The 57,671-nt window shown below is 59.0% G+C and carries 40 protein-coding genes and 10 pseudogenes (2 of these 50 cut by a window edge); 14 read left to right on the forward strand and 36 right to left on the reverse strand.

Annotated elements, in window-relative coordinates; genetic code table 11:
* From istA (CIT37_RS34955) to nifD, 10 genes are all read right to left on the reverse strand, one after another.
* Positions 1-185 carry the beginning of an IS21-like element ISBj11 family transposase gene (gene istA, locus CIT37_RS34955; protein WP_039228609.1) on the reverse strand. It extends 1,330 nt beyond the left edge of the window, so the window shows 185 of its 1,515 coding nt (coding positions 1-185); its start codon is at positions 183-185; its stop codon lies off the left edge, out of view.
* A 311-nt stretch (positions 186-496) separates the two neighbouring features.
* On the reverse strand, positions 497-1,330 hold the full coding sequence (locus tag CIT37_RS34960) for a host specificity protein (RefSeq protein WP_223153749.1): 834 nt from the start codon (positions 1,328-1,330) through the stop codon (positions 497-499).
* An 890-nt stretch (positions 1,331-2,220) separates the two neighbouring features.
* Positions 2,221-2,514 carry a ferredoxin III, nif-specific gene (gene fdxB / locus CIT37_RS34965; RefSeq protein WP_011084559.1) on the reverse strand — a complete coding sequence of 98 codons (294 nt, stop codon included), beginning with the start codon at positions 2,512-2,514 and terminating at the stop codon, positions 2,221-2,223.
* Between the two features lie 10 nt (positions 2,515-2,524).
* On the reverse strand, positions 2,525-2,686 hold the full coding sequence (locus CIT37_RS34970; protein ID WP_011084558.1) for a CCE_0567 family metalloprotein: 162 nt from the start codon (positions 2,684-2,686) through the stop codon (positions 2,525-2,527).
* Positions 2,687-2,738: 52 nt separating this feature from the next.
* Positions 2,739-3,203: a NifX-associated nitrogen fixation protein gene (locus tag CIT37_RS34975; RefSeq protein WP_011084557.1), complete on the reverse strand. Its 465-nt coding sequence runs from the start codon at positions 3,201-3,203 to the stop codon at positions 2,739-2,741.
* 6 nt (positions 3,204-3,209) lie between these two features.
* Positions 3,210-3,605, reverse strand: a complete 396-nt coding sequence (gene nifX, locus CIT37_RS34980) for a nitrogen fixation protein NifX (protein WP_011084556.1) — start codon at positions 3,603-3,605, stop codon at positions 3,210-3,212.
* Complete coding sequence (gene nifN / locus CIT37_RS34985; protein ID WP_011084555.1) at positions 3,602-5,011, reverse strand: nitrogenase iron-molybdenum cofactor biosynthesis protein NifN; 1,410 nt, start codon at positions 5,009-5,011, stop codon at positions 3,602-3,604. The genes nifX and nifN overlap by 4 nt, the downstream gene beginning before the upstream one ends.
* Positions 5,012-5,020: 9 nt before the next feature.
* Positions 5,021-6,664, reverse strand: coding sequence for a nitrogenase iron-molybdenum cofactor biosynthesis protein NifE (gene nifE / locus CIT37_RS34990; protein ID WP_011084554.1), 1,644 nt, complete (start codon positions 6,662-6,664; stop codon positions 5,021-5,023).
* Positions 6,665-6,756: 92 nt separating this feature from the next.
* Positions 6,757-8,313, reverse strand: a complete 1,557-nt coding sequence (gene nifK / locus CIT37_RS34995; RefSeq protein ID WP_011084553.1) for a nitrogenase molybdenum-iron protein subunit beta — start codon at positions 8,311-8,313, stop codon at positions 6,757-6,759.
* Positions 8,314-8,378: 65 nt separating this feature from the next.
* On the reverse strand, positions 8,379-9,881 hold the full coding sequence (gene nifD / locus CIT37_RS35000; protein ID WP_011084552.1) for a nitrogenase molybdenum-iron protein alpha chain: 1,503 nt from the start codon (positions 9,879-9,881) through the stop codon (positions 8,379-8,381).
* Between the two features lie 598 nt (positions 9,882-10,479).
* Here nifD and CIT37_RS35005 point away from each other — a divergent pair.
* Positions 10,480-11,506, forward strand: a pseudogene (locus tag CIT37_RS35005) (IS3 family transposase); the annotation flags it as partial.
* A gap of 186 nt (positions 11,507-11,692) precedes the next feature.
* On the opposite strand, the pseudogene CIT37_RS35010 reads toward CIT37_RS35005, so the two are convergent.
* The 19 genes and pseudogenes from CIT37_RS35010 to CIT37_RS35095 form a co-directional block, all read right to left on the reverse strand.
* Positions 11,693-12,756 (reverse strand): annotated as a pseudogene (locus CIT37_RS35010) (IS630-like element ISRj1 family transposase).
* A 143-nt stretch (positions 12,757-12,899) separates the two neighbouring features.
* Complete coding sequence (locus tag CIT37_RS35015) at positions 12,900-13,094, reverse strand: 4Fe-4S binding protein (RefSeq protein ID WP_011084548.1); 195 nt, start codon at positions 13,092-13,094, stop codon at positions 12,900-12,902.
* A gap of 538 nt (positions 13,095-13,632) precedes the next feature.
* Entirely contained in the window at positions 13,633-14,745 is a 1,113-nt protein-coding gene (ald, locus tag CIT37_RS35020; RefSeq protein WP_011084547.1) for an alanine dehydrogenase, read from the reverse strand.
* Between the two features lie 384 nt (positions 14,746-15,129).
* Positions 15,130-16,176, reverse strand: coding sequence for a hydrogenase expression/formation protein HypE (gene hypE / locus CIT37_RS35025; RefSeq protein ID WP_095424338.1), 1,047 nt, complete (start codon positions 16,174-16,176; stop codon positions 15,130-15,132).
* Positions 16,173-17,315: a hydrogenase formation protein HypD gene (gene hypD / locus CIT37_RS35030; protein ID WP_028154318.1), complete on the reverse strand. Its 1,143-nt coding sequence runs from the start codon at positions 17,313-17,315 to the stop codon at positions 16,173-16,175. Before hypD ends, hypE begins: the two co-directional genes overlap by 4 nt.
* Positions 17,312-17,545, reverse strand: a complete 234-nt coding sequence (locus CIT37_RS40330; RefSeq protein WP_080588819.1) for a HypC/HybG/HupF family hydrogenase formation chaperone — start codon at positions 17,543-17,545, stop codon at positions 17,312-17,314. Before CIT37_RS40330 ends, hypD begins: the two co-directional genes overlap by 4 nt.
* Before the next feature lie 18 nt (positions 17,546-17,563).
* Positions 17,564-18,982, reverse strand: a pseudogene (locus tag CIT37_RS35035) (Kae1-like domain-containing protein); the annotation flags it as partial.
* 358 nt (positions 18,983-19,340) lie between these two features.
* Positions 19,341-20,470 (reverse strand): IS3-like element ISRj2 family transposase gene (locus tag CIT37_RS35040; protein WP_085967575.1). Its coding sequence is split into 2 segments (ribosomal slippage): positions 19,341-20,218 and positions 20,218-20,470, totalling 1,131 coding nucleotides; the frame shifts between segments, so codons are not numbered across the junction.
* A 37-nt stretch (positions 20,471-20,507) separates the two neighbouring features.
* Positions 20,508-20,861, reverse strand: a complete 354-nt coding sequence (gene hypB, locus CIT37_RS35045; RefSeq protein ID WP_011084543.1) for a hydrogenase nickel incorporation protein HypB — start codon at positions 20,859-20,861, stop codon at positions 20,508-20,510.
* The gene (locus tag CIT37_RS35050) at positions 20,807-21,109 is read right to left on the reverse strand and encodes a P-loop NTPase family protein (RefSeq protein WP_014497976.1); all 303 of its coding nucleotides are present in this window, start codon (positions 21,107-21,109) and stop codon (positions 20,807-20,809) included. Before CIT37_RS35050 ends, hypB begins: the two co-directional genes overlap by 55 nt.
* Positions 21,110-21,318: 209 nt before the next feature.
* On the reverse strand, positions 21,319-21,660 hold the full coding sequence (gene hypA, locus CIT37_RS35055; RefSeq protein ID WP_011084541.1) for a hydrogenase maturation nickel metallochaperone HypA: 342 nt from the start codon (positions 21,658-21,660) through the stop codon (positions 21,319-21,321).
* On the reverse strand, positions 21,653-22,000 hold the full coding sequence (locus CIT37_RS35060; RefSeq protein WP_231088540.1) for a nickel-dependent hydrogenase large subunit: 348 nt from the start codon (positions 21,998-22,000) through the stop codon (positions 21,653-21,655). Before CIT37_RS35060 ends, hypA begins: the two co-directional genes overlap by 8 nt.
* An 835-nt stretch (positions 22,001-22,835) precedes the next feature.
* A pseudogene (locus CIT37_RS40240) lies at positions 22,836-23,692 on the reverse strand (hydrogenase expression/formation protein).
* A 572-nt stretch (positions 23,693-24,264) separates the two neighbouring features.
* A complete protein-coding gene (locus tag CIT37_RS35070) occupies positions 24,265-24,555 on the reverse strand; it encodes a HypC/HybG/HupF family hydrogenase formation chaperone (RefSeq protein ID WP_011084536.1) in 291 nt (96 codons plus the stop codon).
* 2 nt (positions 24,556-24,557) lie between these two features.
* Positions 24,558-25,156 (reverse strand): annotated as a pseudogene (locus CIT37_RS35075) (hydrogenase maturation protease HybD family protein).
* Positions 25,157-25,190: 34 nt separating this feature from the next.
* Entirely contained in the window at positions 25,191-25,883 is a 693-nt protein-coding gene (gene cybH / locus CIT37_RS35080) for a Ni/Fe-hydrogenase, b-type cytochrome subunit (protein WP_014497983.1), read from the reverse strand.
* A gap of 4 nt (positions 25,884-25,887) precedes the next feature.
* Positions 25,888-27,678 carry a nickel-dependent hydrogenase large subunit gene (locus CIT37_RS35085; RefSeq protein WP_011084532.1) on the reverse strand — a complete coding sequence of 597 codons (1,791 nt, stop codon included), beginning with the start codon at positions 27,676-27,678 and terminating at the stop codon, positions 25,888-25,890.
* Positions 27,679-27,691: 13 nt separating this feature from the next.
* Complete coding sequence (locus tag CIT37_RS35090; protein ID WP_011084531.1) at positions 27,692-28,783, reverse strand: hydrogenase small subunit; 1,092 nt, start codon at positions 28,781-28,783, stop codon at positions 27,692-27,694.
* 645 nt (positions 28,784-29,428) lie between these two features.
* Positions 29,429-30,040 carry a molybdate ABC transporter permease subunit gene (locus CIT37_RS35095; RefSeq protein WP_011084530.1) on the reverse strand — a complete coding sequence of 204 codons (612 nt, stop codon included), beginning with the start codon at positions 30,038-30,040 and terminating at the stop codon, positions 29,429-29,431.
* 1,107 nt (positions 30,041-31,147) lie between these two features.
* Between CIT37_RS35095 and dctA the strand changes: the two genes are divergently transcribed.
* Entirely contained in the window at positions 31,148-32,464 is a 1,317-nt protein-coding gene (gene dctA, locus CIT37_RS35100; RefSeq protein WP_011084529.1) for a C4-dicarboxylate transporter DctA, read from the forward strand.
* 122 nt (positions 32,465-32,586) lie between these two features.
* Here dctA and CIT37_RS35105 read toward each other — a convergent pair.
* Both CIT37_RS35105 and CIT37_RS35110 read right to left on the reverse strand, forming a co-directional pair.
* A protein-coding gene (locus tag CIT37_RS35105) for an IS5 family transposase (RefSeq protein ID WP_244611264.1) occupies positions 32,587-33,347 on the reverse strand; the annotation gives its coding sequence in 2 pieces (ribosomal slippage) (positions 32,587-33,008 and positions 33,008-33,347; 762 coding nt in all).
* Positions 33,348-33,422: 75 nt separating this feature from the next.
* Positions 33,423-34,486: pseudogene (locus CIT37_RS35110) on the reverse strand (IS630-like element ISRj1 family transposase).
* 880 nt (positions 34,487-35,366) lie between these two features.
* Here CIT37_RS35110 and CIT37_RS35115 point away from each other — a divergent pair.
* The 3 genes from CIT37_RS35115 to CIT37_RS35125 all read left to right on the forward strand — a co-directional run bounded on the left by CIT37_RS35115 (position 35,367) and on the right by CIT37_RS35125 (position 39,187).
* On the forward strand, positions 35,367-38,036 hold the full coding sequence (locus tag CIT37_RS35115; protein WP_011084527.1) for a PAS domain-containing protein: 2,670 nt from the start codon (positions 35,367-35,369) through the stop codon (positions 38,034-38,036).
* A complete protein-coding gene (locus CIT37_RS35120) occupies positions 38,033-38,716 on the forward strand; it encodes a response regulator transcription factor (RefSeq protein ID WP_071916610.1) in 684 nt (227 codons plus the stop codon). The genes CIT37_RS35115 and CIT37_RS35120 overlap by 4 nt, the downstream gene beginning before the upstream one ends.
* Positions 38,717-38,800: 84 nt before the next feature.
* Positions 38,801-39,187 carry a response regulator transcription factor gene (locus tag CIT37_RS35125; protein WP_014497989.1) on the forward strand — a complete coding sequence of 129 codons (387 nt, stop codon included), beginning with the start codon at positions 38,801-38,803 and terminating at the stop codon, positions 39,185-39,187.
* Between the two features lie 797 nt (positions 39,188-39,984).
* On the opposite strand, the gene CIT37_RS35130 is transcribed toward CIT37_RS35125, so the two are convergent.
* The gene (locus tag CIT37_RS35130; protein ID WP_161966262.1) at positions 39,985-41,253 is read right to left on the reverse strand and encodes an IS256 family transposase; all 1,269 of its coding nucleotides are present in this window, start codon (positions 41,251-41,253) and stop codon (positions 39,985-39,987) included.
* Between the two features lie 39 nt (positions 41,254-41,292).
* Between CIT37_RS35130 and istA (CIT37_RS35135) the strand changes: the two are divergent.
* The 4 genes and pseudogenes from istA (CIT37_RS35135) to CIT37_RS35150 all read left to right on the forward strand — a co-directional run.
* Positions 41,293-42,585 (forward strand): annotated as a pseudogene (istA, locus tag CIT37_RS35135) (IS21 family transposase); the annotation flags it as partial.
* Positions 42,586-42,593: 8 nt separating this feature from the next.
* Positions 42,594-43,303 (forward strand): annotated as a pseudogene (istB, locus tag CIT37_RS35140) (IS21-like element ISFK1 family helper ATPase IstB).
* A gap of 201 nt (positions 43,304-43,504) precedes the next feature.
* On the forward strand, positions 43,505-48,655 hold the full coding sequence (locus tag CIT37_RS35145) for a Ulp1 family isopeptidase (protein ID WP_109866562.1): 5,151 nt from the start codon (positions 43,505-43,507) through the stop codon (positions 48,653-48,655).
* 362 nt (positions 48,656-49,017) lie between these two features.
* Positions 49,018-49,339, forward strand: a pseudogene (locus CIT37_RS35150) (DDE-type integrase/transposase/recombinase); the annotation flags it as partial.
* 50 nt (positions 49,340-49,389) lie between these two features.
* Here the strand turns inward: CIT37_RS35150 and CIT37_RS35155 are convergent.
* Positions 49,390-49,647 carry a WGR domain-containing protein gene (locus tag CIT37_RS35155; RefSeq protein ID WP_011084508.1) on the reverse strand — a complete coding sequence of 86 codons (258 nt, stop codon included), beginning with the start codon at positions 49,645-49,647 and terminating at the stop codon, positions 49,390-49,392.
* 569 nt (positions 49,648-50,216) lie between these two features.
* Here CIT37_RS35155 and CIT37_RS35160 point away from each other — a divergent pair.
* Positions 50,217-50,438 carry a hypothetical protein gene (locus tag CIT37_RS35160; RefSeq protein WP_014497999.1) on the forward strand — a complete coding sequence of 74 codons (222 nt, stop codon included), beginning with the start codon at positions 50,217-50,219 and terminating at the stop codon, positions 50,436-50,438.
* 524 nt (positions 50,439-50,962) lie between these two features.
* Here the strand turns inward: CIT37_RS35160 and CIT37_RS35165 are convergent.
* Positions 50,963-51,307 carry a hypothetical protein gene (locus CIT37_RS35165; RefSeq protein WP_011084509.1) on the reverse strand — a complete coding sequence of 115 codons (345 nt, stop codon included), beginning with the start codon at positions 51,305-51,307 and terminating at the stop codon, positions 50,963-50,965.
* Positions 51,308-51,583: 276 nt separating this feature from the next.
* On the opposite strand from CIT37_RS35165, the gene CIT37_RS35170 reads away from it, so the two are divergent.
* Genes CIT37_RS35170 through tnpC form a run of 3 tightly spaced genes read left to right on the forward strand, consistent with a single transcriptional unit; the run spans position 51,584 to position 53,815 of the window.
* On the forward strand, positions 51,584-51,838 hold the full coding sequence (locus tag CIT37_RS35170; RefSeq protein WP_231088542.1) for a transposase: 255 nt from the start codon (positions 51,584-51,586) through the stop codon (positions 51,836-51,838).
* A 19-nt stretch (positions 51,839-51,857) separates the two neighbouring features.
* The gene (gene tnpB / locus CIT37_RS35175) at positions 51,858-52,214 is read left to right on the forward strand and encodes an IS66 family insertion sequence element accessory protein TnpB (RefSeq protein WP_011090953.1); all 357 of its coding nucleotides are present in this window, start codon (positions 51,858-51,860) and stop codon (positions 52,212-52,214) included.
* A gap of 53 nt (positions 52,215-52,267) precedes the next feature.
* On the forward strand, positions 52,268-53,815 hold the full coding sequence (gene tnpC, locus CIT37_RS35180) for an IS66 family transposase (RefSeq protein ID WP_109866563.1): 1,548 nt from the start codon (positions 52,268-52,270) through the stop codon (positions 53,813-53,815).
* A 213-nt stretch (positions 53,816-54,028) separates the two neighbouring features.
* Here tnpC and CIT37_RS35185 read toward each other — a convergent pair.
* Positions 54,029-55,030: pseudogene (locus CIT37_RS35185) on the reverse strand (type IV secretory system conjugative DNA transfer family protein); the annotation flags it as partial.
* A 270-nt stretch (positions 55,031-55,300) separates the two neighbouring features.
* Between CIT37_RS35185 and CIT37_RS35190 the strand changes: the two are divergent.
* Positions 55,301-56,365, forward strand: a complete 1,065-nt coding sequence (locus CIT37_RS35190) for an IS630-like element ISRj1 family transposase (RefSeq protein ID WP_011084514.1) — start codon at positions 55,301-55,303, stop codon at positions 56,363-56,365.
* Positions 56,366-56,412: 47 nt separating this feature from the next.
* On the opposite strand, the gene CIT37_RS35195 is transcribed toward CIT37_RS35190, so the two are convergent.
* A protein-coding gene (locus tag CIT37_RS35195) for a recombinase family protein (RefSeq protein ID WP_095427044.1) crosses the window boundary here: on the reverse strand, positions 56,413-57,671 show its 3' portion. Its footprint extends 538 nt past the window's final position; the window shows 1,259 of its 1,797 coding nt (coding positions 539-1,797); its start codon lies off the right edge, out of view; its stop codon occupies positions 56,413-56,415.

Raw genomic sequence — 57,671 nt, forward strand, 5'->3', positions numbered from 1 at the left:
AAGGGATCTGGCCGGCGACGGCCGCGGGGAGCCTTCTTCTGCGACGGAAGGCGTCGATCCTTCTCGATCCGGTAAGCGGTCGAGGTGCTGAACGAAGCCTTGGCGGCGGCCACGGGTGGGCTATCGGTCTGACGGTACTTCATGTAGAGCCTCATTTGGTGATCGGTAATGTGTCGGCCTGGCACGCGAGTGATTCCTCTTGGCGGAAGAACCACTTGCATAACCAGCCGGCCGCGATCACCAGTCGGCGCGGTCCGCTGTGGATCGCGCCGACGCCGGGCTCGTAACTCCGGTCGGGCTACGCCCTCCCTGCGTCACGAGCCCGGCGTAGCCCTCTCATCATGGTCGACGCTCCACTTCCATCCTGTTCGCCGCGCGGCAGGCAACATGCACTTCAAGCAAGGTGACGGCTCATCGTGCAACAATTCGCTTTCGAAACTGAGTGTCGATATCACTGCTCTCAGCTTTCGAAAAATGGCTCAGGGTCGCCGTTGCGTTACTCCATGCTTAGCCCCGTGAAGACGCGCTCCAAATAGACTGACGGATCATCTTCGTCAGAATAGTCCGCCTGGACCGTCGATTCAGCGGCGGCATCATCATCCTCCACCTTACTAAGGTACTTCGTAGGCTTGCCTACTCGCTGCCACTGGTCGTTCTCATTCTTCGTCCACACCTCGGGATGCTGGTGAGGATCAAGCACCCAGTGATTTCGACCCACATGAACAAAACCCATTTCTGCTAGGCGGGGTTCCATGCCGGGCAAGCCTGGTTTTGACAAGATCAAGGGATCATCACCATCCTCTCTCAGCTGGTGCTCAAGCAAAATATCGCCCGCGTTCTCAACCAGGGGATGAGTGACCCGAAGGTCCACCACGGACGTGAGATCGTTGCGCCCAAACTTTTCCCGGAAGGTCTCCCCCTTGATCCGAACCGGACCTCCTGCTCTCAACAGGCCAACTGTTTCGTCACCCAATTGATAGCTGAAGAAGCGCACGGGCCTGGCTGGATCATAGTGAGTGGCGCTATAGCTGCCAGCAACCGTTGCTGCCCGCTCAGCTTTCTTTGATACGAAGTCTGAGTACTCTTGCGGATTAATGGCGATGTTCATGATGTCGCGGCCCAAAAATCTCCGCAGCCCTCGATCGAAGGAACGCTGGTCGATCTCAACAATGGGCGGACCGGAATTCAGATAGTACGCCCTTGTTTCAGATGACGACCCGCCTGGCTCCATACCTGCAAGTGTTTCCGCAAAGCGGGGGCTATCTCCCGGTTCATCAACTTGATTAGCGCTTGTGGATTGGCTGGATGAGCCAACGACTCTGCCATACATCAGATCGCTCTCCTATCGGCAACATTGCACGCGATTGAGCTCATGCCGCGCAAGCTCGCGTTCATAATATACAACCTAACTGACCACAACCTGACCTAAGCATCTGCCGGCGCTCGGAGGCTGCGGCTGCGCAATCCGCAAGCGAGTCACGCACCCGCTGGCCAGCAATCGCAGGCTGATGGCGTGCGATATTGTCCGCGCTTGATCATCAAAAATGTGACGTTCAACGGCGCAGATCTGCAGCACCGCCCTTTACTTTCGGTCGTCGCTGCCATTGACCAATGCAGCCGTCTATCGAGGATCGGCGGCGTGCGCGCAGAATTGCTGCCCGGTGCTTTTGTCGCGGCGTCCGCGACTCGCACGTGCTATTGCACTGTCATCCAATTCGGAGCAGCACCATCCGGTCCCAGGATAGAATCGCGAAGACACAGGTGCCACCATCACATGCGCTTCAACGCGATCGGCGGCTATGATCGGCCGGACAATTGTAAAACCCGTGGACCGCGGCAGACTTTCGCTCCTGCCGATCCCGCAACCGAAGGCCACAGGATAGGATGAGCACGACTGGCTCCGAAGGAAGTGCCTATTCGGAAAACCGACTAGACGACCACGACGGTAATATGATCGCCCGCCCAAGGCCAAGTCGCTTTTCGAAAAAAACGCGGATCCTGCGATACGAGCGAGACTTGCAAGCAGGCGCCAGACAGCCGGTATGGCTTGCCTCGGGGCTGAGCAGCATTCGGCCATGCGCATCTCCGCTCGTTCCGTCTTGCCATTCAGGGAAAAAATCGGGCCATTCGGGCCGGCTGGCACGAGTCTCCGTTGCGGATTGACCTGATCCAGCGGGGCCTCCCTCCACGCGTGGCGAACGGGAGATAGATCCCCTTCGCTCATGCAGCTGCGGCTGGGACGTGGGTCTGGCAGCTGGCCGGGCAAACCCTATCGCACGCACCGCAGCCGATGCAGGCGCCCTGATCGTTCAGAACCATAATCTTTTTTTCGACTTCATCGTCCGCGTCATTGTCAAGGTTGACGAGTTCGCCCTCCTCGTTGATGCCTTTCAAAGTCATGACATCTTGACCGCACACCTTGAAACAGCGGCCACAGCCGATGCACTTCTTGGCATCGATCGAGGCTAGGTATTGTGGCATCCAGTCGCGGCCGTCTCGCGTTGCAAATGACATGCATTGCCCTTCAAGTATTTTCCAGCTCTTTTAGCTCGCGACTCTTGCGCTCCAGTTCGACATAGACATCGTACGCCTTCTGCGCCACCGCCATAATCGACGTCCAGTTGATGGGCAATTCTTCCGAAAGGTCGTGCAGATCCATCTTGGCCTGTATCGCCTTGGCGGACACTTTCTTTAGTTCGGCCTTCAGTATTTCACTGATCGCCCATGAGTGAGTATCCTCAATAGTTAGCCACGTCTGGAAATTTCCGAATCAGGCCAATTCCCTCGCTGACATATCTATCCCCCTCTTGAGCCAGCTTGACGCAATTATCGAATCCCAAGCGATGCACGTCGCGCAGCTGCTTGTTTACGGCGACCAACCGCCCTGCGATGAGCACTATGCGCCCGAAGCCTTCATGATGCAGCTTCAGGATCGGCTGAACCATAATGCCGGTCTCCCTCTCTACTGACAGGCCGACCGCATTGAAGAACAACTCAAGCCGCCATAGTGTATTGGGATCGGGATCACCGATGATCGGCAATGCGCGTCGTCTCTCCCTGTTCAGGATATAGGGTTCGAGCAGATCAAGGTCGCTCTTCCCTTCCCAGGCTTCATTGGTATCCTGGGCGCGCCAAAGCTTGACTAACTCGATTAGAAATGGTGCGTCGACGACGCTGCCCTGCTGCGCTATTTTTGCGGTCATATCATCTCATTCGTCGAACTCAAACGATCGCGGTTGGTCCTTTGCAAGGACCTTGCGCAGCCAGGGAGGTGGCGTGCCCTTCAGCACCGACTCGAGCTTTTCCAGCAACACGTGAATGCTTTCCGGTTTGCTCACCTTGATAGGATGAATTTTGCTGGCCACCACTCGCGCAGCCGCGGCACCACCAATGGCCGCGACGTATAGGATGGCGCAATCCTTGATCGCCTGGATCTTTGGCGCCAACTTGTCACCACTGCCGTCCTCCTCAAGATCGCCCTCAAACTCGATAGCTTTAAGAAAGACATGCCCGCTGGGCGCGACATCGTAGATTGCAATATTCTTTGCCCAGCCAAAATGAGCATCGACGCGTCTCAGATCCTGAGTGGCAAAAGCGACCTTCATGCAATTGACCTTTCAGGCGCGCCAGTGGAGCGGCGATGCCCCACGTGTTGTGGCAGTCCGGGCGTGGTCCGCCACCTATCGGGTGTAGGTCGGTCATTCTCGTCGCGATGCGCGATCACGAGATTGGCGATTTGGAAGATCACATTGCGGGTACCACGATAGCCGACGGATACTTGGTGGCCCGCGCCAAGCCGATCGAATATCGGAAAACCTACGCGATAGAACGGCACTTTCAGCCGCCCCGCCGCTTGCCTTCCATGCGAATGCGTGATCAGCAGATCGCAATGCTTTTCTTTTGCAAATCCTTCCAGATCTTCGAGGTCACCAATGAGAACCTCCTTGGTCCTGATTCGCTCGATCACCTCAGACTGAGTGGTCGTCACGGCGACGGTCACCTGCGCGCCCATATCGTGCAGCATGCCGGATAAATCGAACAGAAGGTCTGGCTCGGCACCGATCGCGACTTTGCGGCCGCCAATATGGAAGTGCGCGTCCAACATAGCATCGGCGAGCTGACTGCGCTGGCGTCGATATTTCGAGGGTATCGGGCGCCCGCTAATCTCGCTCAAAAACATCATGAAATCGTCGTTTGGATGAAGACCACACAGTCGCTCGAACACACGAAAAGGCACCCCGGTTTTAGTCTGCATGACCTCAGCCGCGCGCTGCATCTGCGCACCGATTGCAATGGTCCACCCTGCGCGCCCCATGCTCGCGATCTCGTCGACGTCAATGCCGCCGATGGTCGTTGACGTAAACTCATCGGGGATATGCCCGTCGAGCGATCCCGCCAAGTCAGGGAGAAAGGAGGGGTACAATCCGAAATCCTCCAGCAAGGCACGGAGTTCATCAAGGTCGCCGGGCGTCAGGTGACACCCCGGTAGAACATTTACCTTCGAGGGATCCCGCAGGCCATTGGCACTTGGCCGGTCCACCAGCACCTCCACCATGCGTGCAACTGCCTTCTCCCACCCATCCTGGAACGCGCCCTTGAAATCAGGCGTTGATACATATACGAGCGGCAACTTTGTGAGTTGCGGATACGCACTCCGGATTAGTTTGAGGTACGCTTCCACATCGTCGCCGTTGGTCTCGGTGACACCGGTCGAGCAGATTCCGATGATCTTCGGCTTAGCGCGCTTGGAGATGTTAAGTATCGCCTGCTCCAAATTTTCATATCCGCCGAGTACGGTCGCGACCTCGCTCATCGCGGTGGTCTGCAGCGGTATTGCTTCTTTGAAGTGCCGGACAAAGAGCGTGAGACCGAAGGATGTGCACCCCTGTGAGCCGTGCAGAAGCGGCATCGCACCGCGCAAACCCATGAAGGCGTATGCGCCGCCGATCGGCTGGCTCATCTTCAGCGGGTTGACAACGCAGGCTTTTGTCGGCGCCGTGACCAGGGCCATGGCGACTCCCTACTCTGCGGCCTGTCGCATATCAGATGGCTCGGACATCAACATATCTTCGATGCGTCCTTGACAGCAGCCACCGGCCGCATTGGTATGCTCTCGGACCGCTGCGACGCTCCTCAAGCCGTGCACGGAGATTGCGTCCTCAATCGTGCCCAGATCAACCCTGTTACACACGCAGATATTCCTCGCGCGGCGCGCTGTTTCGGCGAGGACCGGATCGCCGGCGATCGCGGCCATGGACTGCATCTGCTCCCGCGCTTTGGCCAAAGCCTCCCATGGCGCTGGCCGACGTAGCTGCTCCCACATCGGGCTTGAGAGCGAATTATCGATCTCCTCCACCAGCTTGACTATTCCGGCATAGCCCATATAGGCGTGGCAACGCTCCTGGTTGATATCGACCCATGGCACCGCCGCCTTCAGCGCGACAAATTGCGACTTGCCGCCCGATAGCATGATGTCCGCTTCTGCGTCCTTCAACATCTTGTACATTTCGCGCGCAGTCATGTCGTCGATCATGTGGGCATCCTGCCCCATGAGCTCCTTGATGCGCTCCTTGTCTTCCATGGTCGATTTCTTCACACTGGTTCCGACTAATTCCAGCCCGGCTTCCTGGAGCGCCGAGACGACCGACCATGACTTGACACCGCCGGTCATTAACAAGGCCCTTTTGCCTTCGAGTCGCGGCTTGTACGGCTGGATGGCAGCCCACGCCCGCGCTTCCTCGCGCGCGATCACCGCTTCGGTGCGCCCGAGCAGATCTGCCGGGGCGCCGCGCTCAACCAATAAGCGGGCGATCTGGCGTAGCGATTCGCTTGAATCCTGAATACCGTAGAACGACCCCTCGAAGAATGGGATCCCGTAACGTTGCTCCATCTTGCGTGCCACGTTGATCATGGATTTTGAGCACACCAACATTGCCGCCCGCGCGCGATGAGATGAAGCGACTTCGCGGTATTTGCCATCGCCCGAAATGCAGCAGAGAATTCGCACTCCAAGCTCGTCTAACACTGGCTTCACCTGCCAGAGCTCTCCTGAAAGGTTGTATTCTCCGATCAGATTGATGTCGTACGGCGTGGTGTAGTCCGGTTCTCGCGTGCCGATCACGTAGTCGAGCAAGGCTTCGCCCGCGAGCTTGTTACCGAGGTTTTTCGAACCGGCGAAGCCCGGAGAATTGATCGGGATCACCGGTTTTGAGAATCTTCGCGACGCTGCCTTGCAGACTGCATTGATGTCATCGCCGATCATCGCCGGGATGCAGGTTTGATAGACGAAGATTGCGGGCGGATCGCACTTGTCGATGATCTCCTTGATCGCTTTGCACAGCCGCTTCTCGCCTCCGAATACAATATCGGTTTCGCTCAAATCGGTTGTGAAAGCGGTGCGCCACAAATCCGAGCCGGACGACGCCGCGCCGCGATTGTCCCAGGAATTACCTTCGCACGCGATCGGGCCATGTACCAAGTGAGCGACATCGGTGAACGGCTGCAGCGCAACCTTCGCGCCGTCGAAAGCACAGCCACCCGCAGCGCTACCCGGCTGCAACTGTCTGGTACAGCCGTTCCTGCGTTCCGCCTCAGACTTACTGCCATTCTTGGCGCAGCCCGGCTCGTCGAAGATATCCTGGACCGTGGCCGCCAGTGAACTCATCCTGCTTCCTCTCAGGGCAACAAATTGTAAACTCAACCGTTATGTGCTCGTGCCATCGTCCAGTCCTGGACGATGGCACGTGTAGTTGCTCATCAACGAATGATGTCGAAGCTGTAGTCGGTTTTGCCAAGAATGTTGGTCTTGTTGTCGATCTCGTCGAAGATCTTGTCCAGGATCTTGACCAGCACATTCAGACCGCCCTGATAGCCCCATATGGGGGAGCGGTGATGGTGATGCCGGTCGAAAATCGGAAAGCCGATGCGGATTAGTGGCGTTGCGGTATCACGCTCCAGATACTTCCCATAGGTGTTGCCAATCAGAAAATCGACCGGCTCGGTGAACAAGAGTGAACGCATGTGCCAGAGATCCCGCCCCGGATAGACTTGGCAGCCCTGTCCAAATGGCGAGCTTGCAAGCAGCGCCTGCATTTTCTCCTGCCACGCTTTGTTGCCATTGGTGGACAGCACATGGGTCGGCTCGGCGCCGAGTTCGAGCAGAAACGCAGCCAATCCATAGCAAAGATCCGGATCGCCATAGATCGCGAACTTTTTGCCATGAACATGAGCGCTTGAGTCGGCAATGGCATCAACCAAGCGGCCACGTTCTCGCGCGAGTTGCTCCGGAATCTCCTTGCCGCTGATGCGTGACAGCGCGACGATAAAGTCATCCGTTGCTGATAAGCCTACCGGGTAGTTGAAGGATAGAACGTCCTGGCCATGCTCTGCCGCAAATGACAGCGTTTTTTCCGTGCACCATTGCTGCATGGAGATGGTCGCCTTGGCGTGAATCGCGTTCGCCGCATCCTTCAGCGTCGTACCACCGTCATACATCCGGAATTCGCCGTCTGTCGGAGTGTCGAACACTTCAGAATTGTCGGCGAGAACTGTGTGCTGGATGCCCATCAATTCCAAGATGCGCTTAATCTCGCGAAGGTTCCCGACGGTATATCCATCGAACCCGCCAATGATGTTGATCGCTCCATTCGGTTTGCGCTCCAGCTTCGGCGCTGTTCCGGCCTTGCCGTCCCAAAAATGCTCCAGAATGCCTTTGAGGGCATTGTCGTAGCCGGTGACGTGACTGCCAACGAATGCGGGCGTGTGGGCGAACGGCACGTCGAAGTCTGCCGGAACCGAGCCCTTTTCTTTCGACGTCTTGATGAAGGCGTTCAGGTCATCGCCGATCACTTCGGCCATGCAGGTTGTGGAAACCGCAATCATCTTGGGCTTGTACATCTTGTAGCTGTTCGCGAGCCCGTCGGTCATGTTGTTCAGACCGCCGAATACGGCAGCATCTTCCGTCATTGATGAAGAGACACAGGAGCTAGGCTCCTTGAAGTGCCGCGACAAATGACTGCGGTAATAGGCCACACAGCCTTGGCTGCCGTGGACGAAGGGCAGCGTGCGCTCAAAGCCGACAGAGGCGAATACGGCGCCAAGCGGCTGACACGCCTTCGCCGGATTTACCGCCAGCGCCTCCCGCGCGAAGTTTTTTTCGCGATATTCGGCCGTTTTGGTCCATTCCTTGATACGTTCGACCTCGGCAGGATCGCGCGGATTCTCGAATATCTTCTTCTTCGCCAGCATTTGCTGGTATTCTGGACCGCGGAACAGTTCGACATGATCGAGCACGTGTTCGGCACTCTGCGGCATCGGTGAAATCCTTCACTATCAGATTGGAATCGCCCGGGCTTTCCCGGAGAGCGAGACGAGTTGCGTTATTCTGCAGCCTGGAGCTTGGCGCTCGGCGCTTCCTTCCAGGGAGCTTTCGTTCTTTTCCAAATTGGCGAGTTGACGGCCATGTCCATGTCGCGCGCGAAGATCGCAAAGCCGTCATAACCGTGATATGGACCCGAATAGTCCCACGAATGCATCTGCCGGAACGGCACACTCATCTTTTGGAAAACGTACTTTTCCTTGATGCCTGAGCCGACAAGATCAGGCTGGAGTTTTTCGACGAAGCGCTCGAACTCATAGCCATTGACGTCATCATAGATGAGGGTGCTGTCTTTCACGTAGTGCTGAGCTGTGCGCTGATAGTCGTCGTTGTGACCGAACTCGTAGCCAGTGCCAATGACGTCCATCCCGAGGTCCTCGTACGCGCCAATCACATGACGCGGACGAAGGCCGCCGACGTACAGCATCACCGTCTTGCCCTCGAGGCGCGGGCGATATTTTGCAATCACGGCGTCCACCAGCGGCTGATACTTCTCGATCACTCGCTCGGCGCCTTCCTTGATCTTGTCGTCAAAATAACCCGCAATCCTGCGCAGTGAGTCCGCGATCTTTGAAGGTCCGAAGAAGTTGTACTCGCACCAAGGGATGCCGAACTTCTCTTCCATGTGGCGTGAGATATAGTTCATGGAACGGTAGCAATGCAGAATGTTGAGCTTTGCCTTCGGCGTTGCTTCGAGCTCGGCCAGTGAACCGTCGCCGGACCACTGCGCGATTACCCGTAGTCCCATCTCTTCAAGCAGAATTCGCGATGACCAAGCATCGCCGCCGATATTGTAGTCTCCGATGATCGCAACATCGTATGGTGTCGGCTCGAACTTTGGTTTGCCCTCGGCCTCGATATGCCCGAAAATCCAATCGCGTACCGCATCGTTTGCAATGTGATGGCCTAGTGACTGCGACACACCCCGAAAGCCCTCACAACGGACCGGCACGATGGTCTTGCCTCCATATTCTTTGGATTTCGCCCTTGACACCGCCTCGATATCGTCACCGATCAACCCTACCGGGCACTCTGATTGTATCGTAATGCCGTTGTTGAGTGGAAACAGCTCTTGGATTTCATCAAGGATTTTGTCCAGTTTCTTGTCGCCGCCAAATACGATATCCTTTTCCTGGAAGTCGGAGGTGAACTGCAGAGTCACGAAGCTATCGATGCCCGTGGTGCCAACGTAATAGTTGCGCCGCGAGCCCCATGAATATTGGCCGCAGCCAACCGGGCCATGGCTGATATGAACCATGTCCTTGATTGGTCCCCAGACCACCCCCTTCGACCCTGCATAGGCGCACCCTCTTATCGTCATCACGCCGGGTATGGATTTGATGTTGGACTTCACCCCGCAGTCCGACTTACCTGCTTGGTGCACGTTGAGGTGCTTGGCACGCCTTTTCGCGGTTTTCTCCGGATAGACCTTCAGCACCTCCTCGATCAGCTCTTTGTTGCGAGCCCTGATTTCTGCGACGCTGTTGGTCGTGGCGAGACTCATCTGGTGTCCTTTAAAAGGTTAGCTGTTGGGAGGGCGGCTTCTTGATCCAAGACTTTGCAACCGGCATGCCAGGGTCTCATGAGCACTAAAACTAGAACAACAACAGTTTCTTAGCGCGACTTGTACGGTGACGGGCTGTTGTTGCGAATCCGACATCTCGCCTTTGCGAGGGACTCTTGGTTTGGCGGTGTTCGAAATGGAACAAGGCGGCCGCGCGTGAAATTCACGGCGGAGTTTTTGAGTTTATGCGCGACAGCAACGCTCTGCGGTGTAAGGCGGAAGCAGGCCGCAAGTCTGGCTTCCAATCCTTCATACTTATTGAAACCTACAGGTGCTCACCTGCGATGTAATGACGTGCGCGATCTCGCGCTCTAGATCTCAAGGCGAGCTACCTCGACGCCACGTGAACTTCTTAGGCTCGTTAGATCACACGAGCATCGTCGCGCCTTGATAAGGGGCACGCACGATCACATCGATGTCTTCGCGTGCGTTGTACATGCCGAGGGACACAGAGCTGGCCCCGCAAATTCGGACAGTAGCTTGAGTGGATTTTCTGCCTGACAGCGGCGAGGATTCTTGCTGCGAATCAGGAGCGAAGATGACGAAGAAGAGCCGCCGGACGCATTCTCCGGCATTCAAGGCGAAGGTTGCTTTGGCTGCGGTCAAAGGCGGCAAGACACTGGCGGAGCTGGCGCAACTGTTTGATGTTCATCCGAACCAGATCACGATCTGGAAAAACCAGCTCCTGGAAGGCGCCGCCGGCGTGTTTGGGCATGACAAGACATCGGCCGAGACGCCGGTCGATTTGAAGGCGTTACATGCCAAGATCGGCGAGCTGGCGTTGGAAAGCGATTTTTTGTCCGGCGCGCTCACCAAGGCGGGCCTGCTGAGCGCAAAGCGATGATCGACCGCGGTCATGATCTTTCTATCGTGCGCCAGGCGAAGGTCCTGAAGCTGGCTCGCAGCACGGTCTACTATGAACCTCGGCCAGTTTCGGCCGAGGACCTTGCCTTGATGCGTCGGCTCGATGAGCTGCATCTCGATTATCCCTTCGCGGGAGCGCGTATGCTGCGATCGTTGCTGCGGCGGGAGGGGGTATACGCCGGTCGCCGCCACATCGCGACGCTGATGAAGCGCATGGGGATCGAGGCGGTCTATCGTCGCCCGAACACGAGCAAGCCGGCTCCGGGTCACAAGATCTACCCGTACCTGTTGCGCGGATTGAAGATCGAGCGGCCCGACCATGCGTGGGCAATGGACATCACCTACATTCCGATGCGGCGTGGCTTCGTCTATCTCGCGGCGGTCGTCGATGTGTTCAGCCGACGGGTCCTGGCCCATCGCGTCTCGATCACAATGGAGGCGGCCTTCTGCGTCCAAGCGGTCCAGGAGGCGTTGGCGAAGCACGGCAGACCCGAGATTTTCAACACGGATCAGGGCAGCCAGTTCACCAGCCTCGAGTTCACCGATGTGCTGCTGGACGCGAAGATCGCCATCAGCATTGCGTTGTGGCTAGGGGACGCGCCCGACGACTAGGCGCGTTGGACGGCAAGGGCGCCTGGCGCGACAACGTGTTTGTCGAGCGGCTCTGGCGCACGGTCAAATACGAAGAAGTTTATCTCCGCAATGGCCGCATGACCGTCGCCGACGATTTTGTCGTCGCTCTGGTCGGGCTACGCCCTCCCGACGCAACGACAAAATCGTAAAGCCCCGCGTTCAGCATAACCCGGCAGGAATCCACTTAAATCCAGCGGGGCGCTGTCCAAACAACCGGGGCCAGCTCTCTTCGAACACGGGGCTAGTCCCCGGAATCAGAGCTGAGTGATACGGCGGCCTTTGAAACGGCGTTGACGGACCTTTTTCTTGGTCCAGACGAAGGGCTCGGCTCTGTCGTTGTATGCGTTGACGTAGGTATCGATGTGTTCCTGAAGCTGCTTGAGGCTCGTGAAGGAGGTGCCGCTGAGCGACTGCCCCTGCAAGATGGAAAACCATACTTCGACCTGATTGAGCCATGACGCACTTGTCGGCGTGAAATGAAATTGCACGTTGGGGTGGGCCTTGAGCCAGTCCTCGTTCTTTTTATGGGTGTTGAGGTTGTCGAGGATGACGTGAAGCTTGCGGTTCGGAAAAGTCGCGGTGACGCTGTTCATGAAATCGAGAAACTCGACGCGGCGCCGGCGTTTTGAATGGGTCGCGATGATCTTTCCGGTGGCGACTTCGAGCGCCGCAAACAATGTTGTGGTGCCATGCCGCTTGTAATCGTGGCTTTGGCCGGTTAAGGCGCGGCCATTGGGCAACTTCAGATAACCCTGCGCTCGCTCCAAAGCCTGGATCGAGGGCTTCTCGTCCACGCACAGCACAATGGCCTTCGCCGGCGGCGCGACATAGAGGCCGACAACATCGGCGGCTTTGGCCGTAAAGTTCGGGTCGTTGCTCTCGCACCAGGACTTGCGAGCCACCAGGTCAATCTTGTGGCTGCGCAGGAACCGCCAGACATATTGGACATCGACATCGCCCAGCGCCTCGGCCAGCAGGGGGCCGGTCCAGCGCGCAAACCCTTGCGGTGGCGGCTTATCCAGCAGCTTCAGAATCCGCTTGTCGGTCGTCTTCGTATAGATCGGCTGCTTGCCAGGCCGCGGCTTGTCTTGCAGCCCTTCAAGGCCATGGTCGGCATAGCGATGCCGCCAAAGGCTGACAATCCGCGGCTGGACCCCAACTTCCTTGGCGATCGACCGGGTGAGCGCCCATCCGCCGCCAACAGAACTATCCGCGCCCGCTTCAAATCGCGCTGCAACGTCACCGGTGAGCGACAGCACGCCTCAAGCACCTTGCGATCTTTCCTCGAAAGGTGGACTTCTCTTGCTTCGGGTATCATCCCGACCTTGAATCACGACTCACTTTCCAAGAAAAGTGGGTACTAGCGAGCGAGGAAAACGGGAGACGGGTCGCAAAGGCGGCTGTTTTGGATATTATCTTCATCATGCTTCGTGCAGGAGCCCCTCTCATCGGCTGCCGCTCCTATGCGGGCACGCAAGTATCTGGCACGGGGCAAACCACGGCGCACTTTGGCGCGTCAGAATGCCCCTCACATTGGGTACACTGGGACGGATTGATCACATAGATGTCGTTCTTCAGGCTAATCGCGGCATTGGGACACTCGAACTCGCACGCACCGCAGACCGTGCATTGGGATGCGATTATCTTGTAGGCCATCAGTGCTATTCCATAAGCAAAAGGTGCGGAACAGTTTCTTGCTATCAAGTCTTGTGCCAGACATCTTGAGCTTGATTCATCTGAAGAAATTTCGATAACGCAGGTCGCCGACCCGATACGGTGTCGCAAATCCTACAACGAACATGACAATCTGATCTCGATCCTGTGGTTTGCGCATGATCGGTGTCACGGCCGTCAGCGATCAGGTAAACCACCTTCTCCAGCATTAGGGAACGATCCGAGATCCTTAAGGCCGCCTGCCGCGGCTATGATCGATGTGTCGCGACATCATGGAGCTGTCCGGGCAAGTATCAGGTCGCCCGCGGCGCATCTTGTCGGCTTCACTCAATGGGACCGGAAGGTACATCGTCTCCCTATCCTGGCGGCGGTTGAGGCAGGCGTTCGTCCGGTGATCCTCTGCTTCGTTCCGCACTCCTAATCAATACTGGCGGAGGTCAGTTGATTAATAGCCGAAAAAAAGAGCCACCCCGAAGGGTGGCCTTAGTCAGGGAGGAAACGCCCATGAGGGCCTCTGGGATCAGGCCGCAGCCTGTTCGATCGGGGAGAAGGGCAGCCCGAGGCTCTCGGCCACCGCCTTGTATGTTAGCCGGCCCCGATGGACGTTGAGGCCTGCGCGCAGATGTGGATTCTCGAGTACGGCGGAAAAACCCTTGTTGGCCAGAGCCAAACCAAACGGCAGGGTCGCGTTATTCAGTGCCTGGCTCGAGGTTAGCGGCACGGCACCCGGCATATTGGCCACACAATAATGAATGATGCCATCTACTTCGTATGTTGGATCAGCGTGAGTGGTTGGGCGCGATGTCTCAAAGCAGCCGCCCTGATCGATAGCGACGTCCACGAGTACGGCTCTCTTGCGCATTGAGCTCAGCATGCTCCGGCGGACCAGCTTCGGAGCGCTTGCCCCTGGGACGAGCACCGCACCAATCACCACGTCCGCCGCAAATACCTCTTCCTCCACGGATTCGATGGTCGAAAACCTAGTGCGAACCCGTCCTTCGAATAGCTCGTCCAGCTCACGGAGCCGGATGATCGAACGATCGATGATGGTCACCTCTGCGCCCAGACCAGCCGCCATGCGCGCGGCGTGCGTACCGACGACCCCACCTCCAATCACCACGATTCGGGCAGGCTGAACCCCGGGCACCCCACCGATCAGCAGCCCTCGCCCCCCTGTACTCCGCTTTAGAGCGCTACCCGCCGCTTCGATCGAAAGCCTGCCCGCGACCTCGCTCATCGGCGCCAGCAGTGGAAGACCACCATGAGCATCAGTTACGGTCTCATAGGCGATTGCAATGCATCCAGATTTCAAGAGGCCGGCAGCCTGTTCCGGGTCCGGGGCCAAGTGCAAATAGGTGAACAGGATTTGATCCTCACGCAGCTGGGACCATTCGGCCGGCTGAGGCTCCTTGACCTTTACGATCATCTCGCTCGATGCGAATACCTCAGCTGCCGAAGTTAAGATCGTTGCGCCGGCATTGCGATAATCGCCATCGGTTGCACCAATGCCAGCGCCGGCATTGGTCTCGATCATCACGCGGTGGCCCGCTGCCACGTATTCACGGGCAGCTCCTGGGGTAAGGCCCACGCGATATTCGTGCGCCTTGATTTCCTTTGGAACTCCGACCTTCATTTGAATACTCCCTGCCTGACGCGCCTTCTTATCGGAAGCGCGCAGCGATATCGCGACGCAGCCGGGCAAAATGGCGCAGGAATTCAGCGATATTTGCGAGGCTTCGCAGGATTTCAAACCCAGGGGTGCTGGGTAGATCGTGTGATCCTGTTCGCTGAACTTAGCCGTCGAAAACTGCGCGATGCCGGTGAATCGTTCCGAATTGCAGTCGCGGCCCGCAGAAAAGCCAACAACCGAAATCCAGCCTCGCCGAACTCCTCAAGCAGCAAAGACAGCAATTTGCCAATTAGGTAGGATTGCCTATCAAGCGAAACGCTTGTTGAGCTGAGGGCTAATGGCGTTGTCAGTAAATGGCGGCCAAGAAATGGACGTTGCGCAGCCTGTTCAACAGATCCGAGGCAATTGTTCCCCCCACAGCCAGTCGACGATTCGCCGGCCGCCGAAATCGGTCGTCATCTGCACAAATTTGTGATCGTCAGCCACCGCCTCACCGATATCGGCCGCATTGGACCCGAGGGGGTGCGCCTTCATGGCTGCGAGAACGGCATCGGCAGAATCCGGCGCCACGATCGCGACGAGCTTGCCTTCGTTGGCAACATGGATCGGTTCGAGTCCAAGCAGTTCGCAGGTAGCCGCAACCGCAGGCTTCACCGGAATCATCGATTCCTGCAGATGGAAGCCGAGCTCTGATTGAAGCGCGATCTCATTGAGAGCCGCAGCGAGCCCGCCGCGCGTAGGGTCGCGCATTACCCGGATGCCGCCACCGCCAGCGGCAACCATGGCCGCAGCGAGACTATGCAACGCTGCTGAGTCGGAGACGATTTCGGTTTGAAATGCAACGTTCTGACGCTTTGACATGATCGCCACCCCATGATCACCGAGGCTACCGGACAGCAGCACACGGTCCCCGACCTTTGCCTTGTCAGCGGAAAGATCGAGCCCATCGGCCACCAGCCCGATCCCGGTCATAGAGATGAACAGACCGTCCGCCTTGCCACGCTCGACCACCTTGGTATCCCCGGCAATGATATAGACGCCGGCGGCACATGCCGCCGCGCCCATCGACTCCGCGATCGTCTTGATATCCGAAAACCGGAAACCCTCCTCGATGATAAAGCTGGCCGACAAATAGAGAGGACGCGCACCGGACATCGCGATGTCATTAATCGTGCCGTGCACAGCCAATGACCCGATGTTGCCGCCAGGAAAGAACAGTGGCGAAATCACATAGCCATCAGTCGTCATCACCATCCTGCCTGCGGTAACATCGAACGCCGACTGATCATTGGAGCCGGCGAGCCATTCATTACCGAAGGCCTGATGAAAGAGGCCGGAGATTAGCTGTGCCATGGCACGGCCTCCGGCCCCGTGGGAAAGTTCAACGCGTCCGTTCTCCACATCGAGCTTGCGTTGATAGGCTTTCACGCTCATGACGTCTGCCTCGCCTGCTCATCGCGAACTCGGCGATAGGTCCAATACGCCGCACAAGCTCCTTCTGATGACACCATGCAGGCTCCTATGGGCGTTTCCGGCGTGCAGATATTGCCAAACAACTTGCAATCGATCGGCCGTTTGGCGCCACGCAGGATCGCGCAGCATTCGCAGGCCGGATTGTCTGCGACACGCAGGTCATGGATCGCAAAGCGCGTCTCGGCGTCGAATTTTGCATATGATTGCTTCAGCTTCAGTCCGCTGTTGGGTACCAGTCCAAGCCCGCGCCATTCAAACTGCTCACGCAGCTCGAAGACCTGCGAGACCTCCTCCTTGGCGCGCCGGTTGCCTTCGCGTGTCACTGCACGGCTGTATTGGTTTTCCACCTCGTGGCGGTTTTGGTTCACTTGCCGCACCAGCATCAGGACAGCCTGCAGCACGTCGAGGGGTTCAAATCCGGCGACCACGATCGGCTTCTCGAATTGTTCCGCCATGGGCTCGTAAGGCTGCGTACCGACAATGGTGCTGACATGTGCAGGCCCGATGAAGCCGTCAATGGGGACCCCGCCCGTGTTGCGGATCTTCGGGTTCTCGAGAATGCGGTGCATCGCAGAGGGCGTAAGAACGTGATTGCAGAACACGCTAAGGCCCTCGAGCCGCTTGTGCTCGGCAATCCTGATCATGACCGCCGTCGGGGGCGTCGTGGTCTCAAATCCGATGGCAAAGAAGACCACTTCGCGGCCCGGCGTCTGTTCGGCGAGCCGGATAGCGTCGAGGGTCGAGTAGACCATCCGAATGTGGGCACCCAGCGCTTTGGCAAGCAACAGGGACTGCCCTTGCGACCCAGGCGCGCGCATCAGGTCGCCGTAGACGCACAGAATGACCTCTGGCCGCTCGGCGAGCCGGATCGCCATGTCGATACGGCTCGCCGGCAGAACGCAGACGGGACAACCGGGCCCGTGGATCATCCGAACGTTCGCGGGCAGCAGATCCTCAAGACCGTAGCGGGAGATTGCATGAGTGTGTCCACCGCAAAATTCCACGAACCGGTAGGCTCGTTGTGAACTGACCTCAGCGTCAATTGCTCGCGCAAGTCCCTGCGCGATAGTCTTGTCGCGAAATTCGCTGGAATATTTCACGATCGGCATTCCTTCGCAGCGCCTAGCTCCTGCAGGAGCTCTAGCGTGCGCTTGGCTTCCGCTGGATCGATCTTAGCGAGCGCATAGCCGACATGGACCAGGACGAAATCGCCGACGTCGAGCTCGTCGAGGAGGGCAATCGATATCTCCAGGTTGACGCCATCGATGAACACGAGGGCCATTTCGTTGGGAAGAATTTTCGCGATCTTTGCCGGAACCGAAAGACACATATCAGGCAGCTCCTGCCCGGCGGGCGGCTGTTGAGCAATCTTTAGAGCCGCAATCCAGGCCTGGCCGAGGCTCAAACCGCCGTCATTGGGCGGCAGCCGTCGCGGTACCAGGGGGGTAAGACCGGCATCGCTGCACCCCCGCGGGATTTTGTCCGCCAGCACCGCGTTCAGGAAGCAGCCGCCGCTCAGAACCACGGTATTGATGCCGGTTGTCCGCGCAGAGCGTGTGACCCAGTCAACGCAGGCAGCGGCTAACGTGCCATGAAACAGCCCGGCTCCTCCGGCAGCGTCAATGTCATCAGCAATCAAACGTGAAAATAGCGGACCAAGGGACAGCACGCCGCCCTCGATCGTCCAGCCGGCTTCCAGAATCGTAGTACCCCGCACCAGCGCTTCGAGCTTCAACGCTGCTTCGCCGTCATAGCTCTGCAGATTCGCAATACCTAGCAGCGCCGCTGCCGCGTCGAACAACCGTCCCGCACTGGTCGTGGTGGTCCCGCCCGGCTGATCGAGCAAGTCCGACAGACAGCCGGCTTGCCGCTGCGCGGCAAAGCGCTGCCCGATTTCGTTACCCCGGCCGAGCCCGTGTAATACTGCGCTGGCCATGCGCCACGGCTCGCGGGCTGCACGATCTCCACCCGGTATCTGCAGGGGCGCTAAGTGCCCGATGCGCTGGGACGACGTCTCTTCGCACAACAATAATTCGCCACCCCAGTTACCGCCGTCGGAGCCAAAGCCATGGCCATCGAGCACCAGGGCAAGCGCAGGTCCCGCATGGCCGTGCTCAGCGATTACTGCGGCAGCGTGTGCATGGTGATGCTGAACCGCGACTATCGCGCGAGCATTTGCTTCCGCAAACCGGGTAGAAGCCATATCGGGATGCAAATCATGGGCGACGGCGACAGGCTCCACGCCGAGGCTCGATGTGAGGTGCCGGATCGTCTTCTCGAACGCACGGATGCTTTCGGCCGTATTTAGATCGCCAATATGCTGAGAGACGAACGCTTGGTCGTCCCGCGTGATGGTGACGGTCGACTTCAGTATCCCGCCGACGGCGAGCACGGGCGGGACAGACCTTGCAAGCCGAATTGGCTCGGGAACATAGCCGCGAGCACGACGGATGAATTGGTCCCGGCCAGCGGCCACCGAAACCACGGAATCATCAGCGCACGCCAAGATATCGCGATCATGGGTCACGACCAGGTCGGCGACCCCCTTGAGCTGTCTCAACGCCTCCACGTTATCGATCAGCAGGGGTTCGCCGTAGAGATTTGCACTGGTGACAACGATGACCGGGCCAGCCTCTCCACGCTGCGGCAACGCGGCAATAAACTCAGACGTACGGTGCCCCTCGACCTCGATGAGAACGCCCTCGGGACCATTGATGACAAATCCCGCCAATCCGTACCGCATGGCTAGTCCATAGACGTAGGGACGAAAGCCAACCCCTTGCACTGCTCCACTCACGCGCACGCGCAGTCGCTTTCGATCGCAGGTGGCTGCGGCGCTCATCGCCTTGCGTCCTCTAAGGCGCGCCTCTGACGGCGCGCCTGCCTGTTGATCCAGGCGTAGAGCGCGCCAAAGCCCTCGCCAGTACGAGCCGAAACGACAAGCACGTCAATCTTTGGGTTGACCCGTCTGGCATACTCAGAGCTGGCCCCGGTTGTTTGGACAGCGCCGCGCTGGATTTAAGTGGATTCCTGCCGGGTTATGCTGAACGCGGGGCTTTACGATTTTGTCGTTGCGTCGGGAGGGCGTAGCCCGACCAGAGCGACGACAAAATCGTCGGCGACGGTCATGCGGCCATCACCATAGCTTGCGTGCCGAAGTAAGCCTCGTCGGGCGTGCGCCCGTCAAGGCTCGAGTGAGGGCGTCCCTGATTGTAGAAGGCCAGATACTTGGCAATTGACGCTCGCGCCTCGGACACGCTGTCGTAGGCGCGGAGATAAACTTCTTCGTATTTGACCGTGCGCCAGAGCCGCTCGACAAACACGTTGTCGCGCCAGGCGCCCTTGCCGTCCATGCTGATGGCGATCTTCGCGTCCAGCAGCACATCGGTGAACTCGAGGCTGGTGAACTGGCTGCCCTGATCCGTGTTGAAAATCTCGGGTCTGCCGTGCTTCGCCAACGCCTCCTGGACCGCTTGGACGCAGAAGGCCGCCTCCATTGTGATCGAGACGCGATGGGCCAGGACCCGTCGGCTGAACACATCGACGACCGCCGCGAGATAGACGAAGCCACGCCGCATCGGAATGTAGGTGATGTCCATTGCCCACGCATGGTCGGGCCGCTCGATCTTCAATCCGCGCAACAGGTACGGGTAGATCTTGTGACCCGGAGCCGGCTTGCTCGTGTTCGGGCGACGATAGACCGCCTCGATCCCCATGCGCTTCATCAGCGTCGCGATGTGGCGGCGACCGGCGTATACCCCCTCCCGCCGCAGCAACGATCGCAGCATACGCGCTCCCGCGAAGGGATAATCGAGATGCAGCTCATCGAGCCGACGCATCAAGGCAAGGTCCTCGGCCGAAACTGGCCGAGGTTCATAGTAGACCGTGCTGCGAGCCAGCTTCAGGACCTTCGCCTGGCGCACGATAGAAAGATCATGACCGCGGTCGATCATCGCTTTGCGCTCAGCAGGCCCGCCTTGGTGAGCGCGCCGGACAAAAAATCGTTTTCCAACGCCAGCTCGCCGATCTTGGCATGTAACGCCTTCAAATCGACCGGCGTCTCGGCCGATGTCTTGTCATGCCCAAACACGCCGGCGGCGCCTTCCAGGAGCTGGTTTTTCCAGATCGTGATCTGGTTCGGATGAACATCAAACAGTTGCGCCAGCTCCGCCAGTGTCTTGTCTCCTTTGACCGCAGCCAAAGCAACCTTCGCCTTGAATGCCGGAGAATGCGTCCGGCGGCTCTTCTTCGTCATCTTCGCTCCTGATTCGCAGCAAGAATCCTCGCCGCTGTCAGGCAGAAAATCCACTCAAGCTACTGTCCGAATTTGCGAGGCCAGCTCTCTCGATGGTCTTTTCCAAATCGAATTCAAGCAGCGGCGCCAGATCGATCTTGTTGATCACCACGAGGGATGAAGCAGCAAACATATCAGGACATTTGAGGGGCTTGTCTTCACCTTCCGTAATCGAGAAAACCACGATCTTGCAGGCCTCGCCAAGATCGAAGGCAGCGGGACAGATCAGATTACCGACGTTCTCGATGAAGAGAATGCCGCCTGAAAGCAGGGGCAAGCGGCGATAAGCTCCGCCGATCATTGCAGCATCGAGATGACAATTCTTGCCGGTATTGATTTGAACGGCTGGCACGCCGACAGCCTGAATACGTTCAGCGTCGTTCGAGGTCTGCTGGTCGCTTCGATGACACCGACCGGGCGGCTGCGCTTGAGCTCGGACGCGGCACGGACCAGCAGCGTCGTTTTACCTGCACCGGGACTGGATAAAAGATTAAACACGAGAACGTCATCGGCAAGGAAGAGGGCCCGGTTGACCGCCGCAATCCCATTATTCTTGCCCAGGATATCGCGCTCGATCTCGATGACCTGCTTTCCGCTCATGCCCCCGACCCTTGAATCAGCCGAGCCGGCGCCGCCGCTCGGAAGCGGCTGTATGCCATGTGCCTGATGGTGGGCCGGCCGGCGAAGAGGAGAATGGCCATCGCAAGAGTCCCGCACATGGTCATTGTATCGCTCGTGGCTCTTCGCATCATTTGTCCTCGAGTGTTTGGTCGTCGGTGTACCTTCCGTGCAGCCGCAAACGGTACACATCAATCGATCTCCAGCGCTTTCACGCGCATCTGTTCGCCCGCGGTTACCTGCAACTGATAACTGCCGCAGCAAGGACAGCAATCACCCCGGCGTGCAATTTCAACGCTCTTCGAACAGCTCATGCACCAGGCAACGCCCGGTAGTTCAACGATATTAAGCGCGGCGCCTTCGGCAACGGTCCGCATTGCAGCGACAGCAAAGCAGAACCTGATCGCTTCAGGCGCGGCATGACTCAGCGTTCCCAATTCCAAACAGACGCTCCGCACCCGCGAAGAGGATCGCTCCCGTACCTTCTCCTCGACGATCTGAATGATCCCCATGCAAATGGCCATTTCATGCATCGTGAAATTCACGAAAATTGAGAGTGAACCCGACGCACGGATCCAGCGACGCAATCACCGCGTGGACTGCATCACAGCGCCGCGGAGCTGTCAGCACGGCGCCCTGCAGGTTCCGTACAAGCGGTCCGCGCTTATGGAAATTCCACTCCGTCGGCGCCAGGAATTCGAAGCGAGATATCCGGCCGTGAGCGTCAAGCTCAACAGCGTGGTAGAGACGTCCCCTGGCGCATTCGACCGCGGCACGACCGGGCCCAAGCTTATATCTTTCGATAATCCCATGCTCTGCGGTATCCGGCTGAGCGCCGGCCTCAAGCCAGGCACATAGCCCGGACGATTTCAACTATTCTGGCCATCAGCCGCTCGGCCGCACCGAAGGGTCTCAGCAAGAACCGATCCCGGGTCATTTGGCGCGCCCAAGGACCCGTCTCGGGCACATGTCCTTCCAGATCCGGACAATCGCAAAACGTCGAATCATCCCCGAGCAATCGCTTCGCGATGTTGAAGTCGTCAGCAGCGGACAGGAACGAGTATGCTGCCGGAGCCGACTTCAAGCCGGCCTCATGAAGCGCCGCGACGCGAAGCGACAGTGGGCTGCCGGACCTGAGCGCGCGTCCCTCATTCGGTACGCCCAGCGCGGCCAGCGCCGCCGCGATCCGCGCTGTTGCTTCCCGTTGAGGGGGGGCACGAGGCTCGCTGGGCGGAGCGAACAAGCGCTGACAATTCCGACATCAGGGAGCGGATTGCTGCCGCACTGGCGACCTCTAGCGTGAGATGTCCGGCAAATAGGCCCCGTGCCAAATCCATGATGCGCTCGGTAACGATCAGCGCAATACGATGCTGTTTTTTTTGCGAGGGTGATCACTTCGTCGCGCGCCGTTTCGATCGCGGTCAACAGTGCGGTTTGCTGCGCAGCGGCACATAACGCGAAGAGCCGCGGCACTGCGTTGAGCAGTGACGAGGCCTGCTTTCCGGCGAATATCCGACCCAGCGGCGGCCGGACTCGCGGCTGGATCTCGACCGAGGCGACTACGTCGGCAGCTAGCAATACGCGGACATGGATTTTGTTGCTTGCAGTGAGGTTCATGCGCAATGCTGCCCCCTCCCCCCGCGCAAGCTATGATCCATCCGAAGGCGCCGTCTGTGGGATCGCAACTGATGTCGAGTGCCCGAGCGCATCATGTGAAGTACGCCTCGAGAATTTCCTGCACGCGTCCGGCAGAGTCCTGGAAATCCTCGTCGGCAGCCAACGCAACAATCGGCACGCCCCCGACCTCCACCGTATCAAGGATGATGTTGTCCGTAGAATTGAAGAACTGCACGGACCAAACATTCCTAGTCCCGGTCGCCTGCACTCTGCAGGCACCGTAGCCCCGCAACATGAGTTGGACGGGTCCGTTGCCCAAGCTTTGCTGCAGGAATGTCAAGTCGACAACGCTCATTGGCAGTAACGTCAGATTGATGACATGCGCATTCATGCAAAATTGCCAGACGCTGGCCCGCTCGCGTATTTCGGCCAGCACCGGTTGAACGTTCATCGCGCCATCCGGCGGCGTGTCAATCAGAAGTTCGGTTGATGTCAGGTCAGTTGCGGCACGCCGGACAATCTGCGGAATCGCTCCAACCTCGACATATTCGTGCGCCGGTTCGGTTCCGATGCGCACGCGCCAGATTCCGGCATGCACGGACTCCCGGATTTGTGCCAAACTGCCGTCCGGCAACGCAACCACCCGGTCACCTCGCCTTCCCCGAGCAATTCGTCAATCAGCTTGCGCTCGGCATCGCTGAAATTTGCGAGTCCGTACAATTGTGTCGGATCACCGCTTCTCTGACCCCCAACAGCAGCAGCGACATTTGACATTAGCAGGGCAGCGTTCGGATACTTCCTTGCACGTTCGTCGCAAACCCGCCAAACGCGATTGACAAGCGCACTTGTCGCGCCGCGATAGAATACATCGAGAGTTCCAGAACCTGTGGTAAAGCCGCTCGCCGCGCGGCCGGCGCCGCCAGATACAACGGGGATCGCTGCTTTCACGATGCGATGTTCCATTGTCTGTGTCGAGGGGTATTGCACTTGCCGGCGTCGGTGCTGCCGGCGAGTGCCCAAAGGATCGGTGAGGAGATGCGGTTGATCGTGAGCAAACGATCCGGTCTCTTGCCGATCAGGCAGAGTATATTGTTCCTCGGGGATAGGCGCGGCGTCGACAGTCTACGCTGGCCGGGCCGGCCGGTCAGTGTGCCACCAGGGCCGCGCGAGGGTGCTTCACTGATCCGCAGAATATGTAGGGGATCAGCCGCCGGCAGCGGCATCAAGGTCGCCTTCCTGGGAACGTGCGCGACCAGGCGCGCATCGGCGCTAACGCCCTCCACGTCGTCGGACGGAGCGGGCCGTGTCAGAGCATGCTGAGCCGGCTGCAACTTCATCACACTCCTCTCTGATCATGATCGGTTCTGCCAGCATGGCGGTTAGCAAGGCGCATGCCAATCATCTCTAGGTGCGCGAGTCGCGTTCGACCCAACGGCGTAGCGCCTGACGTTGTCCAAGCCGATGGTCCTGCGACTGGAATCCGGTCTATGAACCCCAGCCGGTGCAAGGGAGCGGAAGCGCTAGCGTAGGTGCTCCGGCAATTGCGGCTCGTGACCGATCAAGTCCGCAAAGAAGCGATCGCAGCTCTGACCGTTGAGGCTGGCCTCAAGCCCGTCAAGTGCTTTGCAGATCAGCCTTGCTTCGTTTTCGTCCAGGAGCCGCACTGCGCTGTCGATATGAACGAGCACCTTGGCGCCGGCCCGTACATCAGCGAGCAGCACGACGGAGATGCGCCGCTGCTCATTGCCATACTCGCATAACGCGGTGACACCGTCGGTCTCGACAATCGTCATTGGCAAGCCAAGGCACATAATCAGCCGCAGGCCGCTAGATCGGCTCTGCCTTTCATTTCATAATTCGCATGGTCAATATTGTTCGCCAACAGCCGTTCTGATGCAGGCAGCGGCGCACTCCGCGGTTTTGCCGGCGAGTCCCACTGCTCTAGGAGCTTACAGGCCAGTCTAATCGCGGGGGGAATCTGAAAGCGCACCGGCGCGGTCAGCGGACCGCCCCAATTCTCCAGATCCATCGGCTGGCAGCCGATAAGAGCGAGCTCTCGCGGGCGGCGGCCAAGCAAATCGGCCGCGCTCAAGACCTCCTGGAAGCCCATCTGATGCAGGCTCACCTTCTTGGCCCCCGTGAATTTTGGCACTTCGTCATCTCGTACAAGCTCCAACTGCCCGGGCAGCAATCCATAGTCGATGGCGTCGAACACGATCAGGCAGTCGGCCCCCTCAAGAAAACTAACGAGGTAGAGCCCCTGGGTGCCGCCATCGAAAACGGTGACGTATCATCGACCGCGTAGCTACGATGAAACTCCTCGACCGCACGCACACCGAATCCCTCATCGGCCCACAGAATATTGCCAATGCCGAGCACCAAAATCCGCTTTTTCTCTGTTGAATTGAGCATCCGCTTCCCAGTCAATCGCCAAACCAATGCTCACCTACTTGATAGAAGGGAAGCTGCGGCGCGACACGACGTCGTCCCAGAGCACCGCGTAGATGTGGACCAGCGCGAACATCACGATCACCCACAGGCCGAGATGATGCCAGGTGTGAAAGTCCTGGCTGTTCGGCCAGAGTGAAAACACCCAGCCGAACACCTTGTACTGCCAGCTGTCAGTACCGGCACCTTGCCCGTAAAGTGCAAAGCCGGTGACGACCATGAACGTGATCGTCTGCGTAAACATGAAGAACATTGCTAGCTGAGCAAGGCGGTTGTGCCCGAGGCCCCTTTCAGGCTCAACCGCAAGGAACGAATACCGGCGAATCTCGTGGTGCAACTCCCGCCAAAAGCACCGGCGCCAAAGCGGCACGCAAAAGATCTGCATGGCGTGCGCGTTTCCCATCAAGGCCCAGTAGATACGCAGAAGAAAGCCGGCGCTGAGTACATATCCCGCCGAGAAATGAGCAAAGCGGATATAGCCGAATAGAAAACCGCCGCTTGCCATTCCCCATATCGCCGGTGTCCCGGTTCCAATAAGATAGCCTGTTAAACTCAGTACCAGAATCGCGGCTGCATTAGCCCAATGCCAGAGTCGCACCAGCGCATAAATGTGGGCGGTGCCCCCACGGATGCTGCGACCAGCCAGTGCCGCATCGGCGGCGGCAAGAAACTTCTGAGCCCTGTTCCGCATGGGCCTAACGAACTCTAATTGAGGCCATTTCTTGACCCTCATGACTCATCACGTGCGTCGAGCAAGCCAAGCACGGATCAAAGGAGTGGATGGTGCGCAAAATCTCCAACGGGCGCTGCGGATCGGCCATCGGAGTGCCGATCAGCGAAGCTTCAAAAGCGCCAATATTGCCGCTTGAATCGCGAGGAGATCCGTTCCATGTCGTCGGCACGACACATTGATAGTTGTCAATCTTAGCGTCCTTGATCGTAATCCAGTGCCCGAGCGCACCGCGAGGCGCCTCAGTGAACCCGTAGCCTTTGGCTTCCTTGCGCCAGGTTTCCGGCCTCCACCTGCTGATATCGGCAGTTGCCGTGTTGCCCGCCTTGATGTTGATTACCAGCTTATCCTGGAAATGGCGCATCTGATGCGCCGCCCATTGGCATTCGAGCGCCCGCGCCGCAGTACGGCCAAGGGTCGAGAACAGCGCAGTCACGGGAAGATTGAGCCCCTTGAGCAGTCTCTCGGCGGGCTCCTTGAACTCGGCTTTGCCTTGCGCATAACCGATAATGTATCGGGCCAACGGCCCAACCTCCACGGCGCGGCCGCGCCATCGCGGCGCTTTGATCCAGGAATATTTGCCGCCTTCGTCGAGTTCTTTAATATCTGTCTTGCTGCCTTTGAGTTTTGGCCCAAGTTCAAAACTCGGCTCGGTGATACCATCCCAGGGAAGCAGTCCGCAGCAATGGCCGGGGTATTTATACCATGAATGCGCGACGAATTCCTGGATCTGTTCGGGATCACCATGGTCGATCGGCAATATCTCCTTGAGATTGCCATCAAGAATGACCCCGCGCGGCAGCTTGAAACTCTCGCCGGAACAGTCATTGGCCTTTTCGGGGATATCGCCATAGGACATCACGCTTTTGCTCGAAAGACCGCCGCCGTGGAGCCAGTCCTTATAGTACGAAAAGATCGCGGCAATGTCGGGCAGATAGACCTGCTCGACAAACTCGATCGAACGGTCGATGATGGAGGATATAATGTTCAGTCGCTCCATGCCGATTGCGCCCACCGCTCCGATTCCGTCGATGTTGATCGCGCACGGCACGCCGCCCACCAGCCAATTTGGATGCGGGTTCTTGCCGCCATAAATCGCTTGGGTTTTGACGATCTCCTTCTGGAAGTCGAGTGCTTCAAGATAATGAGCTACCGCTATCAGGTTCGCTTCCGGTGGCAGTTTGTAGGCCGGATGCCCCCAATAGCCATTCTTGAACGGACCGAGTTGCCCTGATCCGAAGAATTTGCCGAGCCGGATCTGTAGATCCTTGAAATAGCCAGGGGATGACAGCGGCCAGGGCGAGATAGATTGCGCCAGTGTAGAGGTCGACTTGGGATCGTCCTTGAGGGCGGAGACCACGTCGACCCAATCCAACGAATGGAGGTGATAGAAATGTACGAGGTGATCATGCACGAGCAGGCACAGCTGCATGATGTTGCGGATCGAATTTGCATTCTCCGGAATCGTAATTCCTAGTGCATTTTCAACCGCGCGCACGGAGGTGAGCGCATGGGTACCGGTGCAGACCCCGCAAATCCGCTCGGTGAACGCCCATGCGTCGCGCGGATCGCGCCCACGCAGGATGACTTCGATGCCACGCCAAATCGTCCCGCTTGAGACTGCATTGCGGATCACATTGTCGGAATCGAGATTAGCTTCGATGCGCAGGTGGCCTTCGATGCGAGTCAGCGGATCGATAACGATTCGCTTGCCGGAACGATCGAGATTGAACCCATTCGGCGTCTGGACGGCCACCGTCGTTACCTCCTCAACTCGGCTTGCCTTTGTGGGCAGGGCGATCCGGCCGGTGCCTCAACCGCTTCGCGGCGGTGACCGCCGCGTGGGCAGCGACCGCTAGCCCCACCACGCCGGCAGCGGCCATGCCGATCTCGTCGGCGTTCTGCTCGATGCCGAACTGCTTGATGGTCGTGAGTCGGTCGTAAAATGACCCTTTATCCCAGAAGCCATCTTCGGAGCAGCCGAGACAGCCGTGGCCGGATTGAATGGGAAATGAAACGCCGCCGTTCCACCGAAGGGCCGAACAGGCATTGTAGGTGGTTGGTCCCTTGCAGCCCAACTTGTACAAGCAATAGCCCTTGCGTGCGTTGGTGTCGTCCCACTCTTCGACGAATTGACCAGCGTCGAAATGGGACCGCCGGTAGCACTTATCGTGAATGCGCTCGGAATAAAACATACTTGGACGCCCTTGGTGATCAAGCTTTGGAAGCTTTCCGAACGTGGTAATGAAAGTCACGAGGCCGCTCATGACCTCTGCGATCGGCGGGCCCCCGGGCACCTTGATGAAGGGCCTGTTGGTGATTAACTTATCGATCGGCACCGCGCGAGTCGGATTTGGCTTGGCCGCCTGCACGCATCCCCAGGACGCACACGTGCCCCAAGCGACGATCGCCATGGACTCTTCCGCCATCGACGTGAGCTTTTCAACGAACGGCTTGCCGCCGTCAATGCAGAACATGCCACCCTCGTTCAAGGGCGGGTTACCTTCAACGGCAAGCACATATCCGCCTTTGTACCTGGCACGGGTTTCCTCCAGGATGGCCTCAGCCTGGTGTCCTGCCGCCGCCATGATCATATGGTCATAGTCGAGCGAAATCATCGACAGCAGCGCGTCCTTGATCAAGGGATGAGCCGAGCGGATAAAGCTTTCCGAGCAGCAGGTACACTCAAGCCCGTGCAGCCAGATGACGGGCACTCGCGGTTTGGTTTCCAGGGCGTGCGCAATACTGCTTGCACCAAGCCCCAAGCTCGCGGCCGTGAAACTGCAGAATTTAAGGAAACTGCGACGCGTGATACCCTGTCGTCTGATCACGCCGTAGAAGGTTTCCGTTGCATCACCCATGAAACCTTCCAAGCGAGTTGTCGCCAGCGTTACGATTGGTGATGTTCGGCAAGAAACAAGCCAGCAGAGCGAAACACCTGAAAGATAACAAGCCACCGCTTTAAGATTTTCGGCTTGTCGAATCCGGCCAGCGTCCCAGAAGCTAGGCCATTGATCTGCTACGCTATTGGTGTCCAGTTTTCGACGTCGATGTGAGCACTTTAACAAATCAAGCCGATCGTTCACCGCTGAAGGGAACTACGCTCCTGCAGGCGGCACTCATGATGCCGATTGTTGAATAGAATTGGTTCAGTCGACGGGCACCACATTGCCCGGCCTCAATCAGACTTGCCGATCGCTGACCAACGGTGCGTTAAAGCGCTCATAATCGAACCTAATGCAGGCAGCACGTACCAACGCGGTTGCCGAGCAAGGAACAGAGCCCGCAAGGGACTGAGAATGTGGTGCGCACGTTGGCTTGACTTTAGGTCTGATTTGATCCGATCTGCCCCTGGTTCCAAGGGGCTCGTCGCCTACGGGGCTGTGCGCGGCGACAGGCTGGACGTTTAGAGCGATCGCCCTGGCAAACCTAAGATGATTCGTTGCCTCGCCCGGTACAATGTCTGTCGATGATGGCTAAGGTGAAGATTGTCGCAAATGCGAACATCACCATACCAGCGGCAACCACACTTCCTCGTGCCAGCGCGGCTCTTGGACGTAGTCCACGACATAGGCCGACAACACCTTGGTGCGTCCAGGAATATTTCCGCCGATCATCATCACGACGCCGAATGTGCCTATCGTGTGAGAAAATCCAAGCACGGCCGCTTTAACGAGCTCCAGTCGCGCCAGCGGTGCGATGATAGCAACGAAGCCATACAATGGCGAAACACGCCCTGTCATTTCCAACGGGTGATCGCCAACCGCAAGAAAGGCGTTACGTATCGGCTGCACGACCAATGGCAGCGCCGAGAGCACCGATCCGACCACGATCCCGACGAAGGTAAGAGCGAGCGTGCGCTCGCCCCAGAAAGAGGCGAGAACGCCGCCGGGTCCGTCGGGGCCGAGCAGAACGAGTACGCAAAAGCCGAGAGCCGCTGGGGGTAGTACCAGCGGAAGGGCAATTAGCGCAGCGACAGCCTCGCTCAGAAAAGTCTTTGAACGCGCCAGCCACCAGGCGAGGGGCACACCAATCACGAGGAGGATCACGGTCGTCACGCTAGCGAGCTCTATCGTGAGCGCAATGGATTGCGAGATCTCTGACGAATCAAAATCCATGTGCGTCAGCCCGCCAACGAGCGCAGGTCGCCGTATCGCGATAGTGATTGCCTGCACGTCGGGCTGCCCAGCGATGTGGTGCGAATAGCCATTTGTTCGTGCGGCAGCTCGCTCTGTCCCCCAAATTTACGCGCACCGTTTCTGCGAGCAAGAGCAGCATCGCAAGGCTCATCGGCAACTCCTGTGACAAGTCCGCTTCGTCCCACCCGACGGCGGCAGCTTCTCATTTGTCATCAGCAATTCGAGTGCCACGTGCGAACAGCGGCGGCGCTATGCTTATGTGAAAGCACTTTGCGTAGACGCCGACGTCACCGTGGAGTGGACCTAACGCTTTGTCAGGTTTCTGGCATCTTTGTTTCCAAGCGGACAGCAACAGCCGCCCAACGAAAACGGCAGACTCGACTCGAGAAATGCCTGTTTGGTTTGTCGGCGGCTCAAATCCCGTGCTCGCAGGGCCGGTAGCTGAACCGATCGCAAGAAGCCTGCCGGTCGGCAGCTACGCAAACGAAGTAGCTGAAAACTCGTCGTAAGGCTGGTTCGGCGACGCGGCAAAGGCGCGAGGGGCCGCGAGCGACGGCCGCTCCCCTGACCGGCTTAGCTTGCACATCGTCAGCACAGGCGTGGAGACAAACGCCGCGTCATCGACGAGATTGGCCGCTTGCGGAAAAACGCAGTCATCCATCAGAGGTCCTACCCGGGCAACGCAGCTCCTAGCCAGACTTCCATTCGGTAAATTCGTTCAATCCAAAATAGCAATTTTACCAACTGCACGTACTGCTGCACGATCTCAACACTCCAGCATTCCGCTAATGCGCGCTACGCTGCAGCCTAATGTTCGACCTTGCGAACACGGCTAAGAGCACTCAAGCCGATGCCACCGAAGGGAGGCCATTGTCCGCGACTTTTTAGTCCGCCGCAGTTTGGGATTTGGTGCATATCTTGCTTAGCGAGAAAGGACAACGCAACTAAACGCCTGCCTTTGGAAAGACGCGCCGGCTCTCGGACGCGTCTTCAATCGCGCAAGGCTATAATGATTAGTCTCGTATGACACTGTCGCCTCTCACCGAGCCGCGGCACACATTCGAGTATATTCGGGAAGGAAGCGTCATGACCACCATGGCAACCGCGGCGCCTGTGCGCGCGTCGCAAGCTTGGTATAAGATACTCTACGTCCAGGTGCTGATCGCAATCCTAATTGGCGCCATGGTTGGCTGCCTATGGCCGTCTGTCGCCACAAACGACTGGGTCAAGGCGCTCGGTGATGGGTTCATCAAGCTCATCAAGATGGTGATCGCGCCCATTATTTTCTGCACCGTCACGTCTGGCATTGCGCATATTCAAGATGCCAAGAAAGTCGGGTGCGTCGGCGTCAAGGCGCTGTTCTATTTCGAGATCGTCTCCAGCTTTGCCTTGCTGTTGGGCCTTGCCATGGGCAATCTGGTCCGGATTGGCCATGGCCTTGCGGTCAAACCGGATGCTGCGGCGGTCGCCAATTACGTCAAGCAGGCGGAAGCCTCGAAAACCGTCGACTTTATTCTCAACATCATTCCCGATAGCGTGGTCGGCGCCTTCGCTCGCGGCGATGTTCTGCAGGTTCTCCTGTTCGCGATCCTTTTTGGCTTCTCGCTGATGGCGTTGGGAAAGCGTGGCGAGCGTCTGCGCGGCATGATTGACGACGTCGCGCACGCGGTGTTCGGGGTAATAGCTATTGTAATGAAAGCGGCCCCGATCGGCGCCTTCGGCGCCATGGCTTTCACAGTCGGCAAGTTCGGGCCCGCAGCACTCGGCAATCTGATCGGTCTGATCGCGCTGTTTTACGTGACTGCTGCCCTATTCGTAGTAGTCGTGCTTGGTCTGATCGCCCGCCTCGTCGGCTTTTCAATCTTCAAGTTCCTTATCTATATTAAAGACGAGCTTCTGATCGTGCTCGGTACTTCATCCTCCGAAAGCGCGCTCCCTCAATTGATGGAGAAGCTCGAGCGGCTGGGCTGCTCCAAGCCGGTGGTCGGGCTGGTGGTGCCGACTGGCTACTCCTTCAACCTTGACGGCACCAATATCTATATGACACTTGCAACATTGTTCATTGCCCAGGCACTCGGTGTCGATCTCAGCTTTGGCCAGCAGCTCACGATCCTGCTAGTAGCAATGCTAACTTCGAAGGGAGCAAGCGGCGTCACCGGCGCAGGCTTTATCACGCTCGCTGCGACATTATCGGTAGTAAACCCAGCTCTGGTGCCGGGCATGGCAATCGTGTTTTCTATCGACAAGTTCATGAGCGAGGTGCGCGCCCTCACCAACATCATCGGCAATGGCATCGCGGCTGTGTTCGTATCCTGGTGGGAAAGCGAGCTCGATCACGTGACGCTGCAGACTCGGCTCAACAAGTCCACCGCTTCCACTACTATCGACACTACAAGCACATGAGGTAGGTCCCGGATCTGAACCGCCGCCATTCGGACACGAATACTCCCCCTGCGCTCTCCGGCGCACAGCATTATTCCGCGCCGCAGCCAGGGCAGCTGCCCCTGAGAGGCTAGGGTCCAGACTCAATTGAGCCAATATGCGACGAGAGCGGCGAGATGAACAGCGGCCAAAAAATTACGGGCGAGCTTGTCATATCGCGTGGCGATGCGCCGGAAGTCCTTGAGCCTGCAAAAGCAGCGTTCGATGACATTTCGTCCTTTGTAGGCGCGTTTTTTGAAGCGATGGATGACGACACGGTTAGATTTATTGGGGATTACGGGCTTGGCGCCACGACGAATGATTTCGCCGCGAAGCTTGTCGCCATCATACCCTTTGTCGGCGAGGAGCACGCTCATGGGTGGCGCGAGCGCCAGGACATCGGGAGCCGCAGCGATATCGGCATCCTGGCCTGGAGTCAGATGCAGGACGACCGGCCGGCAGAGCGGATCGCTCAGCGCATGGATTTTTGTCGTGCGGCCTCCGCGCGAGCGGCCGATTGCTTGATTGTGCTCCCCCCTTTTCCGCCGGAGGCACACCGGTGAGCTTTAATCGAGGTCGAGTCGAGCGACAGTACGACGCCGTCTTCGCCAGGCTTGGCCAGCGCTTCGAAGATTGCGCACCATCGTCCTCGCTTGGCCCAGCGATTGAAGCGATTGTAGATCGTCGTGTAAGGGCCGTATTCACGTGGACAATCACGCCATCGTGCACCCGATTGCAGCATGTGAATGATGCCGCTGACGATGCGTCGGTCGTCGTCCCGATCCGGCCCCGTCAGTCCCCTCGGCAGATGCGGTTCGATACGCGCCCATTGCCTGTCGTTCAGCCAAAACAAACCAGCGCGCATTCTCTCGCCCCCGAATCAACACGTAGGCAAGAGAATCACGTGGCGCTATTTAGGTACAGACCCTAGTACCCGGAATCAGAGCTGAGTGATACGGCGGCCTTTGAAACGGCGTTGACGGACCTTTTTCTTGGTCCAGACGAAGGGCTCGGCTCTGTCGTTGTATGCGTTGACGTAGGCATCGATGTGTTCCTGAAGCTGCTTGAGGCTCGTGAAGGAGGTGCCGCTGAGCGACTGCCCCTGCAAGATGGAAAACCATACTTCGACCTGATTGAGCCATGACGCACTTGTCGGCGTGAAATGAAATTGCACGTTGGGGTGGGCCTTGAGCCAGTCCTCGTTCTTTTTATGGGTGTTGAGGTTGTCGAGGATGACGTGAAGCTTGCGGTTCGGAAAAGTCGCGGTGACGCTGTTCATGAAATCGAGAAACTCGACGCGGCGCCGGCGTTTTGAATGGGTCGCGATGATCTTTCCGGTGGCGACTTCGAGCGCCGCAAACAATGTTGTGGTGCCATGCCGCTTGTAATCGTGGCTTTGGCCGGTTAAGGCGCGGCCATTGGGCAACTTCAGATAACCCTGCGCTCGCTCCAAAGCCTGGATCGAGGGCTTCTCGTCCACGCACAGCACAATGGCCTTCGCCGGCGGCGCGACATAGAGGCCGACAACATCGGCGGCTTTGGCCGTAAAGTTCGGGTCGTTGCTCTCGCACCAGGACTTGCGAGCCACCAGGTCAATCTTGTGGCTGCGCAGGAACCGCCAGACATATTGGACATCGACATCGCCCAGCGCCTCGGCCAGCAGGGGGCCGGTCCAGCGCGCAAACCCTTGCGGTGGCGGCTTATCCAGCAGCTTCAGAATCCGCTTGTCGGTCGTCTTCGTATAGATCGGCTGCTTGCCAGGCCGCGGCTTGTCTTGCAGCCCTTCAAGGCCATGGTCGGCATAGCGATGCCGCCAAAGGCTGACAATCCGCGGCTGGACCCCAACTTCCTTGGCGATCGACCGGGTGAGCGCCCATCCGCCGCCAACAGAACTATCCGCGCCCGCTTCAAATCGCGCTGCAACGTCACCGGTGAGCGACAGCACGCCTCAAGCACCTTGCGATCTTTCCTCGAAAGGTGGACTTCTCTTGCTTCGGGTATCATCCCGACCTTGAATCACGACTCACTTTCCAAGAAAAGTGGGTACTAGCGAGAAAAGAGGCAGGAGCTTTTTCAGGGTTTCGCTTTCGCACTCAAGGGCTACCGGCCATCTGAACGCTTGTGCAACATTTTTGCCAAGCCGATGACGGGACTGACGGACTAGGTATTGGTCCGCCTACGAAGATCCATATGCGCGTCGCTCCACTTGCCTCACGCGATTAAGGACGACGTAGGGATCCTGCGGACGCAGCTTGTCGTTCTCGTTACGATGCGCGCTGCGTTAGCAGAGAGCATGGTGGGTGTGATCAGCGTGAATGGCACTCGACAAAGCCGTGGCGAGTCATACGAGGCTGCCCTGCGTTCTGCGACGCCGCTCGCTTCCAGCGGAACCAGTTTTTCGCAGCTAAAGCGCGATAAGATTGGAACGAATCATCATCGCGCGTAGGACTCGCGCGACTTCGGCTTCTGTGTCGGCAGGCGAACTTGCGCTTTCTTCGCGGGAGCGGCTGTGTCGGGGAGACGAGTCATTGGGCAGCTTTTTTCTGATCCTTGCCGGTCCGGAGGCGCGCCTTCGAACCTATCGGCTGAACTGAAACCACTGTCCTCATTCCGCGGCCTAATGGGGCGCATTGGCCGTAGGCTCGAGCGATGCGCAAAAGCGGACGTTTCAGCTTCGACTAAAGTCGCGTCAGCGACACCTACTGAAGGTTTAGGACAAATATACGTATGTTTATAATGCGTTTTTTCCCCGCGCGTGCTGAGTTCGGCAGCCGATGATCGATCTTGCACACGCTATCATGCGGACCCAAGTGTTCAAGATTGCCTCATTTTTGCCTAAAATGCTATAGCTCTCCCGCCGGATAACAGGCCGGACGGTCTCAAAATGTATAGGATCAGCAGTTTCAAACGTTCAGCCCCTCAGTTGACCTTGGGCAGCATAGCGCTAGCCGCGGTTACACTGACTTGCGTGTACTTTCAGGCGCATTTCGCCGCCGCGGCGTTCGCCTATTTGTTAGTAGTCTTACTATTTTCGTTGATGGGCAGCTTCATTGCTTCATCAGCGCTTTGCATCGTCGCAATCGCTGCTCTCGCATACTACTTTGCGCCGCCGGCGTTTAGTTTACGAATCGATGATCCCCGCGATGTTCCTGTGGTTGTTGCATTTCTTATTGTCTCTGTTGTCGGAACGTACCTGATTGGAAAACTCCGCCAGGAAAGAGAGGCTGCACGTGTGGCTGCGGCCAAGCTTCAGCGGAGTGCCTCGGATTTGGAGGATCGTGAAAAACGGTGGCGCGCAATTTTCGAGCACAATCCAGCCATGTACTTCATGGTCGATGAGGCCGGCATTGTCCTCAACGTCAATACGTTGGGCGCGACACAACTGGGATTTGCTTGTGCAGAACTATTGGGCCAATCCGTGCTCGACGTATTTCTGGAGGAGGATCGCGCATTCGTCCGCAAATGCATTCAGACGTGTCTTGAGGATGTTGGACAATCGCGCACTTGGGACGTCCGGAAAGTCAGGAAGGACGGTTCTGTATTGTGGGTGCGTGAAAACGCCAAGGCCATGCTTTGGGCCGGCGACCGCCCCGTCATCCTCATGGCGTGCGAAGATATTACGGAGCGCAAGCAGACCGAGCTTGCGCTGCAGCGGAGCGAAGCGCATTTGGCTCACGCGCAGGAGTTGAGTCATACAGGCAGCTTCAGCTGGAACGCCTCTACCGGCGAGGCCTTCTGGTCTAAGGAGACATTTCGGATTTTCCAAATCGATCTTCAGACGACACCGGCGCCACAACTCGTCATTGAGCGCACGCACCCAGATGATAGGGCTTCTGTCAAAGAGATTATCGATGAAGCGATGCGAGACCTGAGGGATTTCGAGCACGAGTACCGGCTGCTGCTACCTGACGGCTCCGTGAAGCACATCCATGCGCAGGCACGAGTCACGCGAACCGCCTCTGGTGAAATTGAGTTTGTTGGGGCAGCCACCGATATTACGGCAGCTAGGCGAGCAGAACAGCAGTTGCGCCGAAGCGAGGCCTATCTGGCCGAGGCTCAGCATCTCACTCACACAGGCAGCTGGTCCTGGGACGTCCACACACGAGATTTCGTTTATCGCTCCGCTGAGGTCGACCGCCTGTTTGGCTTTAACCCACAAGAGCCGGTTTCGCTAGAGACTATTCGATCGCGCATCCATCCGGAAGACTTGCCAGGGTTGCAGGAGGTGCAGCGTCAGGCGATTGACCAGGAGCACGAACGGTTCGAATATGATTTCCGTGTTATTCTGCCAGATGGCGGGATAAGGCGCATACACTCCGTTGCACACGTTGTCGTCGGCAGCGATGGTAATGTCAGCGAGCTGATCGGAACACATATGGATGTTACCGAGCAACACGCAGCTAGGGAACGCTTGGAAAACACGCTTGTAGCGCTGCGCGAGAGCGAACAGCGCTTTCGCGACTATGCCGAGACTGCTTCCGACTGGCTCTGGGAAACCGGGCCAGATCATCGGGTCACTCACTTGTCCGAGCACACCAGCGCTGCGGGAATTTTGGCGACAGGGTTAACGGGCCTGCTTCGCTGGGACATCGCGTGCGACATGGAAGAAGAACCGGAGAAGTGGCGTCAGCATCGGGCGACGTTGCAGGCACACCTGCCGTTCCGGGATCTCATCTACCGTACCGTAAATAGGATGGGATCTCCGATCTACGTCCGCACGAGTGGCAAGCCCTTCTTCGACGGAAACGGAAATTTTTTGGGCTATCGCGGCGTCAGCACTGACATCACCGCTACCATTCGCGCTGATCAGGCCGAACAAGAGCTGCGAAAGGCACAGGCGGAGCTTGCACATGTGACGCGTGTAACGACCTTGGGAGAAATGACAACTTCTATCGCCCACGAGATAACCCAACCACTCGCCGCTATCCTCAGCAACGCCGATGCGTGCCTCGGCTGGATGGCTCGCGATGTTCCCAATCTTGCAGCCGCGCGCTCTTCAGTCGAATGGATCATAGAAGATGCAATCCGGGCAAGCGAGGTGATCCGTAGTATTCGCGCACTCGCGAAAAAGGGCGAGATCGAGATGGTGCCGCTCGACATTAATCAGGTGGTTAGGGACGTCAGCGCGCTGGTAACACGAGAGCTGGTGAGCCACCAAGTGACGTTGCGAAGCGAGTTGGCGTCTGCGCTGCCTAGGGTCCTCGGTGATCGAATTCAGCTACAACAAGTGATCATCAATCTGGTGATGAACGGAATCGAGGCCATGGACGCAGTTACAGACCGGCCGCGTGAACTTCTGATTCAATCATCTACGGACGATCTGGGGTACGTGCAGCTTTCCGTGACCGATTGCGGCGTCGGGATCGCCGAGAATGACGCGGACCGCGTCTTGGACCCCTTCTTCACCACCAAATCGAGCGGCCTAGGAATGGGCCTTTCGATCTGCCGGTCGATCGTGGAAGTTCACGGAGGACGAATTTCAGTGGTTCAGAAAAATGGACCGGGCGCGACGTTCCAGTTTGCCCTTCCGCTGCATAAGGAGGCCATCTCGTGACAGGACGATTTGACTGGAGAGGCCAAGGCGGACATGCCGAGGCTTCGACGAAGGCAATCGTCTTTGTCGTCGAGGATGACATCTCTATGCGTCGCTCGCTTACGAACCTTTTTCGATCGGTAGGCTTGGAGGTCGTGGCGTTCGGATCGGCCCGTGAAATGCTGCAGAGCACAATGCCGGACGTCACAAGCTGTCTAGTTCTTGATGTCCGGCTGCCGGGCCTGAGCGGCCTTGACTACCAGACCGAGCTCGCCAGGTTGAACATACACATCCCAATCATCTTCATTACCGGCCATGGCGACATTCCCATGACCGTCAGGGCCATGAAGGGAGGCGCGGTCGATTTCCTCAGCAAGCCCTTCCGCGATCAGGAACTGCTTGATGCCGTCGTTGCGGCGACCGAACGCGATCGCAAAAGACGAGAAGCTCAGCGAACCGTGGCGAACCTGAAATCTCTATTTGAGACCCTAAGCCCGCGAGAACAGGCAGTGATGAAACTGGTCGCGACGGGGCTGATGAACAAGCAGGTAGCCGCCGAACTTGGGCTCGCCGAGATCACCGTCAAGATCTACCGGGGACACGTAATGAAAAAGATGCGTGCCCGCTCGCTGGCTGACTTGATCAGAATGAGCGAGACGCTCGGAATTAGCGCCAATCACACTGAACAAACCCAAGTATGATTTTACAATTCCATCACTTAAGCCCACTTTCGCGAAAGTGGCTGACGGTTTGGCAGCCGCTGTACTGCGTCGGGAGGGCTCATCTTGTCCACGCCTTTGATTTCCGTCGTTGACGACGACCCCTCGGTCCGTGCGGCGACAGAAAACCTTTTGAAATCGCGTGGCTACGTCGTGCAGATATTTGCCTCGGCCGAGGCGCTCCTGCGGTCGCCGCGGTTGAACGAGATATCCTGCGTCATAACTGATGTGCAGATGGCAGCGATGAGCGGGCTGGAGCTGCTGGCAGAGATGCGGACGCGTGGTTACCAAGCACCCTTCATTTTCATTACAGCTTTCCCCAACGAGCGCGTACGCGCGTCAGCCTTGGACGCCGGAGCGATCGGCTTCCTCGCCAAACCATTCGGCGTACAAGAGTTACTCAAGTGTCTCGACAGCGCACTGCAGGCATATGGCGACCGAGGCCGCATCTGATTCGATCAACTGCGCGTTCTTGTCCGATCTAACGACGATCACGCACCGGGCAACCTCTTTGCGGCCGGAACCGCGACCTGCCCTAACGTTATTAGGAGCTAATTCTTGCCCGCCAAAGCATTACCGGCTACTGTCGGCTGCAAAACAACCTTTGACCTTGCGAGAGACGGAGGGTACGCCGGCTCGATTCATTCCAGGTCGTGATCAAAGTAATGCCGGCCCAGAGCGATCAGCGCCCCTAGCATTTAACTCCACCTGGAGCGAAGCTATATGCTCCATTGCAGAGCGGTTCCCGAGAGCGCTCGGCAAGCACGAGATTGGTTGTGCTCAGCCCAGCCGCGGTGACGACGAAATGGAGCTTCGCCAGGACGCCCCTCATGTCTTGGTCACCGCTTTTCCGGTGAAAGCGCTTTGAACGATGCCCAGCCCAAGGAATTGTTACGTCCGCTGACGCGTGCGGGTTGGACTTGTCTATAGGGCCGCCGCTTCGTTATCGATTCCCAGCGCTCCGGCTATCGTCAAGCTCCCACATCATGTGTGGCAGACCTCTGGTCCAACCCGTCAAACGTGCTCGGCGCAACACGTCCCCACCACGGCCGGGCTATCACACAGGTGTCCTCGCCGCAGCGAGCATCGGCAGCAACTGGTTTGTACTGTAGCCCCCAATTTCTTAGGGCAAACAAATCAGTCAGCAACTGCTAAGCTAAGGAGGACCGAGGAGACAGCATTGATGTCTCCTGTGTCAGAACGTAACCTAAGTTCGTCTGAGCTATGCGGGATTTTGGGTGACGAGGCGATCAGGCGGCGTGGTTTTCCGGCACTTGGATGACCTCGATGCCGTTTTCGAATCTGACACCTGCGATGACCTTCGGCAACTGATTTGTGCCTTTCAGCCGCCGCCAGGTCTTTGATGCGGCGCAGAGCAGCTTGAACACCATCAACTTGGCAGTCGTTGACGATAACGAACCTTTCGTGCGCACCGTTCTGTGCCGGACCGTCGCGAACACGCTTTCGATGGGATTCGTCGTCCGCAAGTGGTCCCAATGCTCGGCGGGGAATTCGTAGAACGCAAGCATTGCGTCGCGATCTTTCGTCAGGCACTCGACCGCCTTGTCGTACTTCGCTCCGTATTTCTCGGCAAAGACATCGATCGCCACTTCGGCCGAAGCTCGGTTGGACGCCAAATAGACCTCGCGCAGATCCTTCTTCATGCTGGCCTGTACCGACACTGCGACTTTGTTCAAGATATTCGCGGTTTTGTGCACCCAGCACCGCTGATGTCGCGTGGCGGGAAAGACCTCGTCGAGCGCCTTCCAGAAGCCGAGCGCGCCGTCACCGACGGCGATTTCCGGGGCGATCTTCAGCCCACGGGTTTTCGCCTCGACGAGCAGTTCGTGCCAGCTCTGCGTGCTCTCGCGCACGCCGACCTGGAAGCCGATGAGTTCCTTCTTGCCTTCCGGCGTCGCGCCGATCAGCACCAGCATGCATTCGCTGTGGTCTTCCATGCGAGCCTGCAGGAAGACGCCGTCCGCCCACACGTATACGTACCGGCGCGCCGACAGATCGCGCTTCTGCCAACGCTCGTACTCGAGCTGCCACTCCGTCGTCAGTCTGGAAACCACCCCCGGAGAAAGATTCGGCGCATCCTTGCCCAAGAGCGCCGCCAGCGCCTCCTGGAAGTCGCCCGTCGAGATGCCTCGCAGGTACAGAACCGGCAAAAGTGCATCCAAGCTCTTCGTGCGCCGTGCCCACAACGGCAGGATCGCCGAGGTGAAGCGGATCCGCTCGCCATCGCTGGTCACCGCGCGATCGCGAATCTTTACCCGGGCGACTTCGACGGCGCCGATCCCCGTCTGGATCGTCCGCACTGGACCATGGCCGTGCCGCACGAGGCGGTCGCGGCCATCGGGACGCTTCAAGCCCTTCATCGCGGCGAGAAACGCCTCGGCTTCCATCTCGACAGCCTGCGCAAGCAGCTGCCGAGCACCAGATCGCAAAATATTCGTCAGTGGATCGTCGATCTCATCGGGCTGACGCAGTGGGACAATGTTGCTATGCTCGTTCATGGCGTATCGCTCTCCTTGAGGTTCTGGCAGGCTCGACACCCGCCTCGATACGCCGCCTATCTCATTCCGTCATCACCCAGTTTCCCGCATAGCTCGTCTGCTGGGTTGAGCTGGCCGCTTCCGGAGGGAATGACCGATGAAGACCTGGAGCTTTTGCTTTTCCCGGCCCCACGACCAGCGTCTCAGAGCCCGCAGCGGCCGGTGCCCGACTGGAGCTACATCGATAAAGAGCTCCGCCGGCGCAACGTAACCCGTCGCCTGCTCTGGGAGGAGTATCGCGCCGTTAATCCCGACGGTTTCGGGTACACGTGGTTCTGCACTACCTACGAGGCCTGGAAGGGGCGGGTCCGACCTTCGATGCGGCAGATTCATCTGGGCGGCGAGAAGGTGTTCGTGGATTTCGCCGGCGACACCATCGACATCGTCGATCCCCTGACCGGGGAAGTGCAGCCGATGAAGCTGTTCGTCGCGGCGATGGGCGCTTCGAACTACACCTACGCCGAGGCCTGCCCCAGCGAGAGCTTGGCCGACTGGATCCGGGCCCACGTCAACTTGTTCACGTTTTTGAGCGGAACGCCGACGTTCGTGGTCTGCGACAACCTCAAAGCCGCCGTCAGCAACCCCGACCGCTACGATCCCGGCCTCAATCGCACTTATGCCGAGATGGCGAGCCATTACGGCACCGCCATTCTCGCCGCACGGCCGCGGCGCCCAAAAGACAAGGCGAAGGTCGAGGTCGCGGTGCAAATCGCCCAGCGCTGGATTCTGGCCCGGCTGCGCAATCAGCGCTTCTTTTCCCGGGCCGAGCTCAACGCCGCCATCAAGACACTCGTCGACGAACTCAATGCTCGTCAAATGCGTGGCTTCGGCTCAAGCCGCGCCGAACTGTTTGCCGAACTCGACAAACCCAAGCTAACCCCGCTGCCAGATCAGCCTTATGCCTTCGCACGCTGGAAGCGCTGCCGCCTCGCTCCCGATTATCATGTCGAGGTCGACGGCCATTGGTACTCCGCGCCGTATCGTCTGATTGGCGAGCTGGTCGATGCCCGTATCGACGATCGGACGGTCGAGATCTTCCACAAGGGCCAGCGGATCGCCAGCCATGCCCGCGCGCCCAACCGACGCGGACACACCACCATCGCCGACCACATGCCCAGCGCCCATCGCCGCTACGGCAAATGGACCCCCGCCGCGGTGATCGCCGCCGGCGAGCGGATCGGTCCTTCGACAGCAGCGTTTTTCCAGGCCGCGATCGACGCCCGGCCCCATCCAGAACAAGGCTTTCGAACCTGCCTTGGCATTCTGGCGCTCGTCAAAAGCTACGGCGCCGACTGACCGGAATGGCCAAGGCCTTCGAGGAGCAGCGCCGATCGCCCGATCTCGAAGCCCTGCCGTTCGAAGATCGCATCGGCCTGTTGGTCGACCGCGAAGCCGCCGAACGCGACACCAGGCGGCTCACCACGCGCCTCAAGATCGCCGCACTGCGCCAGACTGCTTGCGTCGAGGACGTCGATCTGCGCACCCCGCGGGGCATCGACCGCGCCGTTTTCGCCAAACTCGTCGAAGGTCGCTGGATCGATCGCCACGAGAATTTGCTCGTCACCGGGGCAACCGGCCTGGGCAAAAGTTGGTTAGCCTGCGCGCTCGGCCACAAGGCCTGCCGCGACAACCGATCAGTCCTCTATCATCGCGTTCCAAGGCTGTTCGAGGCGCTCGCGCTCGCGCGCGGAGACGGACGCTACGCCCGGCTCCTCAAAAGCCTCGGCCGCGCTCAGCTTCTGATTTTGGATGATTGGGGACTATCGGTGCTCACCGCCGCGGAACGCCGCGATCTGCTCGAAATCCTCGAGGACCGACATGGCCGCGCATCCACCATCGTCACAAGTCAGCTCCCGTGGACACCTGGCATGGAGCCATTGGGGACCCCACGGTCGCCGACGCCATTCTCGATCGCCTCGTCCACAACGCCCACCGCCTCCAGCTCACCGGAGAAAGCATGCGAAAACGCAGCGCCAAAACCATCACCCTTGACGGCCAACCAGAACACTGACTCTATCTCCCATCGGCCGTAGCGGGCTGCTCACGATCGTCTGAATTCAGTGCTCACGATCGCGCGAAATCGATGCACACGATCCGTGAAATCCGCAGATGCTCCCGGTGCGGGTCTATCGAGGGCTGTAAAGGGTGGTTTGTTGCTGATCGCCAGCATGCCAGATCGAAGCCCTGGTTCATATTTTGAAAGTGAGAACGGATGGATTTCCCCTCGACCAAGCGGGTGCGTGAACAATCGGACAGCACGGGCCCGCAAGAGAGCTCACCCGCGGCTCCGTCCGCAGCCGCGGCGACCTTTGAGCGGCAATTGAGCGAGATCGGCAGTTCAGGTGAAGGTGATGGAGCAATGCCGGCCGCCTCGACGCCGCAGCCGGCTCAGTCAAAAGGGATTCTGAGAAGGCTCAGCAAAAGCCCCCTTTATTCCCAGGATGCTCCCCTTATTTTGGGGCTTGAGAAGGCCCTCATCAAGGGCGGGGCCGCCAAAGGCACCGCACGAAATAATCTATATTCTCTTCGCAGCTTTGGCCAGTGGCTCTTCGCAAATAACAAAGATCCCATTGCTGCTCGGCTCGACGACGAAGAGTCGCTGACCGTTGATGCGCGCGTGTTCGAAAAGCGTCCCGCGACACTCCTTAGGGCAATAGACCATCTCAGGACCTCGCGGTCGACGGGCGGAATCGTGCCGATCGCAGGCCGCACTGAGTTGCATCCTTATCCCCAGGACGCAGCTCTGATCGAAGGGTACAAAAACGACGCAGCGACAGATACCGGCAAGAAGGATGCAAGCAAGAATGCAACTGCTCTTCGCAGTTTCAGCGACTACCTGCGTGAAAACAGCAAGAAGGGCATTGCTGCTCGTCTTTCAGACGAGGCGTTGGATGGAGATGTCAAGAGCTATAAGAGGGCCCCCGGTGCTGATTCAAGGATCGGTGCCGCTCTGGCTCATCTCCGAAAATCGCAGGCGGGCGCTAAGGCGATGGAGCTCGAGCGCCATATTGATTCCGAAGACGCGGCCCTGAAGGAGTCGAGGCAGGTCGGCGACGCTGCTGCGCAGCACAGTTCGTTGCAGAAAGCTGGCAGTTGGCCAGAGGAATTGCTTCCTGCGGAAGGCCATGATCAGAATTTGCTTTTGGGTCCGATGGACGAACCCGGCCCGCCGTCCTCGGCGCCGCAACCGGCTCAGTCAACTGGGGTTGCGATAGGGCACAAGAAGCGGCCTCTTCATTCCGAGGATGTTCCCCTTATTGCGGGGTTTGAGGAGGCCCTCCGGAATGGGAGCGCCGCCGAACGCACCGTCCGAAACTATCTATCTTCTCTTCGCAGCTTTGGCCAGAGGCTCTACGCAAATAACAAAAAGAGCATTTTTGCTCGGCTCGACGACGAAGAGTCACTGACCGCTGATGCGCGCGAGTTGTTCGAAAAGCGTCCCGCGACACTCCTTAGGGCAATAGACCATCTCAGGACCTCGCGGTTGACGGGCGGAATCGTGCCGATCGCAGGCCGCACTGAGTTGCATCCTTATCCCCAGGACGCAGCTCTCATCGAAGAGTACAAAAACGAAGCAGCGACAGATACCGGCAAGAAGGAAGAAGCCAGGAAGGATGCAACGGCTCTTCGCAGTTTCAGTGACTACCTGCGTGAAAACAACAAGAAGGGCATTGCTGGTCGGCTTTCAGGCAAGGCGCTGGATGGAGATGTCAAGAGCTATAAGAAGGACGCCGGTGCTGATTCGAGGATCGGTGCCGCTCTGGCTCATCTCCGAAAATCACAGGCGGGCCCTAAAGCGATGGAGCTCGAGCGCCATATTGATCCCGAAGACGCGGCCCTGATGGAGTCGAGACAGGTCGGCGACGCCGCTGCGCAGCACAGTGCGTGGCAGAAAGCTGGCAGTTGGCCAGAGGAATTGCTTCCTGCGGAAGGCCACGATCAGGATTTGGGCCGGATGGACGAACCCGGCCCGTCGTCCTCGGCGCCGCAGCCGGCTCAGTCAACTGGAATTTTGATAGGGCACGACAAGCAGCCTCTTCATACCGAGGATGCTCCCCTTATTTCGGGGCTTGAGGAGGCCCTCCGTAATGGGAACGCCGCCGAACGCACTGCCAGGGGCTATGTACGTACTCTTCTCAGCTTTGGCCACTGGCTCTTCGCAAATAACAAAGATCCCATTGCTGCTCGGCTCGACGACGAAAAGTCACTGACCGCTGATGCGCGCGAGTTCATCGGAAAGGGTAATCCCTTAAGGCTTCTTGCGGCGATAGTTCATCTCCGAACCTCGCAGTCGACGGGCGGAGTCGTGCGGATCGCAGGCCGCACTGAGTTGCATCCTTATCCCCAGGACGCGGCTCTCATCGAAGAGTACAAAAACGAAGCAGCGACAGATACCGGCAAGAAGGATGCAAGCAGGAAGGATGCAACTGCTCTTCGCAGTTTCAGCGACTACCTGCGTGACAACAACAGGCCGGGCATTGCTGCTGGGCTCGGCACGTCGTTTGATGGAGATGTCGAGAGCTATAGGAAGGTCGCCGGTGCTGATTCCAGGATTGGTGCCGCACTGGCTCGTCTCCGAAAATCGCAGGCCGGCGCTGAGGCGATGGAGCACGAGCGCCATATTGATCCCGAAGAGGCGGCCCTGAGGGAGTCGAGGCGGGTCGGCGACGCCGCTGCGCAGCACATTGCGTCGCAGAAGGGTGGCAATTGGCCAGAGGAATTGCTTCCTGCGGAAGGCCATGATCAGGATTTGCTTTTGGGGCTGATGGATGAACCCGGCCCGTCGTCCTCGGCGCCGCAGTCGGCTCAGTCAACTTGGATTGTGATAGGGAAGAGGAAGCAGCCTCTTTATTCCGTGGATGCTCCCCTTATTTCGGGGCTTGAGAGGGCCCTCATCAAGGGCGGGTTCAGCAAATCCGCTGCCGAGCAGCACGGAGGTTCCCTTCGTAGCTTTAGCCGTTGGCTTTTCGCAAAAGAAAAACCGAGCATTCGTGATCGGCTCGACAATAAGTCGCTGACCGATGGCGGTGAGGTGCTCGAGTTCACCGGAGAGGGTAATCCAAAGAGACTCGTTCAGGCAATCGACTATCTCCGGACCTTGCGGTCGACGGGCGAAGTGCCGATCTCACGACGCGCTAAGCTGAATCCTCACCCCCAGAACGTGGCCTTTATCAATCCCGAAGACACGGTACTGATGGAGCCGAGGCGCGTCGACGCCGCCGCTGCGCAGCACAGCGCGTCGCAGGAAACTGGCCGTCGGCCAGAGGAGCTTCCCGCGGAAGGCCGCGATCAGGATTTGCTTTTGGGGCTGATGGACGAACCCCGCTCGTCGTCATCTCTCGAGCCAGCCGCGCGCCATGACCAGGCACCGGATCCCGGAGAGCCCGACCGCCAGCAGTCCCCGGACGAGCCGATGGCTGCGCTTGCCAGGAGCAACCGCCTGCCAAGCGAGGAGGTCCTCATCAACGATGAGCATGACACAGCTGAGTTGAGGCCAGCGAAGAGGCAGAGGACCCTAAACAATCCGCAAGGCGTTGCCGGCGAGCGGCAGCTGAGCGAGATCGCCAATTCAGGCGGCCAGCCGACACCGGCGCCTACCCATCAACAGGGTACGTCGTCATGGGAGACGCAGCCGATGCTGCTGCGGAGCGGCTACGAAGATGTCACGGCGCCGCATGCGGTCGCGACGTACGTCGGGGGCGCCGCTGCGCAGCACAGCGCGCGGCAGCGAGCTGTCAGTCGGCCATTGGTCCTCCCGGAAGGTTACGATCAGGATCTGCGCTTAATGGTGGAAGACGGCCCATCGTGGCCCGAGGTTCCTCCTGAGCAGGCGCAGGACATAGTCCAAGCTGGGCAGGAACCTGCCCGGCTGACCGTGGAAGCAGCGCCAACGCACTCTGCCAGGGCTCGCTCAAATACCTACGGCGGTATTGAGGTGTCGTTTAATCCGAATTCGCCCGCATCATTTGAGTTGCGTGACAATGCTTGCAGCCCGGCGCCTGGCTTTCCGCCGCCGTTTGCCGGGCCGGTACCGGGGCATCACCAGGGCGCTCAACAGCTCGGCTCGCCGCAGGGGCTTTCTCCGGTGTCCGCCCACTCGGACGATGACGCTTTGGCGTGGTTGAGCGAGGAGCTTGCGCGGCAGATGCAAGAACCGGCATCACCATCAACTGCCAGGGCTCAGGATCTCTATCGTGGATTTAAGGCACTGCTTGATCCGGATGTGGCCGAGTTGGATGACAGTGCTCACTTTGCGCCAGCGCCTTCTGCCAGGGCTCGCTCAGACACCTACGGCGGTCTTGAGGTATCGTTTAATCCGAATTCGCCCACATCATTTGAGTTGCGCGACAATGCTTGGAGCCGGGCGCCTGGCTTTCCGCCGCCGTTTGCCGGCCCGGTACCGGGGCATCACCAGGGCGCTCGACAGCTCGGCTCGCCGCAGGGGCTTTCTCCGGTGTCCGCCCACTCGGACGATGACGCTTTGGCGTGGTTGAGCGAGGAGCTTGCGCGGCAGATGCAAGAACCGGCATCACCATCAACTGCCAGGGCTCAGGATCTCTATCGTGGGTTTGGGGCACTGCTTGATCCGGATGCGGCCGAGTTGGATGACAGTGCTCACTTTGCGCCAGCGCCTTCTGCCAGGGCTCGTTCAGACACCTACGACGGTCTTCCATTGGTTGATCTGACCGCGCCCGCACCGTCCCCATTGCGCGACGATATCGTGCGGCGGTTTCCGATCACCTCCTCCGATGCTCAGATCGGGGCGTTGAATCCGATAGCCTTGTCCCACAACCGCGGGCTGGTGCTCGAGCACACGGAATGGCTGGGCGACGAGCATATCCTCAGGGATTACCAGCTTCAGGAGCTGGATTTGCAGAGGAGCGATTCGGATCTCGCCGCCCGGACGCGGTTCGTAGATCCCCTCGAAGCGCTGCGGCTGCGCCTGGGCGCGGAGAGCGACGTGCTACGCGTATTCCATCGCATCGTCCATGATCGGCGTGATAACGATACAGCCGACTTCCTGTTGCTGCCAGTGAACGATGCCAGTGCTACGGACCGCGGCAGGCATTGGTCGCTGCTGTTCGTTGATCGCAGCAACCGGCAACGGCCTGTCGCCTATCACTACGATTCCTACGGGAGATACAACGAGACGCATGCAAGACAACTCGCAGAAAGGCTGAACCTCGCCCTGCAGCCCGCCGGCATGGCCCAGCAGCAGAACACTTATGATTGCGGCGTCTTTGTCGTGGACGGCACGCGGGAGCTGGTTAGGCAATTGGCGCAAGGACGGGAGCCAGACCAGCTGAACCTCAGCAACGTCGTTGCCAATCGGCAGGCACTGCAAGCGCGACTCAGGGGTTGATGTCGCCGTGGGCGGACCCTCGCGGCGCTTCTCTTTGAGCTTGAATGACGGCTGGAAGAAGTTCACCAGCAGGCGCGCCGCGGCGTAGAGACGTGCCATCACGCGGGCCGTCTCGCCCCCGTCGAAGCGCCCGTATCCGACGAGCCGCCGGACCACCGACAGCGCGATGCGGTTGTCGGCAAGGGCGAGCGCGCGACGCTGCGCTTCGGAAAGACCGGTCAGCTGACCGGCGCCTCGAGGAGACCGAGCTTTCGCGCGGCCAGGTATCGGCCTTCGCCCGCGATGATCGTGCCATCGCTGTCGACGAGCAGCGGGTACCGTCAAGTTAACGAATTGCAGCGGCCGAGGGGTAGACGACCGGCATGCCGACCGCCCGGGACCCTCTTTATCGCCGCCATCGCTTCCCATCGGAAGTGATCAGCTATGCCGTTTGGTTGTATTTCCGGTTTCCCAGCGGCTCATGAAGAAGCTCTTGAAATCCGCCGGCACGCCGCCGCGCGTGATGATCACGGACAAGCGTTCGCACGGCGCTGCGAGGGCGAAGATGGGCTTTTTCGTCGAACATCGCCAGCACAGAGCTCTCAACAATCGGGCTGAGAATTCTCATCAGCCGACGCGGCAACGCGGCGGATCATGAAGCGTTTCAAATCGTCCCGTCAGGCTCAACGGTTTCTGTCACTTCACGTTCCAGGCATCGTAAGTGGATCCGTAATCCCCGGGAAATTGACGAAACCTCAGACTCTCTCCTCAGCAGAGGTGTATCCGCGCCTGCGCTTGGCGCGCTCCAGCCGTCCGAATGCTTCGCCCGCTTCAGCGCTGGCATCGAAAGTCTGCACCATCGTCTGGCCGGTCGTGCCGATCCGGCCCCAGTCGCGGATCAGCGAGACCCCGCCGAACAAGGTCGGTTGGATCGAAAGCAAGTAAAACCGCCGCATGTTGCGGGTGGTGTCGATGCGGCGAAGGTGAAGCGGCCCTAGCTTAAGGTTCGGCATGCATGGATTCTCGCTTCCTGTGGAAGCGAGGTCCAATGCTTTCTATGAATCGATCAGGGCCAAACGATTCATTCTCTCGCTACATCAATTGCACCAGGCGGGTGTCTTCGGACTGTGGCGATGATGTGGAGGCTCCACGGCCCGATTTGAACCCCACCGTCTCGCGGCAAAACCGAGACCGCAGTCTGAACTGATCGAGAAGCTCACTGAATCGCGCCGGAGCTCGGTCCAAGCATTGTCGATCCAGCAGCCTCAGCAAGGTTTGAAAGCTGACTAGGTGACATCGGTGCAGCCGTTGAGCGATCGACGGAGCAATTGCGGACGAACGGGAAATCGAAGTCCGGACACGGGTGAATTATGGAATGACACCCGGGCACTTCTTTGCCGGTGCTGCTGCAGAGAATCAAGCGCGCGATGTGGTCGGACATCGCCGACCTGCGTCTGGCAGCCCGACCAACCTTATGGGGTGTTGAAGAAGCGCGCGGCCTCTTAAAGGCCGCATTCTCTGTGGTAGGGCAGTATCTGAAAGCGCGTATGGCCGCGCAACCTGAGGCGAGAGGAGGATTCCGATGTTCGAGGCTAAAGACTATCGCGTGTGCTGCCATCACTTTGTCACCCCGACCGACCGCGCCGTCTACCCGGCGCAAGAGCCCTTACTAACCTACTCTGAGGCCCTCCGGCAGGTGCAGACCGAGCAGGCCAAGGGCTACATGGTGGCCTGGGTCATCGATCGCACCGGAGCAGGCGCCACCAATGAGATTGGTGGTTCGAACGCATCGGTTCGACGTTGATCGTAAGCGCAGCTCTGGCCCTTGGATTGGCGCTTGACGTCTGTTTTGATTACGGTGTGAGCCGGCACGGCTTCCACTTTTCCGACAACGTTGACGCTGGCCTCAAGCGCCTGCCTGTCGTCGAACCACTTTTTAGAGCTTGATCACATGATCGCAGCCGCGCCGAAGATCGAAGAGGCTGCAATGCCGTTTCCACGCCGAGTCACAAGCAGAAGAAACTCAACCAGGACTCGCGCTGGTCAGCGTCATCAGAAACTGTGCACGCTCGACAGGACGATCGAGCCAGTGCGTCGAGGTCTATTCCTGCATAGGAGGACGCGGCGAGGCGGCGGGAAAGTTGGAAGGTTGGGATCCAGCAAGGTCCCGATTCGCGCGCTGTACCTCGGCGGTCCCAAACACGAGGACGCAGAGAGGTCTGTTTTGGGCGCGGGATTTTGGCTGGGACACGAGCCCGTCAGAGCGTTGCCGCCGCCGCTCTGAAATGGTCGGGAAACCTTCCGATCGTGCGAGACTCTTATCTAACCTCACTTGTGATCCGCTCCCCTCGAGACTTTTGGAAGATATCCCAACTGCCGTTCCAGAGCAGCTAAGGTTCGACGGGCCGAATCCAATCTCGCAGTCGCCTCGACCAGGTCGGCCCATGTTTTATCCGACCGTGCAACCGCCGTGGAGCCGGTCTCAAACAGGTTGTTGTTGAGATGCGGGGCCGCTTCGCCTCGCAGGGCACGCTCCAAATCGAGCAGGGTGCTCGTCAGCGCTCGATGCGCGCACGCGTCCTCTCGTTCCAGGTTTTCCGCCACGTCGAGCGCCGCACGATAGTGTCGTATCGCTGCAACGACTCTGCTCTCGAGGTCGGGCTCATCGCTCATCTGCTTTTCTCTCCACGAATCTTTGAGCAATTTGTGTCGGTCTGAACGAGCAAAAATTGTAAGCGGAGCTTTTCTCCCATTTGATTGACTGGTTTCGCTTCGGCTTTCGCTCTGCGATCCTTGGCTTGTCAGAGAGCCGAGAGGAGACTGAAGGCGATGGAACAATCGGGGGAGGAAGCCGAAGCTGATGGCTTTGTGGGGAAGCTTACGCGCCGGACGCGTTCTGGATGCCGGTTATGGTCTGCGGAGATCAAGGGGCGCGCTGTTTTCGAGAGCATGAAGCCCGACGCCCGGGTATGTGATGTCGCACGGCGTTATGGTGTGAAGGCCCAGCAGTTGACGACGTGGCGCAGATTGGCGCGTGCTGGCCGGCTCGCATTGGTCACGGACGACGCGGCGGATTTCGTGTCGATCGAGCTGAGCGATCCAGTGGCGCCAGGCAAGAGCGAGGGCCCGTCGAGATTACGATTGGCAAGGTTTCGGTCCGCCTGGATGCGGACGTGTCGGCGGTGCGGATCGCGGAGATCGTGACTGCGATCGAGCGCGGCGCATGATCATTCCGGCGCAGGGACTGCGGATTGTGCTTGCTGTGCGTCCTGTTGACTTCCGGTGCGGGCACGACGCGCTGGCCGGTCTTGTGCAAAACACGCTTGGGCTCGATCCGCATTCGGGCCTGATCGTGGTTTTTCGTTCGAAGCGCGCCGACCGGCTGAAGATTTTGCTATGGGACGGCACGGGCCTCGTTTTGGTCTACAAGCGCCTTGGCCGCGATGGTCGTTTCGAGTGGCCGCAGATCAGCGACGGCGTCATGCATCTGACGCGCGTGCAGTTCGAAGCGCTGTTTGAAGGGCTGAACTGGAAGCGAGTGGGCGAACGGATTGTCGCGACGCCAGCTGCGGCGAACTGACTCAGACCCGACAACCTGTTTCGCGCGGGGCTTTGGGATGATAGCTTGCGGATGTGCCGCCGTCCCCCATTGATCCCGCCCGTCTTGCAGCGCTGCCCGCCGATTTGCGCGCGCTCTTCCGCGCGCAGGAAGCGATGATTGAAGCCGAGCGTCGTCGCGCAGACGATGAATGCTCGGCGCGCCTTCATGTCGAGAGTGAACTGGCTGCGTCCAAAGAGAGCGTCGAACGCCTCGAACTGCTCGTGAAGGAGTACGAGCGCGCACGTTTCGGTAAACGCTCGGAGAAGTTCAATCCCGATCAGATGCAACTGGTTCTCGAGGACATCGAGATTGCCATCGCCGAAGTCCAGGAACGCCAGGACGATCGTGCGCGCCGCGCCGGCACGGCGCCGTCCAGCGGCCGGACCAGGCGCGCTGCCCGTGCCTTTCCCGCGCACCTGCCGCGCATCGAGCAGGTGATCGAACCCGAGAACCTCGAGTGTCCCTGCGGCTGCGGCCGGATGGCCCAGATCGGCGAGGATCGCTCCCGCCGTCTCGATGTCATGGCCGCCCAGTATCGTGTGATCGAGACGGTGCGACCGCGCTACGCCTGTGCAAAGGGCTGCACCGGTGTTGCTCAGGCGCCGGCGCCCGCCCATCTCGTGGAGGGTGGCATCCCCACCGAGGCGCTGCTGGCGCAGGTGGCGGTCGCCAAGTTCAGCGAGCACATGCCACTCTATCGTCAGTCGCAGGTTCTGGCTCGGCATGGCATCTTCATCGATCGCGCCGTTCTGGCAGACTGGATGGGAACGGTCGCCTTCCACCTCGCGCCGCTGGTCGAGCGCATGAGCGTCGTGATGAAGCAATCGGGCCGCTTGTTCATAGACGAGACCAGGGCGCCTGTGCTCGATCCGGGCCGGGGCCGAACGAAGACCGGCTATCTGTGGGCTGTCCTGCGCGACGATCGCGGCCACGGCGGCGCTGATCCACCAATCGTGGTCTACCACTACGCGCCAGGACGCGGTGGTGACCATGCTGAGCGCATCCTCGAGGGCTTCGACGGCATCCTTCAGGTCGACGGATACCAGGGCTATCATCGGCTCGCACGGCCCAAGCGCAAAGGCGGCGTGCCGCTGCGGCTGGCCGCATGTTGGTCCCACTCAAGGCGCAAGATCATCGCAGCGACTCCGAAAGCCGGCTCACCCATCGCCGAAGCCGTTCTCGCGCGCATCGCCGCACTCTATGCGATCGAGAAGGAGATCCGTGGCGCCGACGCCCCGGCTCGGCAAACGACCCGTAACGAGCGATCACGGCCGCTCGTCGCTGAACTCGAGAGGTTTCTGCGCGAGCAAGCCGCTCGCCTGTCGCCGGGCAGCGAGATGGGCAAGGCGATCGCCTATCTCCTGAACCATTGGGATGGCCTCACCTTGTTTCTCGACGATGGTTGCGTTGAGATGGACACCAATCCCGTCGAAAATCAAATCAGGCCGCTGACTCTGACGCGTAAAAATAGTTCATTTGCTGGTCACGACGAAGGTGGTCGTTCATGGGCGCGCATAGCTTCGCTCATCGCCACCTGCAAAATCAACAGCGTGGAGCCCTACGTCTGGATCAAAAATTAGGCGGCTTACAGGTGGCGGGCGAGATGATGCGCCGGCTCGTACGACGAGCCGAGCATCGAGCCCGGTATGCCGTCGTTGCTGGATGCGCTCCGTCTCGGCTTTCCGTTCCCAGACAATACTGCCCTTCCACGTACGCCCTTTCTTTCTCTGCCTGGGAACCAGCCGGTCGTTTGTATGCCGCCCACGTCTTTCTCATCGCCGCGTTCGCGATAATCAGCGACGCCGACCAGCGTCTCTCCGATAGAACCTGTTTTCGCCGACGCAGGCGCGCATGTCGGTGCGCCGGAACCAGATGGCGCGTCCGCATCGCAGCGGTGGATTGCCCGCAATAAAGATGACCTGCTCGTCGGTTCGCATGCGCAAGACATCATGCGGCAGCATCAGCGGCCGGCGCGCGAGCTGCTTGGACCGCGTCCGGGAGGAACCCGACGTCTGCGAGGACCGGCTCAGCTGATCGACCTCGACCGTCGTGTCGCCGCAGCGCTTGGAGATGTAGTCCGCCGTCTCGGGGTCGTTGATCGCCGAGAAGGAGATCCAGGATGCGCTTTCGAACCACTTGCTGGTGGCATCGCGGCCGCCATAGGCCTCGCGCATCTGGCCGATTGACTGGTAGAGCATCAAGAGGGTGATGCCGTATTTGCGCCCCGCATCACGCGCGGTTTCGAGAATGCGTAAGTAGCCGAGACGCGCGACCTCATCGAGTAGGAACAGGGTCCGGCCGGTCACTTCGCCATTGCGATTGTAGATGGCGTTGAGCAGCGAGCCGATGATGACGCGGGCGAGGCCGGCATGGTTCTCCAGGGTCTTCAGGTCGAGATTGATGAAGACGTCCGTCCGGCCCTCCGCGAGCTCGGCCGTCGTGAAGCTCGATCCGGACACCAGGGCGGCATAGTTGCCATAGGAGAGCCAGTGGGTTTCCTTCACCGCATTGGCGTAGACGCCGCTGAAGGTCTCTGGCGTCATGGCGATGAAGGGCGCGACATTCTCCTTCACGAATCCGGACTCGGAGTTGTCGTAAATCGTCTGAAGCCGCTGGCGCAACTTCGGCTCCGGCTCCGACAGGTTGGCGCGGACCTGGCGGAGGTGCTGATCCTTCTTTTCCGTATGACCGGACAAACAGACATCGGCGATCAACGCCGTCAGCAGTTGCAGCGCCGAGGCCCGAAAGAAGTCATCCCGCGCCGAGCCCTGGCGCGGATTGTCGGTCATGATGAACATCCCTCGTTTTGAAAAGGAAACCTCATGTCTGAAAGTCGAAAGCCCACGCACGATGCCTTCGCTGTGGCCGGTGACGGCCGAAATTCTACATGGACGCGGATCGGCGCCGCTTTGCCGAACGATGACGGCAAGGGTTTCAATATCGTGATCGCGCCCGGCTTGGCCGTTTTGGGTAAAATCGTGCTGCGCGAACCGAAGCCCCAGGCCGACCAGGAGCCTGACTAGTACCCACTTTTCTTGGAACGTGAGTCGTGATTCAAGGTCGGGATGATACCCGAAGCAAGAGAAGTCCACCTTTCGAGGAAAGATCGCAAGGTGCTTGAGGCGTGCTGTCGCTCACCGGTGACGTTGCAGCGCGATTTGAAGCGGGCGCGGATAGTTCTGTTGGCGGCGGATGGGCGCAGCACCCGGTCGATCGCCAAGGAAGTTGGGGTCCAGCCGCGGATTGTCAGCCTTTGGCGGCATCGCTATGCCGACCATGGCCTTGAAGGGCTGCAAGACAAGCCGCGGCCTGGCAAGCAGCCGATCTATACGAAGACGACCGACAAGCGGATTCTGAAGCTGCTGGATAAGCCGCCACCGCAAGGGTTTGCGCGCTGGACCGGCCCCCTGCTGGCCGAGGCGCTGGGCGATGTCGATGTCCAATATGTCTGGCGGTTCCTGCGCAGCCACAAGATTGACCTGGTGGCTCGCAAGTCCTGGTGCGAGAGCAACGACCCGAACTTTACGGCCAAAGCCGCCGATGTTGTCGGCCTCTATGTCGCGCCGCCGGCGAAGGCCATTGTGCTGTGCGTGGACGAGAAGCCCTCGATCCAGGCTTTGGAGCGAGCGCAGGGTTATCTGAAGTTGCCCAATGGCCGCGCCTTAACCGGCCAAAGCCACGATTACAAGCGGCATGGCACCACAACATTGTTTGCGGCGCTCGAAGTCGCCACCGGAAAGATCATCGCGACCCATTCAAAACGCCGGCGCCGCGTCGAGTTTCTCGATTTCATGAACAGCGTCACCGCGACTTTTCCGAACCGCAAGCTTCACGTCATCCTCGACAACCTCAACACCCATAAAAAGAACGAGGACTGGCTCAAGGCCCACCCCAACGTGCAATTTCATTTCACGCCGACAAGTGCGTCATGGCTCAATCAGGTCGAAGTATGGTTTTCCATCTTGCAGGGGCAGTCGCTCAGCGGCACCTCCTTCACGAGCCTCAAGCAGCTTCAGGAACACATCGATGCCTACGTCAACGCATACAACGACAGAGCCGAGCCCTTCGTCTGGACCAAGAAAAAGGTCCGTCAACGCCGTTTCAAAGGCCGCCGTATCACTCAGCTCTGATTCCGGGGACTAGATTCGATAACCTGTTTTGTTGAGTAGCGTGATGGTCAAGGTTGCCAAGCCCCGAGCCATGGCTCGATCGCGTCCTCGGCGGGCTTGAACACCGGGATGTGGTAGTTCGAGCGCATTGATGTGACGCGCTCGCGGGTCCAGCGATTGCCGTTGCCGGTCTTGAGGCCGTTGCGATTGAGGAGGCCGGCAATCAGATCGTCGCTGGCGATCAGCACCAGTTGACGCACGGCCTGGACGATATCGGCAGAGGTGCTGTTGCGCTGTCCGCGCCGGCGCTTCGGCAAGCGCAACTCGCTGTGGGCGCCCCCCACCCAATGGACGATGAGAACGATCTCCGAGGCCGCGTCGTCGATATCGGCCACGACCTCATGGATGAGGGTGCGCACAATGCGCTTCTTGAGGCGAGCATCCGTCGTCGGCGCATCCCAGACCGTTTTGAGGTTCGAGGCCAGAACGCCGAGCGAGACTGGATCGGCAAGGGGTGCGGGCGTGGCCGCATCATGCATGGCGATCTTGGCCTCAACCTCCGCCGCGTGAGCGAGCGCCCTGTTCCAGCGCGCTTCCAGCTCACTGGCCACCAGCCGGTTCGCGGGATCAGCGGCATCGTATTGCCGGAAAGCCCTGTCGGCGGCATAGCGCGCCGCTTCGAGGTCGCGACTGAGAGCATCGCGTACCTGATCGCGCCGTTCCCTGGCTCCCTTGGCGGCAGCGGTTGCGGCGGCGACAGCGCCCGGACCGACGACTCCAAGCAGCGATTCTTCGATGGCGTCATCGACGCGCAGTCCGCCGAAGGCGATGCAGTGGGCCCAGCCATTATCCATCCAGGCACGGTTGCAGCTGTAGCGCGGGATATGGTTCTCCATGCCGGAGTACCGGAGTGTGAGCTTGCGACCGCAGCGCTTACAGCGGATCAGACCGGCCAGCAACGCGTCACCATGGTTGGGCGCGCCGTGATGCCGACTGGTGGGAACATTGCTGCTGACCATGGTGCGAATCGCCTCGAACTTCTCCCAGCTCACATACCCTTCGTGAGTGTTGGGCTTCAGCGTCAGCCATTCGTTCCGCGCCTTGCGGCGGATCTTCAGGCTCACGCCAGCGGTGCTGTATCCCGCCGCCACAGCTGTCTTACCATAGGCATAGGCGCCGCCGTAGACCGGGTTCTCAATGATCCGGTGGATGGCAGAGTAGTTTGGTCGCCGCCAGGCCGTGTCGCCGTTGGTCTGCTTCACCGGCAGATCGAGATTGTACTCATGGAGCCAGCAGAGCGCCTGTCGCGCGCTGCCCAGTTCCTCGA

Origin of the sequence: Bradyrhizobium ottawaense (assembly GCF_002278135.3) — a bacterium.
Classification (GTDB): Bacteria; Pseudomonadota; Alphaproteobacteria; order Rhizobiales; family Xanthobacteraceae; genus Bradyrhizobium; species Bradyrhizobium ottawaense.

Coding starts and splice junctions, on each gene's coding strand:
- CIT37_RS34960 (WP_223153749.1), bottom strand. CDS start 1,330: ATGTATGGCAGAGTCGTTGGCTCATCCAGCCAATCCACAAGCGCTAAT.
- fdxB (WP_011084559.1), bottom strand. CDS start 2,514: ATGTCATTTGCAACGCGAGACGGCCGCGACTGGATGCCACAATACCTA.
- CIT37_RS34975 (WP_011084557.1), bottom strand. CDS start 3,203: ATGACCGCAAAAATAGCGCAGCAGGGCAGCGTCGTCGACGCACCATTT.
- nifX (WP_011084556.1), bottom strand. CDS start 3,605: ATGAAGGTCGCTTTTGCCACTCAGGATCTGAGACGCGTCGATGCTCAT.
- nifN (WP_011084555.1), bottom strand. CDS start 5,011: ATGGCCCTGGTCACGGCGCCGACAAAAGCCTGCGTTGTCAACCCGCTG.
- nifE (WP_011084554.1), bottom strand. CDS start 6,664: ATGAGTTCACTGGCGGCCACGGTCCAGGATATCTTCGACGAGCCGGGC.
- nifK (WP_011084553.1), bottom strand. CDS start 8,313: ATGCCGCAGAGTGCCGAACACGTGCTCGATCATGTCGAACTGTTCCGC.
- nifD (WP_011084552.1), bottom strand. CDS start 9,881: ATGAGTCTCGCCACGACCAACAGCGTCGCAGAAATCAGGGCTCGCAAC.
- CIT37_RS35015 (WP_011084548.1), bottom strand. CDS start 13,094: ATGGCCTACAAGATAATCGCATCCCAATGCACGGTCTGCGGTGCGTGC.
- ald (WP_011084547.1), bottom strand. CDS start 14,745: ATGAAGGTCGGAGTTCCAAAGGAAATCAAGGCGCACGAATATCGCGTG.
- hypE (WP_095424338.1), bottom strand. CDS start 16,176: ATGAGCGTGAAAGCCTATCAACGCAAGCTCGATGTGGAGAACGGACGC.
- CIT37_RS40330 (WP_080588819.1), bottom strand. CDS start 17,545: ATGTGTCTTTCGGTTCCGGCAAAGATCGCGAAAATTCTTCCCAACGAA.
- CIT37_RS35050 (WP_014497976.1), bottom strand. CDS start 21,109: ATGAGCGGAAAGCAGGTCATCGAGATCGAGCGCGATATCCTGGGCAAG.
- hypA (WP_011084541.1), bottom strand. CDS start 21,660: ATGCATGAAATGGCCATTTGCATGGGGATCATTCAGATCGTCGAGGAG.
- CIT37_RS35070 (WP_011084536.1), bottom strand. CDS start 24,555: ATGTGCCTTGGCTTGCCAATGACGATTGTCGAGACCGACGGTGTCACC.
- cybH (WP_014497983.1), bottom strand. CDS start 25,883: ATGCGGAACAGGGCTCAGAAGTTTCTTGCCGCCGCCGATGCGGCACTG.
- CIT37_RS35090 (WP_011084531.1), bottom strand. CDS start 28,783: ATGGGTGATGCAACGGAAACCTTCTACGGCGTGATCAGACGACAGGGT.
- CIT37_RS35095 (WP_011084530.1), bottom strand. CDS start 30,040: ATGGATTTTGATTCGTCAGAGATCTCGCAATCCATTGCGCTCACGATA.
- dctA (WP_011084529.1), top strand. CDS start 31,148: ATGACCACCATGGCAACCGCGGCGCCTGTGCGCGCGTCGCAAGCTTGG.
- CIT37_RS35115 (WP_011084527.1), top strand. CDS start 35,367: ATGTATAGGATCAGCAGTTTCAAACGTTCAGCCCCTCAGTTGACCTTG.
- CIT37_RS35130 (WP_161966262.1), bottom strand. CDS start 41,253: ATGAACGAGCATAGCAACATTGTCCCACTGCGTCAGCCCGATGAGATC.
- CIT37_RS35145 (WP_109866562.1), top strand. CDS start 43,505: ATGGATTTCCCCTCGACCAAGCGGGTGCGTGAACAATCGGACAGCACG.
- CIT37_RS35155 (WP_011084508.1), bottom strand. CDS start 49,647: ATGCCGAACCTTAAGCTAGGGCCGCTTCACCTTCGCCGCATCGACACC.
- CIT37_RS35160 (WP_014497999.1), top strand. CDS start 50,217: ATGTTCGAGGCTAAAGACTATCGCGTGTGCTGCCATCACTTTGTCACC.
- CIT37_RS35165 (WP_011084509.1), bottom strand. CDS start 51,307: ATGAGCGATGAGCCCGACCTCGAGAGCAGAGTCGTTGCAGCGATACGA.
- CIT37_RS35170 (WP_231088542.1), top strand. CDS start 51,584: ATGAAGCCCGACGCCCGGGTATGTGATGTCGCACGGCGTTATGGTGTG.
- tnpB (WP_011090953.1), top strand. CDS start 51,858: ATGATCATTCCGGCGCAGGGACTGCGGATTGTGCTTGCTGTGCGTCCT.
- CIT37_RS35190 (WP_011084514.1), top strand. CDS start 55,301: ATGATACCCGAAGCAAGAGAAGTCCACCTTTCGAGGAAAGATCGCAAG.